The 57,671-nt window shown below is 38.7% G+C and carries 46 protein-coding genes (2 of these 46 cut by a window edge); 30 read left to right on the plus strand and 16 right to left on the minus strand.

What is annotated here, in order from left to right:
• Positions 1–126, plus strand: partial view of a TonB-dependent receptor plug domain-containing protein gene (locus VKY50_RS05325; protein ID WP_324299614.1) — the 3' portion only. It extends 1,746 nt beyond the left edge of the window; the window shows 126 of its 1,872 coding nt (coding positions 1,747–1,872); its start codon lies beyond the left edge, outside the window; it ends in the stop codon at positions 124–126.
• Between the two features lie 76 nt (positions 127–202).
• Here the strand turns inward: VKY50_RS05325 and VKY50_RS05330 are convergent, their stop codons facing one another.
• On the minus strand, positions 203–1,699 hold the full coding sequence (locus VKY50_RS05330; RefSeq protein WP_324299616.1) for a S41 family peptidase: 1,497 nt from the start codon (positions 1,697–1,699) through the stop codon (positions 203–205).
• Between the two features lie 185 nt (positions 1,700–1,884).
• On the opposite strand from VKY50_RS05330, the gene VKY50_RS05335 reads away from it, so the two are divergent.
• The 4 genes from VKY50_RS05335 to VKY50_RS05350 all read left to right on the plus strand — a co-directional run bounded on the left by VKY50_RS05335 (position 1,885) and on the right by VKY50_RS05350 (position 4,037).
• Positions 1,885–2,397 (plus strand): RNA polymerase sigma factor, encoded by a 513-nt coding sequence (locus VKY50_RS05335; RefSeq protein ID WP_324299618.1) that lies wholly within the window; start codon positions 1,885–1,887, stop codon positions 2,395–2,397.
• Positions 2,381–2,833, plus strand: coding sequence for a hypothetical protein (locus VKY50_RS05340; RefSeq protein ID WP_324299620.1), 453 nt, complete (start codon positions 2,381–2,383; stop codon positions 2,831–2,833). Before VKY50_RS05335 ends, VKY50_RS05340 begins: the two co-directional genes overlap by 17 nt.
• 26 nt (positions 2,834–2,859) lie before the next feature.
• Entirely contained in the window at positions 2,860–3,414 is a 555-nt protein-coding gene (locus VKY50_RS05345; protein WP_324299622.1) for a DUF4252 domain-containing protein, read from the plus strand.
• Between the two features lie 71 nt (positions 3,415–3,485).
• Positions 3,486–4,037 carry a DUF4252 domain-containing protein gene (locus tag VKY50_RS05350; protein ID WP_324299624.1) on the plus strand — a complete coding sequence of 184 codons (552 nt, stop codon included), beginning with the start codon at positions 3,486–3,488 and terminating at the stop codon, positions 4,035–4,037.
• Positions 4,038–4,132: 95 nt separating this feature from the next.
• Here the strand turns inward: VKY50_RS05350 and purB are convergent, their stop codons facing one another.
• Together purB and VKY50_RS05360 are read right to left on the minus strand one after the other, a co-directional pair.
• The gene (gene purB, locus VKY50_RS05355) at positions 4,133–5,476 is read right to left on the minus strand and encodes an adenylosuccinate lyase (RefSeq protein ID WP_324299626.1); all 1,344 of its coding nucleotides are present in this window, start codon (positions 5,474–5,476) and stop codon (positions 4,133–4,135) included.
• A gap of 138 nt (positions 5,477–5,614) precedes the next feature.
• Positions 5,615–6,163: an adenylosuccinate lyase gene (locus VKY50_RS05360; RefSeq protein ID WP_324299628.1), complete on the minus strand. Its 549-nt coding sequence runs from the start codon at positions 6,161–6,163 to the stop codon at positions 5,615–5,617.
• Between the two features lie 108 nt (positions 6,164–6,271).
• Between VKY50_RS05360 and VKY50_RS05365 the strand changes: the two genes are divergently transcribed.
• On the plus strand, positions 6,272–6,745 hold the full coding sequence (locus tag VKY50_RS05365) for a heme-binding domain-containing protein (RefSeq protein WP_324299630.1): 474 nt from the start codon (positions 6,272–6,274) through the stop codon (positions 6,743–6,745).
• Here the strand turns inward: VKY50_RS05365 and VKY50_RS05370 are convergent.
• Both VKY50_RS05370 and VKY50_RS05375 read right to left on the minus strand, forming a co-directional pair.
• Positions 6,714–7,400 carry an SIR2 family NAD-dependent protein deacylase gene (locus VKY50_RS05370; protein WP_324299632.1) on the minus strand — a complete coding sequence of 229 codons (687 nt, stop codon included), beginning with the start codon at positions 7,398–7,400 and terminating at the stop codon, positions 6,714–6,716. The two genes, VKY50_RS05365 and VKY50_RS05370, sit on opposite strands and share 32 nt — an antisense overlap.
• A 22-nt stretch (positions 7,401–7,422) precedes the next feature.
• Positions 7,423–7,962, minus strand: coding sequence for a mechanosensitive ion channel family protein (locus VKY50_RS05375; RefSeq protein WP_324299634.1), 540 nt, complete (start codon positions 7,960–7,962; stop codon positions 7,423–7,425).
• A gap of 346 nt (positions 7,963–8,308) precedes the next feature.
• Here VKY50_RS05375 and VKY50_RS05380 point away from each other — a divergent pair, with 346 nt between their 5' ends.
• Positions 8,309–8,719 (plus strand): DoxX family protein, encoded by a 411-nt coding sequence (locus VKY50_RS05380; protein WP_324299637.1) that lies wholly within the window; start codon positions 8,309–8,311, stop codon positions 8,717–8,719.
• 171 nt (positions 8,720–8,890) lie between these two features.
• Positions 8,891–10,414: an AsmA family protein gene (locus tag VKY50_RS05385; protein ID WP_324299639.1), complete on the plus strand. Its 1,524-nt coding sequence runs from the start codon at positions 8,891–8,893 to the stop codon at positions 10,412–10,414.
• Between the two features lie 14 nt (positions 10,415–10,428).
• Here the strand turns inward: VKY50_RS05385 and VKY50_RS05390 are convergent, their stop codons facing one another.
• From VKY50_RS05390 to VKY50_RS05405, 4 genes are read right to left on the minus strand one after another with little or no spacing between them, the layout of a single operon-like run.
• Positions 10,429–11,031: a Maf-like protein gene (locus VKY50_RS05390; protein WP_324299641.1), complete on the minus strand. Its 603-nt coding sequence runs from the start codon at positions 11,029–11,031 to the stop codon at positions 10,429–10,431.
• Positions 11,032–11,048: 17 nt separating this feature from the next.
• The gene (locus tag VKY50_RS05395; RefSeq protein ID WP_324299643.1) at positions 11,049–11,579 is read right to left on the minus strand and encodes a KdsC family phosphatase; all 531 of its coding nucleotides are present in this window, start codon (positions 11,577–11,579) and stop codon (positions 11,049–11,051) included.
• Positions 11,560–12,327, minus strand: a complete 768-nt coding sequence (locus VKY50_RS05400; RefSeq protein ID WP_324299645.1) for a Rossmann-like and DUF2520 domain-containing protein — start codon at positions 12,325–12,327, stop codon at positions 11,560–11,562. The genes VKY50_RS05395 and VKY50_RS05400 overlap by 20 nt, the downstream gene beginning before the upstream one ends.
• 59 nt (positions 12,328–12,386) lie before the next feature.
• Positions 12,387–13,106 (minus strand): NUDIX hydrolase, encoded by a 720-nt coding sequence (locus tag VKY50_RS05405; protein ID WP_324299646.1) that lies wholly within the window; start codon positions 13,104–13,106, stop codon positions 12,387–12,389.
• Between the two features lie 176 nt (positions 13,107–13,282).
• Here VKY50_RS05405 and xylE point away from each other — a divergent pair, with 176 nt between their 5' ends.
• The 9 genes from xylE (at position 13,283) to VKY50_RS05450 (ending at position 31,015) form a co-directional block, all read left to right on the plus strand.
• Positions 13,283–14,914, plus strand: coding sequence for a D-xylose transporter XylE (xylE, locus tag VKY50_RS05410; protein ID WP_324299648.1), 1,632 nt, complete (start codon positions 13,283–13,285; stop codon positions 14,912–14,914).
• 24 nt (positions 14,915–14,938) lie between these two features.
• Positions 14,939–16,420: a xylulokinase gene (locus tag VKY50_RS05415; protein WP_324299650.1), complete on the plus strand. Its 1,482-nt coding sequence runs from the start codon at positions 14,939–14,941 to the stop codon at positions 16,418–16,420.
• A 42-nt stretch (positions 16,421–16,462) separates the two neighbouring features.
• Positions 16,463–17,776 (plus strand): xylose isomerase, encoded by a 1,314-nt coding sequence (gene xylA / locus VKY50_RS05420; RefSeq protein ID WP_324299652.1) that lies wholly within the window; start codon positions 16,463–16,465, stop codon positions 17,774–17,776.
• A 39-nt stretch (positions 17,777–17,815) separates the two neighbouring features.
• The gene (locus VKY50_RS05425; protein ID WP_324299654.1) at positions 17,816–20,947 is read left to right on the plus strand and encodes a SusC/RagA family TonB-linked outer membrane protein; all 3,132 of its coding nucleotides are present in this window, start codon (positions 17,816–17,818) and stop codon (positions 20,945–20,947) included.
• A 4-nt stretch (positions 20,948–20,951) separates the two neighbouring features.
• Positions 20,952–22,547, plus strand: coding sequence for a RagB/SusD family nutrient uptake outer membrane protein (locus VKY50_RS05430; protein WP_324299656.1), 1,596 nt, complete (start codon positions 20,952–20,954; stop codon positions 22,545–22,547).
• Positions 22,548–22,571: 24 nt separating this feature from the next.
• Positions 22,572–23,987 carry a hypothetical protein gene (locus VKY50_RS05435; RefSeq protein ID WP_324299657.1) on the plus strand — a complete coding sequence of 472 codons (1,416 nt, stop codon included), beginning with the start codon at positions 22,572–22,574 and terminating at the stop codon, positions 23,985–23,987.
• A gap of 63 nt (positions 23,988–24,050) precedes the next feature.
• Positions 24,051–26,546 carry a beta-galactosidase GalB gene (gene galB, locus VKY50_RS05440; protein ID WP_324299660.1) on the plus strand — a complete coding sequence of 832 codons (2,496 nt, stop codon included), beginning with the start codon at positions 24,051–24,053 and terminating at the stop codon, positions 26,544–26,546.
• 14 nt (positions 26,547–26,560) lie between these two features.
• On the plus strand, positions 26,561–28,978 hold the full coding sequence (locus VKY50_RS05445) for a glycoside hydrolase family 31 protein (protein WP_324299662.1): 2,418 nt from the start codon (positions 26,561–26,563) through the stop codon (positions 28,976–28,978).
• Between the two features lie 27 nt (positions 28,979–29,005).
• Entirely contained in the window at positions 29,006–31,015 is a 2,010-nt protein-coding gene (locus VKY50_RS05450; protein ID WP_324299664.1) for a glycoside hydrolase family 97 protein, read from the plus strand.
• Between the two features lie 145 nt (positions 31,016–31,160).
• Here VKY50_RS05450 and pgl read toward each other — a convergent pair whose 3' ends face one another.
• The 5 genes from pgl to VKY50_RS05475 form a co-directional block, all read right to left on the minus strand.
• On the minus strand, positions 31,161–31,886 hold the full coding sequence (gene pgl, locus VKY50_RS05455) for a 6-phosphogluconolactonase (protein ID WP_324299666.1): 726 nt from the start codon (positions 31,884–31,886) through the stop codon (positions 31,161–31,163).
• Positions 31,883–33,403 (minus strand): glucose-6-phosphate dehydrogenase, encoded by a 1,521-nt coding sequence (gene zwf / locus VKY50_RS05460; RefSeq protein ID WP_324299668.1) that lies wholly within the window; start codon positions 33,401–33,403, stop codon positions 31,883–31,885. Before zwf ends, pgl begins: the two co-directional genes overlap by 4 nt.
• Before the next feature lie 17 nt (positions 33,404–33,420).
• Positions 33,421–34,830: an NADP-dependent phosphogluconate dehydrogenase gene (gndA, locus tag VKY50_RS05465; RefSeq protein WP_324299670.1), complete on the minus strand. Its 1,410-nt coding sequence runs from the start codon at positions 34,828–34,830 to the stop codon at positions 33,421–33,423.
• A gap of 26 nt (positions 34,831–34,856) precedes the next feature.
• On the minus strand, positions 34,857–35,318 hold the full coding sequence (locus tag VKY50_RS05470; protein WP_324299672.1) for an RpiB/LacA/LacB family sugar-phosphate isomerase: 462 nt from the start codon (positions 35,316–35,318) through the stop codon (positions 34,857–34,859).
• Positions 35,319–35,769: 451 nt separating this feature from the next.
• Positions 35,770–36,885: a formylglycine-generating enzyme family protein gene (locus tag VKY50_RS05475; protein ID WP_324299674.1), complete on the minus strand. Its 1,116-nt coding sequence runs from the start codon at positions 36,883–36,885 to the stop codon at positions 35,770–35,772.
• Between the two features lie 157 nt (positions 36,886–37,042).
• On the opposite strand from VKY50_RS05475, the gene VKY50_RS05480 reads away from it, so the two are divergent.
• From VKY50_RS05480 to VKY50_RS05515, 8 genes are all read left to right on the plus strand, one after another.
• A complete protein-coding gene (locus VKY50_RS05480; protein WP_324299676.1) occupies positions 37,043–38,077 on the plus strand; it encodes an FAD:protein FMN transferase in 1,035 nt (344 codons plus the stop codon).
• A 66-nt stretch (positions 38,078–38,143) separates the two neighbouring features.
• Entirely contained in the window at positions 38,144–38,710 is a 567-nt protein-coding gene (locus VKY50_RS05485; RefSeq protein WP_324299678.1) for a DUF4251 domain-containing protein, read from the plus strand.
• Positions 38,711–38,758: 48 nt separating this feature from the next.
• On the plus strand, positions 38,759–39,844 hold the full coding sequence (locus VKY50_RS05490) for a sensor histidine kinase (RefSeq protein ID WP_324299680.1): 1,086 nt from the start codon (positions 38,759–38,761) through the stop codon (positions 39,842–39,844).
• Positions 39,845–39,852: 8 nt separating this feature from the next.
• Positions 39,853–41,169: a sigma-54-dependent transcriptional regulator gene (locus tag VKY50_RS05495; protein WP_324299682.1), complete on the plus strand. Its 1,317-nt coding sequence runs from the start codon at positions 39,853–39,855 to the stop codon at positions 41,167–41,169.
• 280 nt (positions 41,170–41,449) lie between these two features.
• Positions 41,450–42,739 carry a Glu/Leu/Phe/Val family dehydrogenase gene (locus VKY50_RS05500; RefSeq protein WP_324299686.1) on the plus strand — a complete coding sequence of 430 codons (1,290 nt, stop codon included), beginning with the start codon at positions 41,450–41,452 and terminating at the stop codon, positions 42,737–42,739.
• A gap of 42 nt (positions 42,740–42,781) precedes the next feature.
• Positions 42,782–43,180, plus strand: a complete 399-nt coding sequence (locus VKY50_RS05505) for a GreA/GreB family elongation factor (RefSeq protein ID WP_324299688.1) — start codon at positions 42,782–42,784, stop codon at positions 43,178–43,180.
• 322 nt (positions 43,181–43,502) lie between these two features.
• Positions 43,503–43,832 (plus strand): hypothetical protein, encoded by a 330-nt coding sequence (locus tag VKY50_RS05510; protein ID WP_324299689.1) that lies wholly within the window; start codon positions 43,503–43,505, stop codon positions 43,830–43,832.
• Positions 43,801–44,253: a hypothetical protein gene (locus VKY50_RS05515; protein ID WP_324299691.1), complete on the plus strand. Its 453-nt coding sequence runs from the start codon at positions 43,801–43,803 to the stop codon at positions 44,251–44,253. Before VKY50_RS05510 ends, VKY50_RS05515 begins: the two co-directional genes overlap by 32 nt.
• A gap of 97 nt (positions 44,254–44,350) precedes the next feature.
• Here VKY50_RS05515 and VKY50_RS05520 read toward each other — a convergent pair whose 3' ends face one another.
• Positions 44,351–45,625 carry an O-acetylhomoserine aminocarboxypropyltransferase/cysteine synthase family protein gene (locus tag VKY50_RS05520; RefSeq protein WP_324299693.1) on the minus strand — a complete coding sequence of 425 codons (1,275 nt, stop codon included), beginning with the start codon at positions 45,623–45,625 and terminating at the stop codon, positions 44,351–44,353.
• Between the two features lie 623 nt (positions 45,626–46,248).
• On the opposite strand from VKY50_RS05520, the gene VKY50_RS05525 reads away from it, so the two are divergent.
• Entirely contained in the window at positions 46,249–49,245 is a 2,997-nt protein-coding gene (locus VKY50_RS05525) for a SusC/RagA family TonB-linked outer membrane protein (protein ID WP_324299695.1), read from the plus strand.
• An 11-nt stretch (positions 49,246–49,256) separates the two neighbouring features.
• Positions 49,257–50,861 (plus strand): RagB/SusD family nutrient uptake outer membrane protein, encoded by a 1,605-nt coding sequence (locus VKY50_RS05530; RefSeq protein ID WP_324299697.1) that lies wholly within the window; start codon positions 49,257–49,259, stop codon positions 50,859–50,861.
• A gap of 94 nt (positions 50,862–50,955) precedes the next feature.
• Here the strand turns inward: VKY50_RS05530 and VKY50_RS05535 are convergent, their stop codons facing one another.
• Complete coding sequence (locus VKY50_RS05535) at positions 50,956–51,798, minus strand: AraC family transcriptional regulator (RefSeq protein ID WP_324299699.1); 843 nt, start codon at positions 51,796–51,798, stop codon at positions 50,956–50,958.
• Between the two features lie 253 nt (positions 51,799–52,051).
• Between VKY50_RS05535 and VKY50_RS05540 the strand changes: the two genes are divergently transcribed.
• The 3 genes from VKY50_RS05540 to VKY50_RS05550 form a co-directional block, all read left to right on the plus strand.
• Positions 52,052–54,325: a S9 family peptidase gene (locus VKY50_RS05540; protein WP_324299701.1), complete on the plus strand. Its 2,274-nt coding sequence runs from the start codon at positions 52,052–52,054 to the stop codon at positions 54,323–54,325.
• Between the two features lie 15 nt (positions 54,326–54,340).
• A complete protein-coding gene (locus VKY50_RS05545; protein ID WP_324299703.1) occupies positions 54,341–57,376 on the plus strand; it encodes a beta-L-arabinofuranosidase domain-containing protein in 3,036 nt (1,011 codons plus the stop codon).
• Between the two features lie 71 nt (positions 57,377–57,447).
• Positions 57,448–57,671: the 5' portion of a DUF5695 domain-containing protein gene (locus VKY50_RS05550; RefSeq protein WP_324299705.1), read on the plus strand. Its footprint extends 2,482 nt past the window's final position; the window shows 224 of its 2,706 coding nt (coding positions 1–224); the start codon lies at positions 57,448–57,450; its stop codon lies off the right edge, out of view.

Below are 57,671 nucleotides of genomic sequence, written 5' to 3' on the forward strand. Positions count from 1 at the left end.
CAGGTGTCAGATCAATTTACCGTGTTTTTAAACTTGGATAATATAACAAATCAAGACTATCAGGAACTTGTGGGGTATACCACAAGAGGAAGAAACCTGCGATTAGGATTTCGCCTGACCTTATAATAAAAAAGCCGAGTAGTTCTTTGTTTTAAAGCAACTACTCGGCTTTTTTATGATCTTCAAAAGGGATGGTTTCCTATTATTTTAAGAGTTCTAATTCAGAAGGAAGCATAAACATTTCAGTACTAAACTTCGGTCCTTGGATTTTACCAGCTTTGTCAAGGGTCATAGTGGATAAGGTTTGTCTGGCACTAATTCCTGTAATATCATCAATGGCCGTTTTAAGGAGTGCTTCACCTGGGTCTCCAAAGGGCTTTATCGATGCAGCAAAAGATGCTTCGTCTACCGCTAGATCAGGAGTAAAACCATTGTCATAGTCACTTTGCCCTTGGCTATTGGTTATTTGAAATACGATCGGCTGCATTCCGATATTGTGATTTGGATTTCTGTTTTCAGCATCTGTAAAATCACCTTCAGAATCATATACGGTGATGGAACCTTCATTTTTTCCAACAGTTGTACCTCCAACGACTATGACATCCATATAGGGACGCAAACCATTTATAATCATTTCACTTGCCGAAGCGGTATAACCAGTTGTAATTACGTATACACGACTAAGGCCATCTAATCGATTTATATCAATATCTGCGCCTTCTTTATAAGCTCCAGTTGTTTTATCATAGAGCCAAGCCTGGTTAAAAAATGGATACGTAGCTCCTTGTCCTCTATCTCTTTTCTGGTTGTAGACCAAGTTTGCAAACACATCATTTTCAGATGTGCCCCCTTGGATCATACTCGCTAAAAACGCGGAGGTTATCACTGATCCACCACCATTATAACGCAAATCTAATACGAGCTCATTGATGTTCTCATTTTTAAACTGCCCAAAGACATCATTAAGTTCCTCGTGATAGGTATGTACAAAGCTGTTATAGACTAAATATCCTATCTTGGTACCTGCAGTTTCAATAATGTCATGGTAATACACTGGATTTTCATTTAAGATCACTGGGGAAAGGGTAATTTCATCTTCGTATACGAAGGTACCTTCTACCACCTCAGCAAAACCTATAGAGATAGAACTCTCGGTATATAATTTATTGATTAGATTAACATTGTTTCCATTAAGTCTTGTTCCATCCACACTGTAAATGAGATCTCCACGCTCAATACCAGCATCACTGGCAGGGGAATTTTCTGTTACATAGCCAACATATACCACTACATCTGTTTTGGTGTTGTCTGTATAAACTGCAAATCCTAGGTTGATTCCGTAGGATTCCGAAATACCTCTAAAGGCATTAGCCTGTGCTTCTACATCTTCAATATACCATGAAAAATCATCTTCTTGGGTATAAACCAAATCGCTGAACAGATCTTCAGGATCTGAATACTGATTTAAATAAGTGTAATAATTGTCTTGATTGTCATCCTTGGTATCGGCTAGATCCTCAACTTGGCTTTGGTAGTAGTACCAGTAATTCATCCCTTTCCAAATAAAGTCATTGACTTCATTGTTGAGTTCTACTGCTGTTGGGTCTGGATTGTCGACATCGTCATCATCTTTACTACAACCAAAGCTTACAGCTAGTAGTAGAAGAATGATCCAAGCGTTTTTTAATTTGTTATTCATACTTTTGGTTATTTGAGGTAAAGTGTTGAAAATCAACTTTTTTGAGTTTTAGTAAAAGTAAGTTCATAGTTAGAGGTGTAAGATTACTTACATTTGGCGAATTAAAAAAATAAATTGTAACAAAATTTAATTGTGATCGTCTTGATTTTAGAACGCTATTAAATAAGCATTAAGCAACCAATAAAATGCAACAAAGGGAGTTTTTAAATACAGTAATGCCTTTTAAAGATAAGTTATTCCGACTTGCTAAACGGTTGTTAGTTTCCACAGAAGAGGCGGAGGATGCCACCCAAGAAGTGCTGATGAAGTTGTGGAACAATAAAGACAAGATAGGGCAGTACAACAATGTGGAAGCTTTTGCTGTTACAATGACTAAAAATTACTGTTTGGATCGTTTAAAGTCTAAACAAGCTGGAAATTTAAAACTCGTTCATTCGAATTATACCGATGAAAGTGTATCGTTACAAGGTAGTATAGAGGTACGCGATAGTTTGGGGTGGATCAGTAAGATCATAAGTAAGCTCCCTGAGCAGCAACGGATGGTGTTGCAGTTAAGAGATATAGAGCAATATGAATTTAATGAAATAGAAGAAATGTTATCGATGAAAGCTACTGCAGTGCGTGTAACCTTATCCAGGGCACGAAAGGCAGTACGGGAAGAATTAACAAAGACGCACAGTTATGGAATCAGTAGATAGAATAGAAAAATTATTGGAAAAATATTTGGAGGCCACAACCACTGTAGCTGAAGAAAACGAATTAAGGGAATATTTCACCAAGAGTGATGTAGCCCCACATTTGCAACACTACAGTGTGATGTTTAATTATTTCTCCATAGCCAAAGAAGAACGAAGTACACGCGAGATCCCAGTAAAACCTGGAAGAAAACCTTATTATTTAGCCTGGGCTAGCATCGCAGCTGTAGCCGTACTTGCTTTTGGTATTTATTTTGGCAGTGAAGAACCTTCTTCTCCTTATGATAAACTTTTTGCGCAGGGTTACACAGAGGAAGAAATTGAATCTGCACAGATGGCCATCATGCTATTCACAAATAATTTTAAAAAAGGAGTAGAAGGGGCAAGCTATCTGGAGGAATTTGAAAAAAACACTAACCGTTTCATTTTAAACAATTAAAATTAAAAAGATTTAACTTCAATAGTATGAAAAAGTATTTAGTAATAATTATGGTTGCATTGTCTCCGTTAATGACACAAGCACAAAGTATTTTTGATAAGTATGCTGAAAATTCAGAGGTGACCTATGTTGCGTTACAGCCGAAAATGTTTCAAATGCTTAGTAAAATAAGTGTAAGTTCGGATGATCCAGATGCACAAGCGGTTTATGATTTGGTCAACAACATCACTAGTTTTAAGGTGATTACCACTGAAAAAGTGGAGATTACTAGAGATTTGGATAATTGGGTTACCAAGCATTTGAGTAAGTCAAATTTTGAAGAATTGATGCGAGTGCGCGATGGGGATGCAAATGTGAAATTTTATGTAAAGGAAGGGAGCGATGAGTTTCATGTCGAAGAATTGATCATGCTGGTTACTGATTTAAATTACGAAGATTTAGAAATCGCTGGCCAGAAGCCAGAGACCGTATTGTTATCTTTAACAGGTAATATCGATCTACGTCAGCTCTCAAAACTTACCTCAAAAATGGATTTGCCAGGAGGTGATCAACTCGGTAAAGCAGGACAAAAACACAAGTAAATCTAAGAACAATATAGGAACCTCCTTAAATCGGGAGGTTCCTTTAATTAGTCAACAATAATTCAATCCATATGAAATACATTGGTAATTACATAGCCGTGCTGCTTCTTAGTGTAGCATTTTTTTCTTGTTCAAATGGTTCTCCTAGTTTACAGGAGTATTTTGTAAACCAAAACGAGAATTCAAATTTCATTTCTTTAGACATCCCATCTAGTATTTTAAGTGTCGATAATAGCATGCTTTCAGCTCAGCAGAAACAAGCATTTGAATCTGTCAAAAAGCTCAACATACTGGCCTTTAGGTTGAATCAAGAAAACGCTTTAGAATACGAGAAAGAAAAACAAACCATCAGTGAGATTTTAAAAGATGACAAGTATCAAGATCTAATGGTTATAAACAGTGGGTCACACCGTGGTACGATAAAGTATTTAGGTAGCGATGATGCTATTGATGAGGTAATTATATTTGGTAGTAGTGATGATGAAGGTCTTGCATTAATCAGGGTCCTTGGAAAAGATATGAAGCCTGAGAATATGATTACATTAGCGAAAGCCCTTGAGAATGGAAGTGTAGATGTTTCTGGTCTGGAAGGTCAATTAAAAGGGATTTTTGAGAAAAAGTAATTTGTAATCTTAGGCAAGGACATAGTTGCTAATAGTCATTAAAAAAGCCCGAAGGATTTACCTTTGGGCTTTTTAGGAGATAGTAACTGACCCTGCTAAATTCCTGTGTAATTAGCAGGGGTAATTTGTTTTAATTCTTCTTTTATGGCATCTGAAACCTCAAGAGTGTCAATGAAATTAGCGATGGATTCTTGGTTAATTACATGATTGGTTCGCGTAAGGTTTTTTAGCGCCTCATATGGATTCGGATAGGACTCTCTTCTGAGGATGGTCTGAATAGCTTCAGCTACCACAGCCCAATTTTTCTCTAAATCTTCTTCGAATTTCGCTTTATTGAGCAGTAATTTATTCATGCCTTTTAAGGTAGATTCAAAAGCGATCAACGTATGAGCAAATGGTACGCCAACATTTCTTAGCACAGTACTATCGGTTAGATCTCTCTGCAATCTTGAAATCGGTAGTTTAGCTGATAGGTGTTCGAAAATTGCATTGGCGATTCCTAGATTTCCCTCTGAATTTTCAAAGTCAATAGGATTTACTTTATGAGGCATCGCTGATGATCCAACTTCGCCTTTTTTAATGCGTTGTTTAAAGTAATCCATGGAAATATAAGTCCATATATCCCTATTGAAATCTATAATTATGGTATTGATACGTTTTAAGGCATCAAACAAGGCTGCGATATGATCATAGTGCTCGATTTGCGTGGTTGGGAAGGAGTGGCGTAATTGGAGGGTTTCCTCGACAAACTTTGCTCCAAAAGCTTTCCAATCGATCGCTGGGTATGCTACCAAATGTGCGTTGTAATTTCCTGTAGCCCCGCCAAATTTAGCTGCAATTGGGATTGTTTTTAGGCTGTTGAATTGCTCGGCAAGCCTAACGATAAATACCTGGATCTCCTTGCCTAACCTAGTAGGGGAAGCTGGCTGGCCATGCGTTCTAGCAAGCATTGGTACGTTTTCCCATTCCGAGGCTAAAGATTCTAGCTTGTCGATCAAACGCTCGTAACTTGGAAGGTAGCTGTGTTCTAGTGCCTCCTTTACAGAGAGCGGTATGGCCGTGTTATTGATATCTTGCGATGTAAGACCGAAATGGATAAATTCCTTAAAGGCATGTAATCCAAGGTTGTCAAACTTTTCTTTGATAAAATATTCAACTGCTTTTACATCGTGGTTTGTGGTCTTTTCAATTTCCTTAATGGCTAAGGCGTCCTCACTATTAAAGTCCTTGTAAATGTCTCTGAGCTTTGAAAATTGAGCGTTGTCAAACCCTTTTAACTGTGGAAGAGGAATTTCACAAAGCGCAATGAAATATTCAATTTCAACACGAACACGGTATTTAATAAGCGCTTCTTCTGAAAAATAATCAGCTAATTTGTCGGTTTTGCTACGATACCTCCCATCGATAGGAGAAATAGCCGTTAAGGAAGTTAATTGCATGTTTTCAAATAATTAAAAATCACTGAAACGCTAAAGTTCTACAGTGATTCTAGTTAAGATCCCACTGGGATTTAAATTAAAAGCACAAATTTAATCTTATAAGAGTAAAGGGTCAACTTATTTGTGAAAAACTTAAACTCAAATTTTGTTAAGAATATGCATAGCACGTGCTTTATAGGCCATGGTATGGTTGGGAATTCCCTTTTGAAGGATAGCTTTGAGTTCAGGGTGCACCCAAATGAACACTATACCCAGTAAATGTAATGTCTCCATAGCATAGGCTTTGGTGGCAACTTTTTCATCATTCATCAGCCAGTCAAAATTTATCTCCACCAGTGATGCTAGATCGGTCTTATCAAGGGCTTCTATGGTGCTTTTATCAGAATCAAGGAAATAACGCTGGCAAAGGAGCATGCAGATTTTTGCACAGCAACGTTTGGATGATTTATTTTCAATAAAAGGAAGCTGATCTATAAAATGCTTTAAATATGGATGTATCCATGAAAGCTTTGCGATGCATACATACTCTAATACCCAACAGGCTGGCTTGCCAAGTCGTGCATCATTACTAAGGCTATAGTCCATTAAAATTGGAAATATCGCTTGATTGTTAAGAACTTGATCTGCTAATTGTTGTCGGTGCGCTTTGTAGGCCTTTAAAGATTGAATTTGCGATTTAAATTCCATAATTATTGCCATAGGGAGTATAGAGGATCGCTGTGATTTATAAAAATATACGGTGTTCACTTATGTGGTGTCCTTGAAGTTTTTTACATTTATTAAAAATAGAAAAATATGAGGGCATTTAAAAATATTCTCTTTGTGATATTCACTGCACTTGTTGTCATGCAATTTTTTCCGCCAGAACTTAATAAGGCCGATACAACACCGCCCACAGATATCATTTTAGCCACTAGTCCTCCAAAGATTATAGAGGCTACCTTGACAAATGCCTGTTATGACTGTCATTCTAATTCGACTCGCTACCCTTGGTATACTGGAATAGAACCAGTGTCCTATTGGTTTGATTCCCATATAAAGGAAGGTAAACGGCATTTGGATTTTTCCAAATGGGAACATTATTCCGCAAAGGAAAAAATACATAAGTTAGAGGAGATTACAGAAGCTGTAAACCAAGGGTGGATGCCGCTAAAATCATATCGATGGCTACATAAAGATGCTAATTTAACCCAGGAAGAAATTAAAGCGATTACGGATTGGGCTGCATTGCTACAGCTTAATTATCAGACAGTAGATCTACCGCAATAGGCACCCCCACAGTAGCCTTCTCTGCTATAATTTTTAAATCGGTAATGGCGTGTTCGGTGATACTAGGGTTAGGGTCAATGAAGTATAGTGGTACACCTGGCTTTTTGTAGTCTACCAACCCTGCGGCTGGATATACTTGCATCGAAGTTCCAATGACCATAACAATGTCAGCTCTGCCCACAATAGCCGCTGCTTCTTCGAGTAAAGGGACCGCTTCACCAAACCATACAATATGAGGGCGTATTTGCTGATGGTGTTTGCATAAATCCCCTAGTTTGATGTCCTGCGTCCAAGGAAAAATAAGCTGAGGGTCTACAGTGCTTCTTGCCTTTAATAATTCTCCATGAAGGTGAATTACACTGCTACTTCCAGCTCGTTCATGTAAATCGTCTACATTTTGGGTTATAATGTCTACACAAAATTGTTCCTCTAATTTTGCTAGGGCTAGATGTGCAGCGTTAGGCTTAACCTCTAGTAATTGCCTGCGTCTTTGATTGTAAAATTCAAGTACTAATTCGGTATTGTTTTTCCAGCCTTGTGGAGTAGCTACTGTCATCACATCATGTCCTTCCCATAAACCATCGGCATCTCGAAAGGTTTTAAGACCACTTTCTGCACTGACCCCTGCTCCAGTTAGCACGGCAATTTTTTTCATTGTTTTTTATTTAGTATTAGTGTTAAATACTATCCTTTCCGTCGTCGTCTTTTTTTGCTTTACTTATCTGAGCTACGCCCTTTTGAAGTAGAAGATTGTTGGGATAGGTAAGGAGCTCACCTTCATCGCTACGGATATGAATATGAAATGCTCTAATATCCTCAATAAGGCCTTCTGTTGGAAAATCCTTGTCTTGGATACGGATACGGTCTCCAATTTTAAAAGGGAATGAAAAGAAAAGTATAATTCCAGCGGTGACATTGCTTAAAATAGACCAAACAGCAAAGAAAGCCACCCCTATAACGGCAAAGGCAGAAGATATAAACCACCCGAGATCATCGATGTTTACGCCCCAAAACATACTGATGATAAAAATGCCAATAGCGCTGATAAAAAGGTTAAAATACTTAAAGATGAGCCGTGTTCTATTTGGGTCTAATTCACCCATTTTCCCCACCCTTTTAATTGCTTTGTATATAAGAAAACGAATTAAAAGAAAAACGACAACAACGATGAGCGTTTGTAATAATTGTTTTTGATATTCTTGGAATAGTTCTAGCATAAATTAAAGTCCTATAAGTGTCTGACAAAGATACATTAGCTTTTACATTTTTTAACCCAATGAACCTTTAAATTACTGCAACATACAGAGTTTTAATTTATATTTACATTAGTTCTTCAAGGGGTTTGTGTCACTGGAGACTACGATCAAAGATAATAAGGAATTTTTTCTTGGATTAATTGTTTGTGTTGAAACTTTTAAATGGGTATTGCTATGGATAAGGCTTTACATCATGGATGATGCCGAAATTTTTACTCATTTCAAAAGAGTGGAATTCGTATATTTGTGTAAGGCAACTTGATTGTTGTTGAATTTTCGGAGTTTAAAGGTGATTAAAAAAAAAGACATGAATAACATTTTTAGTGTAAGTCGAAGTGCTGCTAGTGTTGATTTAGCATTATTAATTGCACGAGTAGGTATTGGAGTCTTAATGCTAGTACATGGTATATCTAAGATTCCAATGCTAAGTCAGTCTCCAATTCAGTTTTATGATTTTATGGGGTTAGGTGATCAGGTGTCCCTTTGGCTAGCCTTATTTGCTGAGATTGGTTGTTCTATTTTAATTATTTTTGGATTTGCAACTAGACTTGCAGTGATACCACTTATCATAACAATGTTTGTAGCGGTATTTATTATTCATGCTGAGGATCCATTTGTAAAGCAAGAGATGGGACTGCATTATATACTCATTTATGTGATGCTGTTGTTAACTGGAGCAGGTAAGTATTCCATTGATTATCTTATTTCGAAACGTTAATTTCCTAAGAGCCCATTGATGTAGGTAGAAGGGGGTGAAGGGAAAGTTTGTTGAAAAGAGTTATCGACTGTTTACCAGCTGCATATGATATGTTAATTAAATTATATTATTGACATGGTGTTGTAGGTGAACTGGTGATTAGAAATTATACTCCTTAACATAAATAACTATATGGCACAAAGTAGAAGACTTCAAAAAGTACTGTTTTTGGGCTTATGTTTATTAGTTGTGGTTGGGGTTATCGCGCAACTGTTTTTCACCTCTAAGGTAAAAGATTTCCTTGAAAAGCAAACTCCGAAAGACATCACTTTAAATTATCGGAACTTAGGGACAAATGTTTTTTTAGGGAGTATTTCTCTAGAGGATCTTAAACTTTCCTCGGAAGGATTCGAACTCGAATCAAAGGGTATTAAGATTTCTGGATTGCATTTTATACCCCTTTTAAAAAACGGTGATATTGTCATCTCGGAGGTATCTCTTGAGAAACCTTTTATTGCTTTAGAGGAAAAGAAAAATAGTTCATCCGAGGGTTCGAATAACCAGTCCCTAAAGCGTATTTTTTTTGAAAAATGCCACATTGAAAATGGTCAACTTCAGATCTTGTCACAGGGAAACGGTAGCGGTGGTCTTAGGATTGAAAACATAGATCTTCTACTTAGAGAGGTGACCTACAATGAACAAACACGAGCGCATGTGATCCCTTTTAGCCTGAAGGATTATAGTTTGAGCACCAAAAAAGGATATTACGATCTCAGCGCACTTGAATACATTAAATGGGAGGATCTTCATATCGATACCAGTATAGGGCACATTAATAAACTGGCAATTCAATCAAAATATACCAAAGAGGAGCTTTCCAAAAAACTTACCGTGGAACACGATCATTACGATATAGTCTTTGATTCGATTGGATTTGCGGAACCAGATTTTGGACTTGATTCACAAAGTCCGAAGTTGCATTTTTCAAAAATGCACATTGAGGGACCAGATATAGGTGTGTATCGAGATAAACTACTTCCTGATGATACCACTCATAAAAAACTTTATAATCAAACCCTCCGAGATTTGGATTTTGATCTTAAGATAGATTCAATAGCTGTTTTTAACGGAAAGGTTAGTTACCAAGAGCGCGTTGCTGCCGATGTAAAACCAGAGCGATTAATTTTTACAGAGGTCCACTCGCAGATACTTAATACCCATAGTAGGGGTAGCGGATTAGTAGAAGTAGCTATTGATGCAAAGTTGATGGGGGACGGCCCACTAACGCTAAATTGGTCATTTGATCCGATGAAGCCTAATAACGAATTTATGGTCAAAGGAAGCTTGGCTCAGTTTGATTCCTCTAAAATTAATCCATTTTTAAGAACCAATATGAAGGCTGAAGTAATAGGGAGTATTCACCAGATGTACTTTACATTTAGCGGGCATGAATTCGGGTCTAAAGGGGATATGAAAATGAAATACGATGACTTTGAGTTTTTGGTACTTAAAAATAATCGTCTTGGGGTAAATAAGCTACTCACAGCGGTGGTAGGTATTTTTACAAATGATGGAAATCAAACTGAAGAGGATGGCTTTCGTTATGGTTCCTATGAAGTTGAGCGAGATCGAGAAAAATCCTTTTTCAACTTACTCTGGCTAAATGTCAAGGAGGGACTAATAAAGACCGTATCAGGTAATGGTAAAAAGGAATAAAGGCGTGGAGCCTTTTACGGATTACTGAGATTTACGAGTTCTTCAAGAGTGCGATACACCTCATATACTGGTAGTCCGACCACATTAAAAAAAGAACCTTCGATTTTTTCAATTCCAATTTGACCAATCCATTCTTGAATACCATAAGCACCTGCTTTATCATAAGGTTTAAAAGTATCTACGTAATAGTTGATTTCTTCATCGCTCAGTATTTTAAAATACACCTTGGTGGTGTGATTCAAGGTTTTCTCCACTTTTGTAGTGCTAAAGCAAACGGAGGTGATTACCTCATGCGTTAGCCCTGATAGGGATTTTAGCATGGCAACAGCCTCTGCGCGATCATTGGGTTTTCCTAAGGCTTTATTTTGGTGCCATACAATGGTGTCAGAAGTAATTAGGATGTCATGATCTTTGAGCTCATCTTTGTGAGGTAGCGCTTTTAATTGCGCTAGATAATCAGAGATTTCAAATTTGTACAGTCTTGGTGGATATTCTTCCACCACTTTTTTTAATCGAATCTCTACCGCTAGCCCCAGGTCTTTAAAAAACTGTTGTCTTCGAGGAGAGCCCGAGGCAAGAATGATGTTGTAATTCTTAATACGTTGATGTAATAACATGGATGGCTTATTCGCTTTTAATCATATTGTGCATTGTAGTTGTCCTTCCATTTCCCTTGAACCTTAAGGACTTGTTCAATCACATCTCGAACACATCCTTTTCCACCTTGTTTGTGGGAGATGTATTTTGAGATTTCTTTGATCTCAGCAACAGCGTCATTTGGGCAACATGGCATACCAACCATTTTCATCACGTGATAATCTGGAATGTCATCGCCCATATAAAGCGACTGTTCTGGTTTAATATTGTAAATGTCCAGGTACTCATCCAGAGTCGCTACCTTGTCACCCACTCCTAAGTGGATATCAGTCACCCCTAATCCTTTTAAGCGTGTTCGCACCCCAGGGTTACTTCCACCAGAAATGATACAGATATTATAGCCCTTATCCAGTGCTGTTTTAATGGCATAACCATCTTTCACATTCATGGTTCGAAGCATTTCCCCTTCCGTTGTGATGACTAGGCTTCCATCGGTTAATACTCCATCCACATCAAAGATAAATGTGGTGATATTTTCTAAGTATTCTTTATAACTTTTCTCCTCCATGGGTTTTTATTATAGATCTAGTTATTGATTTATAAATGTCTTTATATAAGGGATCTTTCAATTGATCCAAATGAGATTCGATAGTGCTGTTGTCGCCACGCACTGCTGGACCTGTTTGGGTTGTTTTAGCCGGTGAATTCTCTAAAGATCTAGTGGTTTGTTTTATTAATGGAATAAAGATTTCAAATGGGATTTGCGCTTGCTCACTTAGCTCTGCGCCAATGCTGTATAAGTGGTTGACAAAATTATTGACAAATACGGCTGTTAAATGGATCCTACTACGCTGTTTAGAGTTTATTCGATAAACCTTGTCAGTCATGCTTTTTGCCAATCGCTGTATTAGTTGTAGGTCTTTTTCATTTTCAGCTTCCAAAAGCAATGGTACATCGTTCCAATGAATTTTTTTCTCTTTACGAAAGCTCTGTAATGGATACAAGACCCCTGCTCGGTTTTTTGAATCGATCACCTGGATATCCGAGTTTCCGGAGGTGTGTACTACCAATCGATCCTTAAAAGGTAAGGAAGAAGAAACCTCACGAATTACCGAATCACTCACGGCTATAATATAAATATCCGCTGGTTTTAGGTCTGCAAGTTGGTTTGTGAGAAGGGTAGTAGATTCAAATTTTTGGATAGCGGATATACTGCGGTTATACCACTGTACAAGTTCGATCTCCGAATTTTTAGAAAACTGGGCAAAGAGGTGATGTGCAACATTTCCACCGCCTAAGAGAACAATCTTTAACATAGCGCTAAAATAACTAAAGTTGCTTAGAATTCTGTAGAAGTAGATGCCAAATTTTTAAATCAAATCTCAAAGTTAAACCCTTTGTCGGTGAGTTGTTTGTAGATTTCTGGGTCAAATTTATAGAGTTTCGCCGCCCTATGTGATACATTTTTTTCTTTTTCTTTTAGATCTACAAGCAGTTTCATTTTAAGGATTTTCCTTCGAAAGTTGGGTTTGTCAAGTTCAATATTAAGCACCTCTTGGTAGAGTTGCATAAGTTGCAAAAGCGTGAATTTCTCTGGAAGAAGGTTAAACCCAATAGGTGCTTGGCGCACGCGGTTTCTAAGGTGTTTAAGACTATAGGAAAGGATTTCGTTATGATCATAAATCAGATCATTTACCTGATCCATCCTATACCACTTGGCATCGGATGCGGTGAAGCCAGCCTTAACATCGTAGTCGGCTTTTTTAATTAAAGCATAGTAGCCGATAGTGATTACGCGCCCCAATGGGAAACGATTAGGGTCGCCAAATGCTTTGAGCTGTTCGAGATACAAGTCCTCAATACCTGTCAACTCACGAAGAACTCTATTTGCTGCCCTGTCAATACTCTCATCCTCTTTGATCCATCCTCCTGGAAGTCCCCATTTCCCCTTGCTTATCCCCGTTCCATGTTCTACGAGTAACACTTCCAATTTTCCCTGATCAAAACCAAAAATTACACAGTCAATTGTAATGGCATTCATCACTTTTTTTTCTACAATTTTTCCGGATTCCTCGTCTATAAATTTTTTAACCATTTTGTTATCGACTGAATAAATTAGAGTGCATATATACAAAAAATCTTTATATGTGGTGGTATTTGTGTTAAATATTAGTGTTTCGGTAGTTTTATTTAATATTTTTTGAATAAAAGAAAATTAATGATTAGTATTGTAGTCAAATATACTATAAGTTATAGTTTAATTGACTATTAATGGATAATCTAACCAACACGAAATCTAGTAATGTTTATCTCATTACTGCCGTAGCCAGCCTAGGAGGCTTATTATTCGGTTACGACACTGCCGTTATTTCTGGAGCAGTGGGCGCACTAAGAAGTTTTTTTATAGATGAATTAAGCACGGATCCTGCATTAGCACAATCCACAATCGTTCAATACAAAGTAATCGTAGTACTCTCGTGCATGATTGTCTTTGGATTGTTTGGCGCATTCTTCTTTAGGTTCTTTAAACGTTCAACTTCCTTCGCATTATTAATTTTCACCTTTGTAATAGGGGGCGGGCTCTTATACACCAATTTCATTGCGCAACAAACGGTCCTTTCTGAGACATTAACCAATTCTATTCTTGGCTTTATGGTCAGTAGCGCCTTGGTAGGATGTATCATTGGTGCTTCGCTAGGAGACCGAGTGGCCAACTCTGTGGGTAGGAGAAATGGATTAGTAATTGCGGCCGTCTTATTTTTGATTTCAGCCGTGGGATCTGGATACCCAGAGCTTTTAAATCCTTTTTCAAGTGGCGATCTATCCTCCTTTATTGTTTATAGAATTGTAGGAGGAATAGGAGTGGGGCTAGCAAGTATGCTGGCGCCGCTATATATCGCTGAGATGGCTCCTGCTAATATTCGAGGAAAATTAGTCTCCTGTAACCAACTTGCCATAGTGGGTGGGATGCTGATTGTTTACTTTGTGAATTACTTTATTGTAAAGGGACAATCTGATCAATGGATTAATTCTATGGGGTGGCGCTATATGTTTCTATCGGAAAGTATACCCGCAACGCTGTTTTTAATTTCGTTATTTTTTGTGCCCAAAACACCTCGTTTTCAAGTCCTTAAAGGTCATGACGAAGCAGCAATTCAAACCCTTACCAAATATAATGGCCCTTCGAAAGCCGCGTTAATTTTAACGGAGATTAAAAGATCTTTTAATATTAAAAAAGCACCATGGCTAAGTTATGGATGGGGAATCATTGTTATAGGGCTACTATTATCTGTTTTTCAGCAATTTGTGGGTATTAATGTCGTGCTGTACTACGCTCCAGAAATTTTCAAAGGGATGGGTATGAAAACAGATGCCTCTATGCTTCAGACAATTATTGTTGGAGCCATTAATTTGCTCTTTACCATTGTCGCGATATTTACTGTGGATAGGTTCGGTCGTAAAGTCTTAATGTTAATTGGAAGTGCGATCATGGCTGTGAGTATGATAGGTTTAGGTACGGTATTATACTGGCAAGATACGGGTATGGCGGCATTACTTTTTATGTTACTCTATATCGCTGCTTTTGCAGTGTCATGGGGTCCTGTCACCTGGGTGCTTCTTTCTGAAATTTTTCCGAACAAAATCAAAGGCGCCATGGCTATTGCAGTGGCTGTTCAATGGTTGGCGAATTTATTAGTATCCTGGACTTTCCCAATGATGAATAACAACACCTATTTAACTGAAACTTTCCATAATGGATTTGCCTATTGGGTATACGGGATAATGGCTGTATTGTCTGGAATATTCATATTAAAATTCGTTCCAGAAACCAAAGGAAAAACACTGGAGGAAATCGAGCAGATTTGGGATCCAAAACAGGATGTCGCAACAGTCAAAAATTAAAAATTTAAACGAAATAAATAAAGTATGTATTTCTTAGGAATTGATTTGGGAAGTTCATCTATCAAACTATCCCTCTTGGATGGTGAATCAAATAAAACGTTACAAGATGTAACTGTTCCAAAGCACGAAATGAAAATTCATGCTCCAAAGCACGGCTGGGCTGAACAGGATCCTAAGCAGTGGTGGGACTATGTAAAGCAAGGTATTGCTGAATTAAAGGCAAGCGCTGATGTGGACTTTCTATCGGTGAAAGGTATTGGGATCGCATATCAGATGCATGGCCTGGTTGTAGTTGACAAGGACCTAGAGCCGCTTTGTCCATCGATTATTTGGTGTGATAGCCGAGCGGCAGAAATTGGTCAACAATATTATGAGGCTATAGGAGCCGAGCAATGCCAAGAACAGATTTTGGGCTCGCCAGGTAATTTTACTGCCTCGAAATTAAAGTGGGTTCAGGAGAACCGACCGGAGATCTACGCTAAGATTAAATATTTTATGTTACCTGGTGATTTTATCGCCACAAAGTTTACGGGAGTAGCACAAACGTCCTCTTCTGGATTATCAGAGGCGGCTCTTTGGAATTTTAAGGAAAATCGACTGGCAACGGAAATATTGGATGCCATGGGGATTTCATCGGAGTTGGTGCCCGAGGTTGTTCCAAACTTCGCAGAACAAGCTAAAATTGATCCTAGTGTCGCAGCTGAGTTAGGGATCTCTGATGAGGCGATGGTGAGTTATCGAGCTGGAGACCAGCCCAATAATGCGTGGTCACTTAATGTTTCCAACCCTGGAGAAATTGCTACAACAGCTGGGACTTCGGCCGTGATATATGGGTTAAGTAATCTTGATGATTACGATAAAGATAACCGTATTAACACCTTTTTGCATGTCAATAATCAAGAGAACCACAAGCGAAATGGCGTAATGGTGTGCATTAATGGTTCTGGGATTTTATACCAATGGATTCGGCAGCTCTTGTCTGTGGACCGCGATCAGCCTCTGAATTATGAGGCTTTGAATCAACTTGCCAAACAAAGTGTTCCAGGTAGTAAGGGGCTACGTTTTTATCCTTTTGGTAATGGTGTAGAACGTATTTTTAATAATAAACCTGCCTTTTCAGGGGTGCAGAATCTGAATTTTAATATTCACCAAACTCCTGATTTCGTCAGAGCCGCTTGTGAGGGTATTGTGTTTGCTATGCATTACGGCTTTGAAATTATGCGACAAGTTGGTGTGGAAGGTAAAGTGGTTCGCGCTGGAAATTCAAATCTTTTTTTAAATCCTGTCTTTAGAGAGATATTCATTCATACTACCAACACGAGTTTAGAACTTTATGATACTTCTGGATCTGAAGGAGCAGCTAGAGGAGCTGCCTATGGATTAGGATATTATAGGAGCGTTGAGGAGACTTTTCAAGGATTGGTTTGTTTGGAGCGATTTGATCCTGACCCAGAATTAGTTCAGACCTATAAAGAGATTTACCAAAATTGGAAAAATAATATATAACATACGATAAAACTTTTTAAACAGCATATAAAACCATTAACTATGAGTGCAACATATTTTAAAAATGTAGAGAAAATAAAATTTGAAGGAAAGGAAAGCAAAAATCCGCTCGCTTTTAAATGGTATGATGAGAACCGTGTTGTGGGTGGAAAAACCTTAAAGGAGCATTTAAGGTTTGCTACAGCCTACTGGCATACCTTTAATAATAAAGGCGGAGATCCTTTTGGCGCACCTACTGAGGTGTTTGCTTGGGATCAATACCAGGATCCAATCGACCGAGCGAAAGCTAAAATGGACGCGGCTTTTGAATTTATGACCAAACTAGGGACACCATATTACTGTTTCCATGATGTGGATGTGGTAGATGAGGCGCCTACACTGGCCGAATTTGAAAAGCGTATTGAGGCTTTAGTGGAGTATGCGAAAGAAAAACAACAGGATTCAGGGATTAAATTGCTATGGGGAACTTCCAATTTATTTAGTAATCCAAGATACATGAATGGTGCTGCTACCAACCCTAATTTCGACGTAGTTGCATATGCCGGTGCTCAGGTAAAAATTGCCATGGATGCTACTATTGCTCTTGGTGGAGAGAATTACGTATTCTGGGGTGGAAGAGAAGGGTATATGAGTCTGTTAAACACCAATATGAAACGTGAATTGGATCACATGGCCATGTTTTTAAGTACCGCTAGAGATTATGGGAGAAAACAAGGATTTAATGGAACATTTCTTATTGAACCTAAACCAATGGAACCAACTAAACATCAGTATGATTACGATGCGGCTACTTGTTTAGGTTTTATTAATAAATACGGCCTTGAAAACGACTTTAAACTTAATTTGGAGGTGAACCACGCCACTTTAGCTGGTCATACCTTTGAACATGAGTTACAAGTTGCAGTTGACAACGGAATGCTCGGAAGTATAGATGCGAACCGTGGAGATTATCAAAACGGATGGGATACTGATCAATTCCCATTGAATTTATATGAAATCACCGAAGCTATGTTGGTCATCTTACAAGGCGGTGGATTAGGAAGCGGTGGTGTTAATTTTGATGCAAAAGTCAGAAGAAACTCCACAGACCTGGAAGATAAATTTATAGCACATATTTCAGGAATGGACGCCTTTGCACGGGGGCTTATCTGTGCCGATAACATTTTAAGACAAACCAATTTTACAGATTTAAGAAAGCAGCGTTACGGTAGTTTTGATCAAGGTAACGGTGCTCGTTTTGAGAAAGGAGAATTGAGCTTAGAAGATTTAAGTGCTATAGCCAAGAGTAATGGCGAGCCAGCTCAAATTAGTGGGAAGCAAGAGTTGTATGAACAACTGATTGCCAACGCTATCTAGATCAACTAATTTATTATTATTCAAACTAACAAATTTTTTATGAAAAAGCATGCAAAAAAGCTTTTGGAAAGCAATTTCCTTAAGCTAACGTTTTTGTTTGTCTTGCTTTTACAAGCTAATTTTTTACAAGCACAAGACAAAACTGTAACTGGAACAGTCACCGCTGAGGAAGATGGCATGCCCATACCTGGGGTAAATGTTGTTGTTGTAGGTACCACAAATGGTACCTCTACAGACTTTGACGGTAACTATAGTATTGAAGTTCCTGAAGGAGGTACACTCCAATTTAGTTATATTGGGTTTATTAACCAGAGCCTACCGGTAGCTGGTTTATCAACACTCAATGTAGCATTACAAACTGACACTCAACAACTCGAAGAAGTTGTTGTTGTTGGTTATGGAACGCAGAAGAAGGAACTTGTCACTGGAGCTAACCTGCAGGTAAGTGGTGAGGATCTTCAAAGACAGAGCACAACTAGTGCTTTACAGGCATTACAGGGACAAACTCCCGGGGTACAAATCACATCAACCTCTGGGCAGCCAGGGGAGGGATTAAATGTTGTCATACGTGGACTGGGATCAACAGGAAATAATTCTCCATTATATGTAGTTGACGGCGTCTTGACAACTGATATTTCGTATCTTAACAATGCTGATATTGAAAATATATCTATTTTAAAAGATGCAGCATCTGCTGCAATTTATGGGTCGCAAGCTGCTAACGGGGTAGTTCTTGTAACGACTAAAAAAGGTCGTAAGGGACACGCACAAATCACTTTCGATCATTATTATGGTATTCAAGAGGTTGCAAGGACAATGGACATGACCAATGCAAAGGAATACGCAACGCTAATTAATGAAAGTGTTATGAATTCTGGAGCTTCCCCTGTATTTAGTAATGCAGATATTGCTAAAATGGGTGAAGGTGTTAATTGGATGGACGAAATGTTCGCTACCGCTAAGACCGAAAATTATACCCTAGGGCTTACTGGAGGAAGCGAAACCTCTACCTATTCATCCTCTTTGTCCTATACCAATCAAGAAGGTATTGTTGGGGGAGCAGACTTATCGAATTACGAACGGTATAATTTTAGATTTAATTCAGAACATAAGTTTTATAATGATAGAATTACCTTTGGTGAAAACTTGAGTTTTGCTATTATTAAAAACAATGGTATTGGTGTTGGGAATCAGTATAACAACGCTTTAAGAGGTGCATTCCAAGCGAATCCCCTTCTTCCAATGTATGACCAAAACGGAAATTATTACAATAGTTCGGGTGATTCTGAGCCTTGGTTATCCGGGATGTCTAATCCATATGCCTCTATGGTTTATGGGAATCAGAACGCCAATGAGACTAAAAAATTATTAGGGAATGTTTATATGGAATTTGAATTTTTAAAAAATTTAAAATTCCGTACAAGTTTAGGCTTAGACTATTTCTCTGCACAAGGTCATTCATTTAGTCCTATTTATGAGTTGTCTTCCTATGACTTCAATCAGTTTACTACCGCTACTCAAAATATGAGCGAGGGAAAAACTTTAATATGGGACAATTTACTATCCTATACTTTTGATGTTAGTGATAACCATCACTTTGAGGCTATGTTGGGATCTTCTTCCTACAACTACGAAGGGGTTTCTATGTATGGTAGCAATGTGAATTTAGTATTTGATGATTTAGCACATGCATGGTTGAGTAACGCCACTAATACGGAAGGTGCTCAGATTACACTCACAGGTGGGCCAGATGCACGTATTAAGCGCATGTCATATTTTGGACGTTTGAACTATAACTTCAAGGAAACCTATTTATTGAATGTAACCTTTAGAGCGGATGGTTCGTCTAATTTTGCTAGTGGAAATCGATGGGGTTATTTCCCCTCCGTATCAGCTGGTTGGGTGCTTAGCAATGAGAATTTTATGGATTCCAGTAGTACTTGGTTAAATCATCTCAAACTTCGTGCGAGTTGGGGACAAGTAGGAAATCAAAATGTTGGTAATTTTCAATATTTAGCACCGATTACTTACCAGAATACCAACTACATATTTGGAAATCAAGAAGCGGTACTTACTCCAGGAGCTTATCCCAATCGTTTAGCAAACCCTGCATTGACCTGGGAAACATCTGAACAATTGGATATAGGGTTTGATGCTCGCTTTTTCCAAAATAGACTTACGGTTAATTTTGACTGGTATGAAAAAACAACTAAAGATTGGTTAATTAATGTTCCTGTGGTACCAACCGCTGGAGTGGAGAATAAATGGATTAACGGTGGTGATGTTACTAACAAGGGTGTAGAATTGGCGCTTAATTTTAGAGATCAAATTAACGATGATTTTAGTTATTTTATCGGTGTCAATGGAGCCTATAATCAAAATGAAGTTGGCGAAATTCCAACAGAAGATGGTGTGATTCATGGCGAGACAGCACAACTTTGGGATAATTCGCCCGAATTCTATCGTGCAGCCAACGGACACGCTTTAGGATTTTTCTGGGGCTATGAAACCGCTGGTGTATTTCAGGACCAGCAAGAGATTCAAAACTATAGAGGAGAAAATGGAGCTCTTATTCAACCAGATGCCTTACCTGGTGATCTGAAATATGTCGACAGCAATCGCGATGGTGTTATTGACGCTGCTGATAAGGTTGAAATTGGGGATCCAAATCCGGATTTAACCTATGGTTTTTCAATTGGAGCAAATTATAAAGCTTTAGATTTTTCTATTCAAGCTAACGGGGTTGCAGGAAATCAGTTGGTACAATCCTACAGAAATATTGCCGGTGCTTATGGCAATTTTCCTGCCGAATATATAGGTCGCTGGCATGGTCCAGGGAGCTCCAATACAATTCCTAGGCTAACTGTAGATAATAAAAACTTTTCCAAATTTTCAGATATCTACGTCAAAGATGGTGATTTCTTAAGAATAAGCAATCTTACCTTGGGGTATGATATCGCTAAGGCCGTAAATAAGGATAATTTCTTTGCGAGTCAATTAAGAGTGTATTTCTCTGTACTTAATCTATACACATTTACAGAATATAATGGAATGGATCCAGAGGTAGGTTATGGTATTTCTTCGGATACGTATAATTTCTCTTCTGGAGTGGATGTGGGCTACTATCCTCGCCCTAGAACATATATGATGGGATTAAACATTAAATTCTAAGACAATGAAAAAATTAAATATATATATCGTATCAATAGCTATGTTGGCCCTGGGATCCTGTACTAAGGATTTTTTGGATACCGAGCCAATGACCGAGCTTACAAGTGATAATTTTTACAAAACACCACAAGATGCTTTCGATGCGCTTGTGGGTTGTTATGATGGTTTGCAAATTGCAATCGGGGCATCAGCATTAAGCTTTCCAGTAGCATCCGAGGTGTTATCAGATGATTGTTTCGGTGGCACGGGGAACTCCGATGATTTCAAGTATCAGATGCTCGATGAATTTGATGTGAGTCGTTCACCTTCCAATATTGATGTGTTCAATGATGCTTGGGTGAAATATTATCAGGCTATCTTTAGATGTAATGCGCTGTTAGAGAAATTGGATCAAACCGATTGGGGTAATAATGAAGATTTAAGGATTACCTATGAATCTGAAGCGAGGTTCATACGTGCTTATCTATATTTTGACTTGGTTCGTTTATTTGGGCCAGTACCATTACTAACGGTACCATCTGAGGAAATCATCCCTCGATTTGAAGTAGAGGAGGTGTATAAAGTCATTGCAGAGGATCTTACCTTTGCTGCCAATCAAATGGACGATGTTGCCTATACACAGCTTCCATCTGGTCGAGTAACCAAATGGGCGGCTAAATCTTTATTAGCTCGGGTATATTTGTATTACACTGGTTATTATGGTGCAGCTGACCTAGTTGGGGTAGTTGATAAGGCAACAGCACTTGCTCATCTAGAAGATGTCATTGCAAAAAGCGGCCATGGACTTGTAGATGATTTTAAAACTCTCTGGCCTGCAGCTTCAGTAGATGATTTTGCTGGTGAGGACAATAAAGAAATTGTTTTTTCAGTGAAATTCACCTACACTAGTGACTACAATGGTAATACTGATGGAAACCACTGGATGGTCATGTTTGGTATGCGCGAATTTGATTACCTGCCTTATGGAAGAGGTTGGGGAGTTACTGTAAATCCAGAGCTTTATAACTTATACACCGAAGGAGATAGTAGAAGGGAAGCAACATTGATTGCAATTGATGAAGAGGGAATACCGTTTGATAAGCAAGAGGGACAGCGCGAATATACAGGGTATTATAATAAGAAATATGCTCCTATGACTGCCGTTGATGAGGATGGTAAGTTAGGTAGTATAGCAGAGCAATTAGGTGGTGTTAATTTCCAAATTGGCCAGTTCCAAGATTATTATGCTATTCGTTATTCTGATGTGTTGCTTATGGCTGCAGAACTCGGTAGTGCCAATGGGCAGCAATATTTTGACCAAGTTCGTCAAAGAGCCTTGGGAACTGATTTTGTAGCTTTGACTGCAAACAGTACAAATATTCTTAAAGAAAGGCATTTGGAATTTGCCATGGAAGGAATCCGTTATTGGGATTTATTGCGCCAAGGGGTGGATGTAGCTTCAGAAGCAATAGCGACCAGTACTACTTTACCTAATGGAGGTGTTCCAACTAGTAAGGTGATTTCTGCCAGTAATATAATGGAAACAAAAGGATTACAGCAAATTCCAAATACGCAAATCACTTTGACTAACAATGTGATCACTCAAAATAGCGGTTGGTAATTGTGAAACCTAAAAGATAATAATATGAAAACGATATATAAATATGCTTTTATGATTATGTGTCTTTGTGGTTTATTAACCTCTTGTGACGATCATGAAACAAGTATGGGTGCAAAACTGGATCCATCAGAGCTGAATTTTAAAATAGAACAAGATCTTACGATAGATCAAGGTGGGAATACCGTCATATTGACCAATAATACTCCAGGTACTATTCCTATATGGAATTATGGAACGGGACGCTCAAATAAAGCCATTGACACTATTCGATTCGCATTTGCAGGGGAATATACTATTCAATATTCCGCCATGACAGAAGGTGGATTGGTAGAGGCAGAACCAGTGACCATAACGGTAACCGATAATAATTTTGATTATGTTGAAAATGAGTTATGGCTGAAATTATCTGGGGGTGTTGGAAATAGCAAAACGTGGATGTTGGATTTAAATGCCGAAGGGGTTTCCAAGTATTTTGTCGGTCCAAAATACTTTTACGGAACCAACAACGGATGGCTTGAAGGTGGTAATGAATGGTCCGGTGGAGCAACTGGATGTTATGGTGATGATTGTTGGAACTGGAATCCTGATTGGGCTGGTAATCAATGGATTATGTCTGCAGGAGATTATGGCACTATGACTTTTAGTTTGGATGGAGGTCCCTTTGTAGAGGTAAATAACTTAATGTTTGCCCAGCAAGGTACACAAAGTGGTACCTATTATTTAGATGCAAACAATCATAATTTGACCTTAACCGATGCACAAATGCTTCATGATTCAGAAACAGATGCATGTGTATCCAACTGGAGTTCCATTAAAATATTTTCACTCACCGAGGACACTATGCAATTAGGAGTTCTCAGAAAGAGTTCTTGTGACGGAGCAGCTTATTTAGTTTATAATTTTATCAGTAAAGAGTATAGTGATAACTGGGTGCCAGAGGAGACAGAACCTACTATTGATGAAGGTTTTGACCCAAGCTTCGAACCTGGAGAATTACTTGATATGTTGACTGGAGGAGCTGGATCTGGAAGAGTTTGGGCATTGGATGCCAATGGCAACCCTGTGGATTGGATAACAGCAGGAAAGGGTTGGACCGTCGATGCTACTAGCTCAGCCGACTGGGGATGGAATGATAGTTGGTCGAGTGTTGCATCTGAGTCGTGGATACGATTTGATCAATGGAATGGTTCCCAGACTTATACTAGGAATCAATCTGGTGTAGAAACCTCTGGAACATTTACAATTAATGAGGCGACTAATGAAATCACCCTCAGTGGGGAAACCTTAATTCAGAATCCGGGCAATTGGATGAGTCCAACAACTGGTACCATCACAGTTATAAAAGCTTTTGATGATTTTCAGTCCAAAGGTATTTGGTTCGGAACTAGTTATGATACTGCTAAGGATGAATGGTTGGCATTTCATTATATCATCCCATAATTAATTTAAAGGATACGGAGATTCTAAAGGGGTCTCCGTACTGTTTTTAATCTTCTAGAAATAATGATCAATTTATTTTTAATCAGAACTATTAAGATCTTTATAACGATCAGTTTGATGGTTTTTTTTGCTGCTTGTGATTCTTCTAATACGCCGCAAAAAGAAGCTAACTCACGAAAATTCTCTTTTAATGAACAGTGGGATTTTTACCTTTCAGATAGTACCGCAGTAGGTGATTCTATTTCTGATCAGACCCAGTGGAGAACCTTGGAATTACCACATGACTGGAGTATCGAAGGATCTTTTAACCCACAGAGTCCTGTTGGACATGGTGGAGGTTATCTCTCCGGAGGACTTGGATGGTATAAAAAGGATTTTATCATCGATCAGGGTGATCAATCCAAGCGAATCAGCATTTTATTTGATGGAGTTTATTCTAATAGTGAGGTTTGGATAAACGGTCACTACCTTGGTAAACGACCAAATGGATACATTGGTTTTGAGTATGATTTAACGCCTTATTTAAATTTTGGTGATACCAATCAGATTTTGGTTAAAGTCGATAACAGTCAACAACCGAACTCACGTTGGTATGCTGGTTCTGGTATCTATCGTAACGTTTGGCTAAAAAAGACAGCGAAATTATATGTGGCTAACTGGGGAACATTTATCACCACCCCTAAAGTGACTAAGGACTTAGCCATGGTCAACGTGGTTACCAACATTAATAATGATAATGCAGAAGAAAAAACAGCTTTCCTTCGTACGCGCGTTTTAAAAGATAATCAAGAAATCACACAAACCGAAAAGGAATTTTCCATTCCCTCAGAAGGAACAAAAGAGTTAGAACAGCAGTTGGAAATTACATCACCGCATCTATGGTCTGACCTGAATCCTGAGTTATATACTGTTGTTTCAGAAATAATAGTTGACGGGAACCTTATTGATCAAAAGAAAACTGATTTTGGAATCCGAAGTTTTAGGTTTGATCTTGATAAAGGGTTTATTCTCAACGGAGTGCAAACTAAGATTAAAGGTGTTTGTTTACACCATGATTTAGGACCCTTAGGTGCAGCTGTAAACAAAAGAGCGATCGAACGAAAATTGGAAATCATGAAGGAGATGGGGGTCAATGGTATTCGTACAGCCCATAATCCTCCTTCCCCTGAGCTTTTAGCACTTTGTGATCAAATGGGATTCATTGTTATGGATGAAGCCTTTGATATGTGGGCACATGGAAAGAATCCTTATGATTATTCACAGGCTTGGGAGCAATGGCATGAAAGAGACTTAAGAGATCAGATCCTACGCGATAGAAATCACCCGAGTGTTTTTATGTGGAGTATCGGAAACGAGATTCCTGAGCAGTGGAGTCCAAAAGGTGCAGAAATAGGCAGAGAGCTTTCGGCTATTGTAAAAAGTCTGGATACCACAAGAGTGATTACAGCTGGAATGAATCCACCGATTCATATTAATAAAGATGAGGTAACCATACAATTTGAAGGTACTGCTGCTGAACCTAATGCATTGGCGGGTTCTGGTGCTTTGGACCTAATAGGGTATAATTATGCACATCAAACCTATACGGATCACCAGAAAAATTTTCCTAATACTCCTTTTATTGCCGCGGAAACAACCTCTGGGTTACAAACCCGAGGCTATTATGAATTCCCTTCCGATACGACAAAGATATGGCCTGTACGGTGGGATTTGGTCTTTACTCAAGGCAATAAAGATAACACCGTATCGGCCTTTGATCAGGTAAGAACACCCTGGGGATCATTACATGAGGAGGCCTGGAAAATTATTAAAAAGCACGATTTCTTATCGGGAATGTTTGTTTGGACCGGCTTTGATTATATAGGAGAACCAACTCCATATCAGTGGCCTTCGAGAAGTTCCTATTTTGGTATCGTAGATCTTGCTGGCTTTGCCAAGGATGTGTATTATATGTACCAGAGTGAATGGACTCAAAAAGATGTCCTACATGTATTTCCACACTGGAATTGGGATGAAGGAACATTGGTGGATGTATGGGTATATTACAACAATGCAGATCAGGTGGAACTGTTTTTAAATGGCGAATCTCTGGGGGTAAAATCCAAAGAGGGGGATGACTTACATCTTATGTGGAGGGTTCCATATAAAGAAGGGATACTCAAGGCTGTTTCTCGAAAAGAAGGTAAAGTGGTATTAGAGCGGGAGGTGAAAACTGCAGGAGCTGCATCTAAGCTTTCCTTAATCGCTGATAGGTCGACCATACAGGCCGATGGTAAGGACTTATCTTTTATAACCGTAGATGTTTTGGACGCCAATGGTGTGATGGTCCCAAGGGCCGGGAATCAACTTACCTTTACCTTGGAAGGTCCTGGTAAAATAGTAGGTATGGCTAATGGTGATCCTACCAATCATGAAAGCTTTCAAGGCAATACCCACAAGGCTTTTAATGGGAAATGTCTAGTGATCGTTCAAGCTGACAGAAAAGAAGGAGATCTCGTACTTACCGCTACCGCGGATGGATTACAACAAGCCTCCATCAATATCAAAACAATTAACTAGCTAACAATTCAAATATGACACTAAAAATCAAACTAAACCAGAAAATACCAAGTAAATGGAGGGTGCTCTTAGCCGCCAGTCTATTTACACTAGGTAGTAGTTCTGCCCAAATTCAACATGCAGAGGTACTGAATTCACCAGTAGATATCAGCAAGGACTTTACAAATTACTTAAATACTTTTTATTTCGCAGATGAATTGGTCGAATTTGATCCCCAAACAGGTAAAGGAGCCATCCGATACCAGCGGAATCAATTTCATGCCAAGCAGGCCTTTAACAATATGCTTATTAAAGCAGATACCATAGGGCCAAATGAGTTTCCAGCCACGGAATATGAAGCGTCTCCAGTTCACGAATTTGAAATCCAATTTGTTTCTGATCGAACCATTCGTATTAAGATGAATTCTGGGCCAGTTTATCACAAGGAAAAGGAATCGTTAATGCTGGTAGGTGGAAAAGCACCAAATAACCCAGCGACATGGGAGTATAAGCCGATAGCCGGTGGGCATCAATATCGCAGTGTGCATGGAAGGGTAGAGATCTACAAAAAACCATGGCATGTAAAGGTCTATGATGCCAAGGGCAAGTTGTTGACCTCGACGCTGCATAAAACGGATTTTTCCAATACCTACACTCCCGTACTGCCATTTTCTTATCTTAGGCGCAATAGTGATTACTCCAGAAGTATGGCAGCGGTCTTTAGTCTTCAACCTGGGGAGAAAATCTTTGGATGTGGAGAATCGTTCACTCAGTTCAATAAACGGGGAGAAAAAGTGGTTTTATATACAGATGATGCCAATGGGGTACAAAATCAGACGATGTATAAACCAATACCTTTTTACTTAAGTAGTAGAGGGTATGGGGTGTTTATGCACCATTCTTCCCCAATTACAGTTGACTTTGGACAGTACTTCAACGGAGCTAATTCTATGATGATTGGAGATGATCAAGCAGACCTATTTATCTTTTTAGGAACGCCTAAAGAGGTTCTTGATGCCTATACAGATCTCACTGGAAAAGCTGCTATGCCTCCTCTTTGGTCCTTTGGGCTTTGGATGAGTAGAATTACGTATTTTAGTGAAAATGAAGGACGCGAAGTCGCTAAGAACCTCAGAAAACATAAAATACCTAGTGATGTTATCCATTTTGATACTGGGTGGTTTGATGTTGATTGGAGGAATAATTATGAATTTGCAGAGGATCGATTTGAAGATCCTAAAAAAATGTTAGCCGATTTTAAAGAACAGGGATTTCATGTGAGTCTATGGCAATTACCTTATTTTACGCCACGAAATACCTTATTCAATGAAATTGTCAGTAGTGGATATGCAGTCAAAGATGCCAAGGGCAATATACCCTATGAAGATGCTGTATTGGACTTTTCCAATCCCGAGGCGGTGGTTTGGTATCAGAACAAGCTTAAACAACTTTTTGATTTAGGAGTAAGTGTTTTTAAGGTTGATTTTGGTGAGGCCGCTCCAGGAAATGGAATTTACCACTCTGGACGTACTGGATTTTATGAACACAATTTATATCCTCTTCGTTATAACAAGGCCGTAGCTGAGGTTACTAAAAAAGAAAAAGGCTATACGCTACTTTGGGCACGAAGTGCTTGGGCTGGAAGTCAGCGCTATTCTTTACACTGGGGTGGAGATGCCGCCACCACCAATACTGCTATGGCCGCAACACTTAGAGGAGGACTATCCTTAGGCCTAAGTGGGTTTACATTTTGGAGTCATGACTTAGGAGGATTTACTACAAAAACTCCAGAGAATCTTTACGCGCGATGGGCGCCATTTGGTATGCTATCTTCTCATGTTAGAAGTCATGGAGAACCACCGACAGAACCATGGTTGTATAGCAAAGAGTTCTTAAAGGCCTTTAGAGCGGCCGATAATATGCGCTATGAATTAATGCCCTATATTTATGCCCAGGCCAAAGAAAGTTCACTCAACGGATGGCCTATGCTAAGAGCTCTTTTTGTAGAATTTCCAGAGGATCCAGGAAGCTGGTTAATCGACAATCAATATTTGTTTGGATCTGATATGCTTGTTGCACCATTATTTGAGGAAACGACCAAAAGAGATGTTTACCTACCAGAGGGAAGTTGGATTGATTATCAGACCAAAAAAGTGTACCAAAAGGGATGGCATACCATCGAGGCAGGTGAGGTGCCAATAGTGGTATTAGTTAAAGATGGAAGTATCATTCCACACATTGACCTGGCACAGTCCACAAAAGATATGGATTGGTCAAAATTAACCCTTGAAGTGTTTGCTACTAAAGACGCATCACAGGCCAAAGGCCAGGTTTATTTGCCAGAAGGTGATAAACCACATTTACTGGAAGTTGAGAAAGTAGGCTCGGAATTTAAACTCAAATCCAATCCTTTGGATGGAAAAACTAGTTTCAAGGTACATTGGGCTCAGTAAGAATTTTTTAAGATAATTTAATTAGATATGATTTTGAATATTAAGAACTTTATAGTGGCTATTGCGTTGATTGGATTGACCTCCTGCCAGCAAAAGCAAGAACCTTTAGTGCTCTCCTCGCCAGGTGCGATAAATGAAATACAATTTTCGCTCTCCGCACAAGGTGTTCCAACTTATCAGGTTTCTCATGGAGCCATCCAGGTATTAAATCCTTCGGAGCTTGGATTTGTTTTTAAAGACAACGATTCATTATATCGCAATTTTGAGATCGTAGCAGTAGAACGACGTAGTTTTGACAAAGAGTGGGATCAAGTGTGGGGAGAAAAGAAAACTATCCGCAATAACTACAATGAACTAGCGGTTCAATTACAAGAGAAAGGCGCAAAGAAAAGAAAACTAAATCTGGAGTTTAGGGCCTATGATGACGGGGTTGCATTTCGCTATATATTTCCTGAGCAGGGTGTGAAAGACAGCATATTCATTATGGATGAGCTTACAGAATTTGAGTTAGCTGAAGATGGAAAAGCATGGTGGATCCCAGCCTACGATGAGCAGCGCTATGAGTATCTCTTTAACGCCTCACCAGTAAGTACTTTAGACACTGTTCATACCCCACTAACAATAGAGAGTAAAAGTGGTTTGAGTTTAAGTTTTCACGAAGCTAATTTGATCAATTTTGCTTCAACGACCTTGGCCCATACCCAGGGAACAACCTTGAAGACCGATTTAGTTCCTTGGTCTGACGGAGTAAAGGTGAGAATTACGGATTCTTTCACTACACCATGGCGTACGCTTCAGATTGCTAAAGAGCCTACAGAGCTCATTACATCATATCTGATTCTCAATCTTAATGAGCCGAATAAGTTCGAAGATACAAGCTGGATAAAACCGTTTAAATACATTGGTATTTGGTGGGGGATGCATATTGGAAAATACACCTTCTGGGAAGGAGAGAATCAAGGCGCTACCACCAAAAACGCTAAGAAATATATCGATTTTGCAGCAAAAGAAGGCATTGACCATTTATTAATCGAGGGATGGAATAAAGGCTGGACCCCCGATTGGTATAAAAATGCTATGCACCAATTCAATTTTACTCAACAGGCGGATGATTTTGATTTAGAAGCGGTCACAGATTATGCCGCAAAGAACAACGTTCGTATTATTGGTTATCATGAGACTGGATCTAATATTGATAATTATCTAAAGCAAATTGATAGCGCCTTTGCACTTTATAATAAGGTAGGTATTCACGATGTGAAAATTGGACATGTTGGTTCACTTTTGAAAATGAAAGAGTGGCATCATGGGCAATTCGGAGTTGAGTATTTTAGATATGTTCTTGAAAAAGCAGCGGAGTACAAACTCACCGTGCTGTATCACGAACCTATAAAGGATACTGGAGAGCGTAGAACGTATCCTAATATGATGGCCAGAGAAGGTGCCAGAGGGCAAGAGTACAATGCGTGGAGCGATGGTAATCCACCCAGTTATACCACCATTTTGCCTTTCACTAGACTCTTGTCAGGACCAATGGATTTTACAGCAGGAATCCTAGATGTTGAAATATCCCAAGGATATCCTGGTCGTAGGGTTCACAGTACTGCAGCCAAGCAGTTGGCCTTATTGGTAACAGTGTACTCTCCCATTCAGATGTATGCAGATCTCCCAGAGAATTACCAGGGACAACCAGCTTTTCAATTCTTAAAAGATGTTCCCACTGACTGGGAAGACACCAAGGTGCTCAATGGCGCTATTGGAGAGTATATTACTACCGTTCGAAAGGATATTAACAGTGAAGATTGGTATTTGGGAAGTATCACAAATGAGCAGTCACGAGAATTTGATATTTCTCTTTCATTTTTAGATCCACAGGCAAGGTATGAAGCTCAAATTTATGCCGATGCACCAGAGACTGACTTAAACAATAATCCGGAAGCCATTAGCATCACTACCAAGGAGGTTACTGCAAAGGATAATCTTCGTCTTCATTTAGGTGCAGGAGGTGGTGCAGCGGTACGATTTAAACAACTATAATGGACTCGATAGGCTAACTTTGATGGTGCACCTTAAAGTGTTTGATTTAGAAAAGCCAGAAATGTCGAAAGCATTAAATACAAAAGCGGAAAAAGAACCTATATTTTTTTTCCGCTTTTGAATTAAAAGTACTATTTAATTTGGGCTACTGTTTTAATTTCTTAGCCGCTTGTTGGTCAACCATCCAAGTCACTCTTTGTGCATCTTTAGTAATTAATTGTGATGGATATAAATCAGCGTTTGGCGCTCCTTGAAGTACTTGGTAAAGCGCTTCTGATTTTTTATCACCAAAGACTAAGAAAACGATGTTTTTAGCTTTATTGATCAGCGGTGCAGTTAATGTAATTCTATACATATCCTGGGGTGCTAAGAAATAGGCGGCTACTTTCTTATCCTTTTCCTTTAGAATGATATCTTGATTTGGAAATAATGATGCTGTATGGCCATCATCACCCATTCCAAGGATGATTAGGTCAAATTCTTCACCATTGGTCAAATGCTGCTCTAAAAGGCCCTCATATTCCTTGGCATATTCTTGGGCAGAAACACCATCCTTCCACATTGGGAAAATTTGGTCTTTTGGTACTGGAATATGATTAAGCAAATCTTTAAAGGCAGCACCAGCATTACTTTTTTCATCATCTAGTGGTACCCATCGTTCGTCGCCCCAAAAGACATATACTTTTGACCAGTCAATCTTTTCTTGGTACTCTGGGGTAGCAAGTAATTGATACAGGCCAGCAGGGGAGGAGCCTCCTGTTAGGGCAACAGTAAATTTTCCTTTCTCCATAATGGCTTGTTGTGCTTTACTCACAAAATAATCAGCCAATTCATTATCTAAGGTTACTTTATTTTCAAATATTCGAATCATTTTTTGTCTTTTACAGATGAATGTTTATTTACCGCCCAGACGTGACCTTCACGAGCGATAAGGGCTTCAGCGTTTTCTGGTCCCCAACTTCCAGCTTGGTAATTTGGAAAATCAATGGATTCTCTTTTCTCCCAAGCCTCTAAGATGGTAGATATAACATCCCATGCTTCTTCAATTTGGTCGGAACGCATAAATAGGGTGGTATCTCCAACCATCGCATCTAATAACAAGGTCTCATATGCCTCTGGAGTTTGCGTTGAGCAGCTGTCATAATTGAAAATCATCTCTGATGGATTCAGGTTCATTTCAAGCCCGGGACGTTTGGTCATAAAACGCAATAAAATATCCATTTGAGGTTGGATATTGATAGTCAATCGATTAGGCATGATGCTGTCAATCTGATTGGTAGGGAAAGAGGCATGAGGAACAGGTTTGAACTGTATAGTAATGGAAGAGGTCTTCTCTTGCATACGTTTTCCTGTTCTTAGATAAAATGGGACATTTTGCCATCGCCAGTTATCCAAGTAGAATTTAATGGCGGCATAGGTCTCTGTGTTTGATTTTTTATCAACACCATTTTCTTCACGGTATCCAAGTACTTTTTCTCCTTTAATCCAACCCGATGCGTATTGTCCTCGCACAGCATAATGATGCACTTCTTCTGGCTTAATTCTACGAATCGATCGAAGGACATCATATTTACGGCTACGAATCTCCTCTGCATCGAATGATGCAGGTGGTTCCATGGCAACCATACAAAGGATTTGTAAAAGGTGATTTTGAATCATATCTCTTAAGGCACCTGATTCCTCGTAATATCCACCTCGGTCTTCAACACCCACTTGCTCTGCAACGGTAATTTGAACGGAATCGATATAATTTCTATTCCACAAAGGTTCAAATAAAGCATTGGCAAATCGGAATGCTAAAATGTTTTGAACGGTCTCTTTCCCTAAGTAGTGGTCAATCCGGAAGATTTGCTCCTCGTCAAAGGTAGCTGTAAGTTTTTTGTTTAATTCTACCGCTGATTTTTTATCGTAACCAAAAGGTTTCTCAATAATGATGCGATCTTTTTCTTTAAGGGCAGCAAGACCTGAGCTACGAAGGTTAAGACTTAAGGTCTCGATGAATCTCGGAGAAACGGATAAATAGAACAATCTATTGGCGCGTTCTCCCCACTGTTCTTCGTAGGGCTCTATGATTTTTAATAATTCATCATAAGAGGTCTTATCATTGATGTTAGAGGTGAGATAATGTAAGGAACCCTTGAACTTATCCCAATCTGCTTTCTTGGGTGTTCCTTTCCTTGAAAATTCTTTTAAGCCCTGGTAAAGGTGTTCTTGGTAATCTTTATCACTGAGTTCTGTTCTTCCAAGTCCGTAAATGACAAAATTCTCTGGCATCCACCCATCGATGAACAAATTGTAAAAAGCGGGTATTAATTTTCGTTTTGCTAAATCGCCAGTTCCACCAAATATAACGATCGCAGTTGCAGTTGCATTTTTTCCTGTTTTCATATTTTTTTCATAGTTGTTTAATCCTCCCATTCGGTGTGAAAAATTCCTTCACGATCAATTCTCTCATAACGATGTGAGCCGAAGTAATCACGTTGTGCCTGGATAAGATTTGTAGGTAGGACTTCACTTCTATAGGCATCAAAATACGATACAGTAGTTCCATAAACTGAAAGAGGAATTCCTAAAGAAATACCTGTTGTGAGGACCTCACGTATTGCAGACTGCCTTGTATTTAAGTCTGCTGCCAAATTTTTATCTAACAACAGATTCGGTAGCTGAGGATTGTTTTTATAGGCTTTTCTGAAGTCTTCTAAAACCGAAGCGCGGATAATACATCCACCTCTCCATATTTTGGAAACTTCTTCTAAATCTAAACCATAGTTATATTCCTTAGAGGCTATGTGTAGCTGTGCCATTCCTTGTGCATAGGTTGTAATCATAGCAAAATAGAAGGCATCCTTTAATTTTTCTAGGAATGTTTCTAAATCCAAATCGATTTTAGCTTTCCATTGGTAGGTTTGTGAGGCAATTGTACGCTCATCTTTATATTTTGAAATATCTCTCATGTTCACAGCAAGGTCAATTGAGGGGACTGGTGCTTGAATATCCATCGCATTTTGAGATGTCCATTTACCAGTACCTTTAGACTTGGCGGTGTCTGAGATGAGGTGAATTAATTTTTTACCCGTTAAAGAATCGTCTTGTTTTAAAATATCAGCAGTGATCTCTACTAAATACGATTCAAGTTCTTTACTGTTATTCCATTGTTCAAATACTTTTTGGATTTGTTTGTCTGGAAGTTCAAGTCCGCGATTTAATAAATCATAGGTTTCAGCAAGTAGTTGCATGATTGCATATTCGATTCCATTGTGGACCATTTTCACATAGTTTCCAGCAGATCCACTCCCTAAGTAGCTTACACATGGTTCGCCATCAACCTTGGCAGCTACTGCTTCAAAGATTGGACGAAGACGCTCATAGGATCCTTTATCCCCACCAGGCATCATACTAGGGCCGAAACGAGCTCCTTTTTCACCTCCAGAGATCCCCATTCCAAAGAAATGGATGTTTTTCTCGGCAAGTTCTTTCACTCTTCTGTCCGTGTCTGGGAAGTAAGAATTACCTCCATCCACAACAATATCACCTTCCTCTAGATGCTCTAATAAAGAACCAATTACAGTATCTACAGGTTTCCCTGCTGGTACCAACAACATAATAGCTCTTGGTTTTTCTATAAGGCTTACAAACTCTTTTACGTCCGTGGTACCTTTTATCTGATGTTTTGTCTCGGCTTCTTGCTCTAAAGAAGCAGCTTTTTCAGCATCTAAATCCAAACCAACAACAGAGAAGTCATGATCGGCCATATTAAGTAATAGGTTTCTACCCATTACGCCTAGTCCAACCATTCCAAAGTCAAATTTTTTCATAGTGTTTTTATCCGTATTTTTTGATATTATAATTTTTTGAAATTCATTTCTTCTATGGCTTTTACCTTATCTAGCCGTCTTTGAAATCGACCATGACTGATAAATTTTGCTTTAAGAAAAGCTACGGTGATTTCTTCAATAAGCGCCGCTCCAAGAACTCTTCCTCCCATACATAGGAGATTGAGATCGTCATGCTCTACGCCTTGATGCGCAGAATAATGTTCTGAAATTAGCGCCGCACGAACACCTTCGAATTTATTGGCTGCAATGGATACTCCTACACCGCTTCCGCAAATGGCAATTCCTTTGTCTATTTTTTGATTTGAAATAGCCAGAGCTAAAGGCATAACTACATCCGAGTAATCATCTTCTGGATCCATGGTATGAGCTCCAAAATCTTCATATTGATACCCTTGTTTGTCTAGGAAAAGCTTTAATTCCTCCTTATTTTTATATCCTGCATGATCTGCGGCTATACCAATTTTCACAAGTATTGAGCTTTTAGAAATGTTTCAAAGTATAAAATTACGTATTTCTAGGGGATTGCGGCAATATAATTTGTTTATATAACGATAGTTTATTTTTAAGTTACAATGTGAAACACATGATCGTGTACTCTTATCGTGGCATTGATTAGCTCCTTTTAATTATAAGTTTCGCTAAAGTAAAGTGTATTTATTTAAGCGACCTTTTCATCTATACGTTGGGTAAAATCTACTTATTTTTAGTAAGTGGACCGAAAGTAGTGATCGTCTTTGTTCATCTTTTTTTTAAGGCATACAAGCTGATGGTAATTTTATGAACTTTGGATAAAAACGCTAAGACACCCCTTTAAAACACCGGTTGCACTGCCTTACATCGCTTCAGGTTTAAAATCCAATGCATCACAAGGGCAGGTTGGGTGTCTAATTGAAAGCTCTAATGCCTCCTTAAAACGATCTATTCTAAGCCGCTTTGAAGCATTTCAGGTGTAACAATGGTTCTAAAACCTAAGTGTTCCTGACCAGAATCAATGGAAGTGGCCATTCTGGCAGAAATACGATAGCTTGCACAATACGAGTCAGAGCAAAGAAATGATCCCCCTTTGATGATCTTCTCTTGTGCATATGGATTGTTTGGATTGAATGCTTTCTTTGCGCCTTCAGGATTGTGGATTACCCCTTTATTTAATAGCTGTTTGTAATAATCCACATGGTACCAATCTTGGGTCCATTCCCACACATTTCCAGCCATGTCATAAAGACCGTAGGAATTGGGAGGGAAGGATTTTACTGGAGCTTTATTCTCGAACCCATCTTTTTGATCGTTTTGTGTAGGGAACTCCCCAGTCCATGTGTTAGCTTTGGCGTCCAATTCCGCTACATTATCACCCCAGGTGAAAGGTTTATTGTTCATTCCTGCGCTGGCTGCTAATTCCCATTGGGCCTCCGTGGGAAGTTTTCGCCCAGCCCATTTACAATAAGCAACGGCATCAGGGTATGCAATGTGTACAACAGGATAATTCCCTTTGCCTTCTATGGAACTGCCTGGACCCTTAGGATGTTTCCAATTGGCTCCAATTCTCCATTCCCACCATTGTGAAAAATCGTATAGATTTGGTACGGAAGTCTTGGTTTTTTTAAAGACCAATGATCCAGGTTGTAAAATGGAATCATGAGGTTTTGGGGTTCCATCAGGAAGCTGTTTTTTAAGTTCGTTCCATTGGATTTCACGTTCTGCGATTGTGATATAGCCAGTTTGTTTTACGAATTCTGAGAACTGATCATTGGTCACCTCAGTGATGTCCATAAAAAATCCGTCTACTGCAACAGGATGTGCTGGTTTTTCATGATCTAGAGCGAAGGAGTCTCCTTCACGCGCACCCTGAGTGAAATGACCTCCAGGGACCCATACCATGCCTTTTGGTGTCTCAATCTCCTGAGGTTTTTCCTTTAGGACTTTTACCGTGGTGGTTAAAAGACCAACGTTGTTATCACTAGTTGCAGGGGCTTCTTTTGTGTTTTTACAGCACACAAACAAAGTTATTAATAAGGGGATTGCCAGGATACTTCTCATATGGAATAATTACGTCTGTCAAACTTACAAAAGTTTTTGGGTACATGGTTTACTCGATGAAAAATGATGCACTTTAACAAGATTGAAATCTAAAAACATAGAAGCCCTCAGCTCTTTATTGCTATTTTTGTCATTACTTTTGAGAAAAATAATTGAGATGAATAGGAGATCAATACCTTTTAGTGGTTTTATTTTAGTTTTAACAGCAGTCTTGATGACCTTTGGTTGTAAAAACGATCAAGAAAAAAAGAATCGTACATATACCTTGCTTGAAGGGCCAGTGTTCGGAACTTATTACCGCATTAAAATTGATTCAGAAATTGATTTTACCCCTAAAATAGATTCTATTTTTCAAGCGATTAATACGGCAGCTAACAGTTATGTTGAGAAATCTGAAATCACCACCCTTAATCAAACAGGGGAGCTAAAAAAACCGAGTCTTACTTTTTTAAAAATGATCAAAGAGGCGCAGTACTTTCAGCAGATTACCAATGGGTATTTCGAGCCTGCTATTTATCCTATAATAAAAGTTTGGAGCTTTGAAAACGACGGTGCAACCATGCAGGTAGATTCCTTAGAATTAGAAAGGCTGTTAAACTTACTTCCAATGGAATCGAGTGTGTCGATTTCAGACACCCTGGTAAGGGTTACAAAACAAGGTGCTAAAATCGATTTGAGCGCTATGGGCGAAGGATATGCTATTGAAGGAATTCATCAGGTACTAAGCAAAGCAAGGGTTGAAAATTATATGATAGAAATCGGAGGTGAAATATTTGCCCATGGGAAGAACGAACAAGGAAACACTTGGACAATTGGTATAGAAGATCCCTCGAAAGCCCTATCAAACTCATATGAGAATATCATTACTAAGATCCAGTTAAATGATCAAGGGATTAGTACCTCGGGTAGTTATAGAAAATTCTATACCGACCAGCAAGGGCATAAGTATCCACACATTATAAACCCTAAAACCGGTTATCCAGTAAAGCATCATATGGTGAGCGTGAGTGTTAAAGGTCCCTCACCGTTGATTGCAGACATTTATGCTACTGCCTGTATGGCAATGGGAACTGAGAAAGCTAAAGCATTCATCACTGCAGATTCTGACGTTCAGGCATTTATAGCGTATTACGAAAAAGACTCTCTTAGAACATGGAGTTCTCCAAATTTTTACCAAACCCAAACTCATTAACAGTATTTATTGAATTTTTGTGATGAAATGCTTAAATTGTATATTGACTAATTTAATTCAGGGATTATGAGAGGTGTAGGTTTTTTAATTGGCTTTATTGCAGTATTAATAATAGGCAGTTGTCGCAGTACTCAAAGCATACTTGGAACCCCGCAAGAGAAAGCTATGGTAGACTCTCTTATAGCCAATCGTGCGTTTAGAATTGTCAATCAGTGGGCCCTTCCGACAATGAGTACCAGTATGATGAAGTTGTCCTCAAGCGGTATCCTTGGCCCTGGGAATAGTGGCCAAAGGATCGATTTATCTGGAAACGGTAACTATTTAGAAATCCAGGGAGATTCCGTGCGAGCCTTTTTGCCCTTTTTTGGAGAACGTCAAATGGGCGGAGGCTATAACTCTGATGGAGGTGGAATTCGATTCGATCAAGTTACCAATGATATAAGTTTTCATTACGACGAAAGTAAAAACATCCATATTGTTAGGTTTTCTGCTAAAGATGGGTCAGAATCCTTTGAAGTGACCTTGAATGTATTTTCAAACAAAAAGAGTTCACTACTAGTAAGTAGTTCTCAACGCGATATGATTCGTTATCAAGGCACTATAGAACAGTTGCCTAAAAAAGACCTTCCTTAATTATTGAATGTATAAAAAGCCTTAGCGGGGTAAGAAATTTTTATTGCGATGAGTTCCATTGAGTATACCCTTAGAGAGCGATTAAAGGAGTTAACCTGTATGTATGAGGTCACTTCCATCATTGTTAACAGTGACTTTGAAAAATTGGAACTGACCCTAAAATCAATTGCTTTTTGCTTAAAAAAGGCACTGCAACATGAGCATGAAGCTGAAGTCTTCATTAGCTGCTCTGAAATTACCATAGTTATCGGCCAACCACTTAGGGATTATGTGCATTTGAAAGCACCAATTAAAGTATTTAATGAATCCAATGGTTATATTGAGGTACGTTACCCATCAAGTAGTTATACCGAGAATGATTTTCTTGAGGAGGAGATCAAATTACTCTCCAATGTATGTTTGGAAATTGGCAATTTGATTGAAAGAAAACAAATCAAGGAAAAGGAAGAGCAGATCCGAAAGAAAATGGAGTGGAATGACCGATTAAATATTCTTGGAGAGATAACCGCTGGAATTGCCCATGAACTAAATACTCCTCTCACTAGTATTATTGGTTTTACCGAATTATTAGATGAGCAAATCAAGGATGAGATCATCCAAAGTGACCTGAGTAAAATAAAAGAAAATGCACTTTTTTGTAGGGAAATTGTAAAAAAATTAATGTTCTTTGCATGTGAAGTTCCACAACAAATTAAAGAGATTTTGTTAAATCCTGTATTAGAGAATGTATTGAACTTACTCAGCCCAGCCTTTAAGAAGAAGGATGTAAGAGCGAGTTTAATTATACAGGATGCTAATATTGGTATTAAGGCAGATGAGATTCAATTAACTCAGGTATTGTTTAATATAATTATGAATGCATTGTATTATTCGCCTGCAAAGGCAACAATAGAGGTCCGAGCTAGTAAAGGTGAAAAAGGTATTGTAATTTTGATCGCAGATCAAGGCCCGGGCATTGACCAAACAATAAGTGATAAGATATATGAGCCATTTTACACTACCAAACCTGTAGGTGACGGTTCTGGCCTTGGACTAAGCGTTGTTCATGGAATAATGAGTAGCCATAAGGGGAGTATATCCTTTTATCCAAACTCACCACATGGAACGGTATTTGAATTGTGTTTTCCAAATTGACTATGAAGATGAATTTTAAGAAAGAAAATATACTGATTGTTGATGATGATATTCATGTTCTTGAACTGCTAAAGCGCCATTTGCAATCCATGCAGTATTATACCTTTAAGGCGGTATCTGTCAAGGAAGCTTTGAGTATTTTAAAAAGTAATCGAATAGATCTTTTGATTACCGATATTAAGATGCCTGATGTGGATGGTTTTGAACTAATGAAATATGTTTCGGAACATTACCCTTCGATGCCAATTTTAGTTATAAGCGGTTATGTCTCGGCTAAAGAGGCCCTTGAGATGGGGAAATCTGGTGTGATAGATTATCTAGTAAAACCCTTTACCAAGGATGAATTACAAGCCTCCGTTTCAAAATCCCTCAGTGGGCCTCGCCAACAACATCCAAGAGAACTAGCTACTACTGCCTATAATTTTAGGGAACTGGTGGGGAATTCACCAGCACTGAATCAAATCAAAGAAATTATACATCGAGTAAAAGATATTAAAGCGACCGTATTGATTCAAGGCGAAAGTGGTACGGGTAAAGAACTCATTGCTCGAGCTATTCATTACAATGGCAAGTTCTCCCGAAAACCCTTTATCGCTGTTAACTGTGGAGCTATTCCAGAAGATTTACTGGAGGCTGAACTCTTTGGTTATGAAAAAGGAGCCTTCACGGGTGCAAATGATACTAGGGAAGGGTTTTTTCAAGCCGCAGAGGGAGGAACTATTTTTTTAGACGAAATAGGGAATGCCTCACCTAAGGTTCAGAATAGCTTATTGAGGGTTCTACAGGAAAAGGAGGTGCAAAAAGTTGGATCACAAAAGTCAACAAAAATAGATATTCGTGTCATTGCAGCTACCAATAGTAATTTAGCCAATGCCATTAAACAAGGGAAATTTAGGCAAGATCTCTATTACCGATTATCAGTAGTTGAAATCTTGGCTCCACCACTTAGAGAGCGCGTTGAGGATATTGCTCCTCTTGCCAAATTATTTTTGCAGAAATATGCCATGGAATACAAAGATCGATCCATGACTATTGGTCTGGATACTCTTGAGATCTTAGAGCGCTATAATTGGCCAGGCAACATTCGTGAGTTGGAAAACTGTATTCAACGAGCGGTGATCATGAGTGACGGTGAGATTGGCCCCAATCAGCTCCCCGATATGTTTAAATTTCAAATTAACTTCCCTAAAGACGGCCTTAAATCTTTAGCTGAAAAAGAAAAAGAATACATTCAACAAGTTTTAGAACTCGTAAAAAACAATAAAACCAGGGCAGCAGAAATTTTAGGAATTGATCGAAAAACACTTAGGGCAAAAGTAGGTTAAGGCGCATTTCACCCATTGATATGGGGAGAATATCCCCGAACGGGTAATTTTTCCCGCATCAAGAAGTAAATTACATGGAATAAAAACTTAACAATAATCTGATATACAGTATGTTGTTGTTTTTTAAAAATATCGGTACAATAATTGGCACAACTGTTGAAATCAACGACAGTGGTTAATTATGTTGTGTCACCATTACAGGCTATAGCATTAGTCTAGCATAACATTGACCACCGATAAACACTAAAAACCACATAACAAATTAACTAATAGTATATTGATGATTTCAGAAACGATAAAACAAGACGGTCCTGTAAAGCAAGGGATGCTGGCTAATGTGATGCGCCAGTTTGAACACGCTGCGGACAGCATAGAACTGAATCCTAATATTAGAAAAATCCTTTCCATTACAAACAATGAACTCGTAGTGCACTTTCCAGTTAAAATGGACAGCGGAGAGATTGAAGTGTTTACTGGGTATCGTGTGCAACACAACAATGCATTGGGGCCATATAAGGGAGGGCTTCGTTACCATCCAACAGTAGATTTAGATGCTGCCAGAGCCTTGGCAATGTGGATGACTTGGAAAACCGCTTTGGCGGGACTACCATATGGTGGTGCCAAAGGAGGAATCCAGATTGATCCAAAAAAATACTCTAGTGCTGAACTAGAACGTATCACCCGAAGGTTCACTTATGCCCTTGGTGATAATATTGGTCCAGAGTTGGATATTCCAGCGCCAGATGTCAATACCAATTCACAAACGATGGCGTGGATATTGGATACATACATGAGTACCAGAACACCCAATGAACGATCCAAGAACTTACACGTTGTAACTGGTAAACCTATCGGAGCGGGGGGGTCGGAAGGAAGAGATCGTGCGACTGGATTTGGAGTTTTCTTAACAGTAAAATTTTGGGCGGAACAAGAAAAACTAGATTTAAAAGGCAAAACTTTTATTGTTCAAGGTTTCGGTAATGTAGGTTATTGGGCTTCTTGGTTCTTGGAAAGAGAAGGAGCGAAACTAATCGCTGTTCAAGACGTCACAGGAACCTATTACAATAAGGAAGGGATCTCCGTAGATGCGCTCAATGATTACCAAAAATCTGCTGGTAGCTTGGAGGGGTATAGCAATGCCACCTTAATGGCCAATGATAAATTTTTTGGAACTGATTGCGATATTTGTATTCCTGCAGCCCTAGGAAATCAAATCACAGCCAGTAATGCACATGTTATCAAAGCAAAGGTTATTGCAGAGGGCGCCAACGGCCCAACGGATATTGATGCAGAGGAAGTGCTTTTACAAAAAGACATTACTATTATCCCAGATATTTTATGTAACTCAGGAGGGGTTATAGGTAGTTATTTTGAGTGGTTACAGAACAGAAATGGGGAAATTTGGACCATGGAAGAGGTCATGGAAAAATTAGAAAAAAAATTAAAAACCTCTTTTGATCGGGTTATGAGCGTTTCACAAGAGCGAGGTGTCGATACAAGAACAGCCGCTTTTATGATTGCTATTGAAAGGCTAGAGCAGGCCTATCTTCAAAGAGGTATTTTTCCATAAATAAAACTTAAGCTCAGGAAAGGATACGATTTCAAAATGAAGATGACAACAACATACCAAGAACCAATTGTTGAGAAAAGAGAATATGTGCTTTTAAAACGATTGATAAGTTTGTCAAATTTTCATTTCGATGGCAGCCCACCCGAGGAGGTGAATAAACTTAGTGAGTTGTTAAAAAACGCAAAGGTTCTTGACGAAGAGGACATGCCTAAAGATATTATACGACTTCAAACCACAGTAACGGTGTCACAATTTGAATCCCAAGAAATACGTTTTCAAATTGTGCTGCCGGATGCTGTCACATTAAAAGAAAAACATAAATCTGTGTTATCTGCCCTAGGGGTAGCGTGTTTCGGTCATAGTCCTGGCCAGCAAATCCATGTCCCCTGTGATGGCTTTCTAGAACAATATAGTATTGTTAAAGTGCATCAACCAAATTAGACGAAAAATTCTATTTCGGTCAATAGTGATGTCGCCTAAGCGACTATTTCCCTTTGCTTATACAGCTAAAATTGGTTTTCTATTTTCTTTTAAATCCTTTACCCTTGTTGTGGTTATTGTAAAAAGCCTATACTAGATATAGATTTTCTCTATTATGATAATTATTTGTTTGATAAATCAATATAATGTGCTAAATTGTGAAAAATTAAAATTATCTTATAAAAGTGACTTATTGAGATTTATTTCGTGATAAATGAGGTTATATTAACTAAAGATGCTATTTTTAAGCATCTTTTAATTAATTAATTTAAACTTTATTATCATGAAAAAACTAGTATTTACCTTAGCAAGTGTTATTGTATTATCAACCTTAAACTCATGTTCTCTCGATGAGAGTGCATCCCAAATTGATAGCCTATATGCAGTGGACCGAAGAAAAGTGGAACGACCAGGAAACCAAGGACAGAAGGATGAGCCAAAGTCAGTGGATAAAAGAAAAGTGGAACGACCAGGACGACAAGGACAAAGCGGTGAACCAAAATCTGTTGACAAGAGAAAAGTGGAACGACCAGGTCGACAAGGACAAAGTGGTGAACCACAGTCCGTGGATAAAAGAAAAGTTGAACGACCTGGTAACCAAGGCGGGAATTAGAATAGCCGCAAGCCTGTTAGTTGCCTTGTCTGGTTTGGTTCTATTTACCGATAAGGTAACTACCTTTGGTATAACAAGTAGCTTTGGATTCCAGGATACCCAAACTTTTATTTGGGCATTATCGCAATCCTTTTCACCGTTAATACTAATTCTGGGAAGTTGCTTGAGACCATATAGAATTGCCTATACTATTCCAGGATATATTTATTTTATCCAAATTTATTGGGTTTTTCATCCAGACATAAGATTTGACGATGTATTTCTTCAAGTTTATGCTATTGGATTCGTCTCTGCATTTACAACCCTTGTCATTGTGATTAATTATTTATTTCAAGGTGAAAGAGATCAAGAGGTAGAATATCAATCTAATTTGGAACACTACTTAGATCTCCAAAGTCCAGTGGTGAAATCTGCCAAGTAATCAGACAAAAGAAAGGCCTTTAATAGTAAAATATAAAAAAGGGAAATGCAAACTGAGTTGATGCACTTCCCTTTTTTTAATACATTATCTATAGACCCTATAGCGAGTTGAATGCGGCTGTTAAGTCCTGTTTTAAATCCTCCAAATCCTCTAATCCTAAGGATAGACGGATAAGGTCTTGAGAAACTCCAGCTGCCTGTTGATCTTGATCGCTTAATTGCTGGTGCGTGGTACTGGCTGGGTGAATAACCAATGATTTGGTGTCACCAATATTGGCAAGTAAAGAGAACAATTTCGTATTATTTGCAATCTTTTTAGCGGCCTCAAAACCACCTTTTACCCCAAAGGTAAGGATACCACTTTGTCCTTCAGGCAGGTACTTCTTGGCTAAATTATAATAAGGGCTACTTTGCAGTCCAGGATAGTTTACCCATGATACTACCTCTTGTTCTTCTAGCCATTTAGCCAGCTCAAGCGTATTCTTGCTGATTTTATCCATTCTTACTCCCAAGGTTTCTAACCCTTGAATAATCTGAAATGCGTTATAAGGGCTGATAGAGGCACCTAAATCTCTTAAGCCTTCCACACGGGCTTTAGCAATAAAAGCTGCATTACCAAGAGCCTCATGATACACCAGGCCGTGATATCCTGGAGAAGGTTCCGTGAATTCTGGAAATTTTCCACTGCTCCAATCAAAGGTACCAGCATCGATTACAGCTCCACCAATAGAGGTACCATTTCCACTAATATATTTAGTTAAAGAATGGATAACAATGTTAGCTCCGTATTCAATAGGTTTTAACAAATAGGAAGTTGCGACTGTATTATCGACAATAAGGGGAATTTTATTTTCTTTTGCGATCGCAGCAATAGCCTTAATATCAAGAACATCAAGTTTAGGATTTCCAAGAGACTCAATAAAGATAGCCTTGGTGTTCTCCTGTATGGCTTCTTTGAAATTATTGGTATCTACCGGGTCTATAAAACTTGTGGTAATTCCAAATCTAGGTAATGTTACCCCAAACAAATTATAAGTACCTCCATAAAGGCTGCTTGAAGAAACGATATGATCTCCAGACTTTAAAAGGGTTAAGATAGTGGTAGAAATAGCGGCCATTCCAGAGGCAGTGGTGATGGCACCGATTCCACCTTCTAGAGCCGCTAATCGTTGCTCTAAGATATCATTGGTGGGGTTGTTTAATCGGGTGTAGATGTAACCTGATTCAGAAAGGTTGAAAAGGTTCGCTGCATGGTCTGCATCGTTAAATACAAACGAGGTAGACTGGTAAATCGGTACCGCTCTAGTACCTCCGTGTGCAGTAACATCATGGCCTGCATGTACTGCTGTTGTAGAAAATTTTGATTCGTTCATAATGTATTCAATTCGTTTAAAAGTTATATAAATAAAAAAGTCCCCAAAAAATGAGGACTCTATATGTGTTCTATCTTAAGCACATCGTTATATAGTCCCTAAAAGGAAGGACATGCCCATACAATGGTTATGTGTTGAAATAGTAGTGATCATCTTCTAATAGAATGAATGCAAATGTATTTAATTTTTTTATACGCTACAAGTCTATCAATTTAATAGATTAATAAAAGTGCGTTTTTTTTAACCTATTTTGTTATATTACTATATCAAGGATCAAAAAAATTACCGTATTACTATTTCTTATTGGTTTTTGGATAATTTCAAAAGAGTAGGAGGAGTGTTTAAATGTACCAGTTTTAATCTGAATTACTACCTGGTATCTAAAGTATTATATTCCATTTTTTTATACATTTTTGCTGTATTTTCTTCATTTTCTATGTATTATCATAAGTACTTGGGTAATATAGTATTAGTATGTGCTAATATTTAAATATTTTTTCGCCCACTTAATTATAATTTTACAAGTGTCAATATAACACATATTTAAAGTATCATTTTAAACCATGCTTTAAAATGTTGTATCTGTTTATAAACTAACTAAATAACATGTAAAATTATCAATTATGAAACAAACCTATGCATTTGAAGACATCTGGGGTGGGAAAAACTATACTGCCTACAAATGGCTTTTATTAGTTGTTCTCCTTTTGATGTCATTTAATTCAGTGGCCCAAACGGGGATACAGGGTACTGTAAGTGATTCTGATGGAATACCCATAGCTGGAGCATCCGTAATTGTGAAGAACACCTCTAATGGGGTTGTAACGGACTTTGATGGCAAATTTCAATTAAATGTGGCTTCAACCAGTGCCGTACTTACGGTATCCTATATTGGATTTGAAACCCAGGAAATTCCGGTGGGTACCCAAACCAATTTCAGTGTGGTACTGAAAGAGGACCTTCAAGAACTTGACGAAGTGGTTGTTATCGGGTATGGAACACAGAAAAGAGCGGATGTAACCTCGGCTGTTTCTACGGTAAAAGCAGAAGACTTCGTCAAAGGTAATGTTAAGGATGCTGCTCAATTGATCCAAGGTAAAGTTGCAGGATTAACTATTTCTGCACCTTCTGGGGATCCAACGGAGGGTACACAAATCAAACTACGAGGAGTTTCTTCGCTAACTGGAGGCACAGCACCACTAGTGTTGGTAGATGGTGTTCCAGCAAGTCTAAGTACGGTAGCACCTGAGGATATCCAAACCATCGATGTTTTAAAAGACGGATCTGCTACAGCAATTTATGGAACCCGTGGAACCAATGGGGTGATTATAATTTCTACCAAACAGGGAAATTATAATGAGCGTCCTACCATTGAATATAACGGATATTCCTCCCTCTCTACCATATCAGAGAAAATGGATTTCTTGGATGCCGATGAACTTCGTGAAAAATATGCGGAAGGATATGAATTTGTAGGCGCAAATCTTCAGGACTTCGGACATAGTACAGATTGGTTGGATGAGATTACTAGAGATGCTGTAAGCCAGGTTCATAACCTGATTTTTAGAGGTGGAAATGACGCCACTAACATAACAGCATCGATCAATTATCGTGATTTAGAGGGGATTTTTCTTAAATCCGAAACCGAAAAATACACGGGCCGTATAAGTGTAAATCACGCTATGTTTGACAACAAACTAAAAACGAACATAGCTGTTATCGCAAGTGAGCAAGTTTTCAACGCTCTTGGGGATGGGACTAGCTTTGACCCGTATATTTATAGGCAAGCTATTATAAGAAACCCAACAGAACCACTCTATGATAGTAATGGAAATTGGTTTGAGCGCGATGTATACTTCTATGATAATCCGGTAGGCTATATTGAAGAAACCATAGGGGAGAACCGCTACAGAAATTTACGGTTCGATTTCAGTATGAGTTATGATTTTAATGAAAATCTCACCCTTAAAGGATTGTATACTCGAAAAGGAAATTCAAATATTCGTGGATTCTATAGAACTAAAAAACACGTCTCAACCGTGAAATACGGACAGGATGGTTTTGCCTCCAGAGGAACGGACGACTATAGAGGAAACTATGGTCAAATCACCTTAGACTTTGATAAAAAGTTTGGCAAACATGGTATAAGTGCCATGGCAGGATATAATTATGAGGACAATGTTAACGAAGGATTCTGGGCCACTAACCGCAGATTTCCTACCGATGGTTTCTACTACAACAATATAGGTTCAGGACAAGGATTACAGCTCGGAGAAGCCGGAATGGGTAGTTATAAAAACTCGGATAAATTAATTGCTTTTTTCGGAAGGGTCACTTATAATTTCGATGACCGTTACTTGTTGCTAGCGAGTTTACGTCATGAAGGTTCTTCTCGTTTTGGAAAGGATAATAAGTGGGGTAGTTTCCCTGGGGTCTCTGCAGGATGGCGTATTGACCAAGAGGATTTTATGGAGAATGTTTCTTGGGTAGATAATCTAAAATTAAGAGCTGGATATGGTGTTACTGGTATTAATGCCGGATCCAATTATCAGTCTCTTAGCGGCCTTACCTATGGCGATTACTTCTTGAATAATGGAAACTGGATAAGAGAATTAGTTCCTTCTAGAAACGCCAATCCCAATCTGGCATGGGAAAAGAAGAAGGAGATAAACCTTGGTTTAGATTTTGGTTTATTAAACAATCGTATTAGTGGATCTGTTGATTACTATAACAGAACGACTGATGGTGCATTATTTAATTATAGCGTTCCTACACCACCATACTTTTATCCAACCATATCGGCTAATGTGGCAGAGCTTAAAAACGCTGGATTGGAATTGCTACTTACAGTGGTTCCATTTGAAGGAGAAAACTTTAATTGGACCTCTAATATGACCTATTCTACCAACTCCAATGAGGTAGTATCCCTATCGAATGATGAATTTCAGCTAACTAATGATTTCTTCTACCAAGGGTATACTGGGGAACCCATTCAAATTGAAACACATAGAGTAAAAGAGGGTGAGCCAATTGGAAATTTTTATGGACTTAAGAGTGTGGATATCACAGATGATGGTATCTTTTTAATTGAAACTCCAGATGGATCGATTATTCCAGCCACAGAGTCCTCTACCGATGATCGCCAAGTACTAGGCAACGGACTTCCAAAAGCTTATTTTAGTTGGAACAATTCGGTTTCCTATAAGAACTGGGATTTAAATGTGAATCTAAGAGGAGCCTTAGATTATCAAATTCTGAATTTCTCTCGTATGTTCTATGAGAACCCTACAGTGAGTTACAACGTACTTGATACCGCTTTTGACAAGGTGTATGGAAAAGCCGTTTTAAATGACGTACAACGTTATGTGAGTCATTATGTAGAAGATGGAGACTTTTTAAAAATAGACAACGTGACCTTAGGATATACCCTTCCAAAGGACGCCTTAAAGTTCACCAATAGTTTTAGAATTTATCTTTCAGGTCTGAATTTAGCGACCTTCACCAAGTACAAAGGTATCGATCCAGAGGTCAATAGAAATGGACTAGCACCAGGAAATGATGAGCGGGATAAATACCCATCTACCAGAACATTTACCTTAGGAATTAACTTCACCTTATAAACTATAGTCAGATGAAAAATATATCAATTAAATTAACTTCTGCTTTATGGAAAATGTTCAGCATTACATTGGTACTTTCTATTGTAATGGCAAGCTGTACAAACCTTGAAGAGGAGGTATATTCAGAAGTAACAGAAGACTCATTTGTGCCAGCGGAGTCTGATATTATAGCCGTTATGGCCTCGGCCTATACGCCTTTAAGATACATCATGGGATGGCAAGGTTGGTTTGATTTACAAGAAGAATCAGCAGACATTATTGTAACACCTACAAGACCAAATGGTTGGGATGATGGTGGAACCTATAAGCGAATGCACTTTCACAAATGGGATAACCTACAGTGGCAACCTACCAATACCTGGGTGACTTGCTTCAATGGTATTAACAGTGCCAATAGAGTAATTCTTCAAATTGAATCGGGAGCCTTACCAGTTTCAGATGAACAAGCTGTAATTATCACCGCAGAAATGAGAGCCTTACGCGCCTTGTATTATTCCATGCTACTGGACACCCACGGAAATGTACCAATTATTTCCAGTTATAGCGATGAATTACCTGTACAAAACACCCGCAAAGAAGTATATGACTTTGTAGTGTCCGAACTCACAACAGTGATACCTGCTCTTTCGGAAACGGTAAATATGTCAACCTATGGACGTATGACCAAGTGGGCTGCATACCATGTGCTAGCTAAAGTTTACCTGAATGCTGAGGTGTATGCAGGAGAAGCACAATGGGAAAAAGTAATTGCCGCTTGTGATGAAATTATTCAAAGTGGAGCCTTTTCGCTTGCTCCAACCTATAAAGAGATATTTGATGCTCAAAATGAGGACAATCCCGAAATGGTTTTTGCCGTACCATACGATCAAATTTATGCACCTGAATTTGGAGCGCATATGAAAATGCTGCTACCAGATCATCGCTCTGTTTTTAATATGGAAGCGCAACCTTGGGGCGGGTCAAGTTGTAATCCTCAATTTATCGATACCTATCAGCCTGGAGATAATCGTTTAGAGGATACCTGGTTAATGGGGGATCAAATTAATCCAATTGATGGAAGTGTGGTGATGACTTTAGTGAAAGAAATGCCAAGTATTTACAACTGTACCTTTACCCAAGGATTTCGTCTAGGAAAATATGAAATTGAGCCTGGTGCAACTGGTGCACTTAACAATGACTTTCCATTTTTAAGATACACCGAGGTTTTAATGATGAAAGCTGAATCCTTACTTAGAACAGGGAGAGCGGCTGAGGCAGCAGCGATAGTAACCGAGGTTCGAGGTAGATCATTTGATAATCCAGCAGATGCCGAGGTAACTGGTACAGAATTACAAGGTGATACTACCTGGCAGTATGGTACATTAAAGGAGGACGGAACCATTGATGAGGCTGGTGATCAGTCGGTTGTTCCTTACGGTCGCTTTCTAGATGAACTAGGGTGGGAGTTTGCTGGAGAAGCGCACCGAAGAACCGATTTGATTCGCTTTGGTGTATTTCAGACTAAAAACTGGTATAATCATACTCCCCAAGGCGACCATACGATCCTTTTTCCAATAGGACTTGAACAATTGAATACAAATTCCAATTTGGATCAGAATCCAGGATATATAAAATAATTGAATTAGTTGATGTTAGTTAGGTTTTTAAATCTAAAAAAAGGCGGATGTTTTAAACATTCGCCTTTAATGATTACACCGTTCATGTTTGGGTCTAAAATTGTGATCTGTATTGTGAAGGGGTGATTCCTTTGAGTTCTTTGAACTTTCTATTGAAGTTTGTGATGTTTTGAAAACCACAAAACTCTGAAACTGTCGCAATTGACATTTCACTATTTTTATATAGTAACTTGCAGGCATTCTCAATGCGCATTTCAATAAGGAATTGAAAAAAGGTTTTATTAGTTCTTTTTTTGAAGTATCGGCAGAAAGCATTTTTGGTCATATTTGCCTTTAAGGCTACCTCTTCTAGTGTGATCTGGTTATGGTAGTTCTCCATAGCGTGTTCAAAAACAGCGCGCATTCGTTTTCCCTCATCATCGGTGTATTTTTTTCCATAGACAAAAGAGGACAATGGACTGTATTCCAGATTAAGGCTTTGATCGATGATTTTTAGCAGCGATGCAATGCGTTCTATTTTACTTTGTTTGTGCAACTGGGTAAATAATTTTACGATCTTCTGGTGATTATTCGAAAGTTTCATGCCGTATTGTGCACGCTTGAAAAATTCCTTTGCGGCTTCCATATCGCTGATCTGAAAAAAACCATTGCCAAAGGCTTCCTGTGTGAAGAATAGGGTAAACATCACTGAATTCGAGGCAGCCTCTAGGTCACTTCTAAATACATGTGGAATATTCCCTCCTATGATCAGAACATCATTGGTGTTATAGGTATTTATCGAATCACCTACTACTAATGTGCCGCCACCTTTTTGAATATAACTTATTTGTAACTCTTCATGTTGGTGGAGTTGATCATAGAAGTATACTTGGCGATCCTCCTGGTACACCAAGGCCTCCTGTTTTGGCTTTGGGATCTTAAAGGGTAGTACCTTCATTGTTTTTTGAACTCTTAACATTATAGCTAGCTTTTAATATTAAAATGACTTTATCCCGGAGCATTCTACTATATTGTTATATGGCTTTTTGATCCGGTCTAAAGTTGCTTCTCTATTGACGACTTGAAATTACTCTTTTTTATATCAAAATACCTAATAAAATATACTATAACACGGTTATGGGTTAATATAGTATTTGTTTTAGCTAATATTCTTCAAGATCCTTTATGAGATTATCTCTAGTTTTAACCTTATGGATTCAAGGAAAAATACGATCATAAAAATATGTGTTGTTTTAACACTTTTGATTTCGATAACCACTTCAGCGCAAGGCACTTTAGAGGATTATAAGCGCTCTGTAGCGGTGGATAGTTTGTTTAAAAATAAGGTGTATAATACCCCTAAAGATTTTCATTGGCTGAGTGATCATGTGTTTTGGTATCAGAATAATTCAAAACAAGGTTTGCAGTATATAAGGGTTGATGCCAGGAACAATACACAAAGTTTGGTATTTGATCACCAGAAGATGGCGCAAAGCCTATCTGAATTTTCTGAAAATAAAGTTAGTTCAACCAAGATCGAAATTCGTGATTTAAGCGAAGATACTGTGAATAACACACTTGAATTTAAAACAGGTAAGTTAAAACTTTTATGTGATTTGACCACCTATAAAATTAAAGTATTGGATAGTCTTAAACCAACTACACCTCGAGGTTACTGGGGGATGAGAGCTCATGAAAATGGGGGCGATCCTGTCCCATCGCCAGATGGTAAGTTCTCAGGTTATATAAAAAATTACAACTTATATGTTAAGAACCTTGAAAGTGGACAAGAAACGCAATTGAGTTATGATGGCTCTGCCGCATTTTACTATTCTTCAAATATACTTTGGTCTCCTGATAGTGAGAAGGTTATGGCATATAAATTTAGGCCTTCTCAGGATCATAAGATTTATTTTGTTGAATCGAGTCCTAGCGATCAACTCCAACCCAAATTACATTCCAGGGATTATTTAAAGCCTGGGGATCAGGTGGCTTTTAGAAGTCCTCAATTATTTAATGTCAAATCTGAGCAACATTTTAAAATTCCGACCACTGAATTTGATCACCAATACCATCTTGGGAATTTTAAATGGAGAGATGATAGCAGCGGTTTTACCTTTGAGTACAATCAAAGAGGACATCAACGGTATCGCGTAATCCTAGTGGATGCGGCGCAGGGAAAAGTGAAAGTGCTAATTGATGAAGTGAGTCCCACCTTTATTGATTACAATATGAAAAAGTACAGAAAGGATCTCGATGGAGGAAATCAAATATTGTGGACATCAGAACGTGATGGGTGGAATCATTTATATCTTTACGATGGAAAAAATGGCAAATTGATCCGACAGATTACCAAGGGTAACTGGCCCGTGAGAGAGGTTGTAAAGGTGGATGAAGAAAATAATCACATATATTTTATAGCTAGTGGCCTGGATAAGGATCAAGATCCCTATTTTAAACATTACTGTCGGGTTGATTTTGATGGGAAGAACTTTAAACGCTTGACGGTAGAGAATGGAAATCACCAGGTGTATTTTTCTACTAACAATAGTTATTACGTGGATCAGTACTCCAGAGTGGATTCACCGCCAATCACCGTATTAAAAAATGCAGAAGGAAAGGTTATTCAACAATTGGAAAAGGCTGATATTTCAGCATTAGTGGCTACGGGTTGGAAAGCACCCGAGGTGTTTACGGCTAAGGGACGTGATGGTAAAACGGATATATGGGGGATTATTATTCGCCCTACAAATTTTGACCCTTCCAAGTCGTACCCTGTGATTGAATACATCTATGCTGGACCGCATGATTCATTTGTACCTAAGAGCTTCCAGAGTTACTATTGGTCTATGACCTCCTTGGCAGAACTTGGGTTTATCATGGTTCAAATAGATGGAATGGGAACTTCGAATCGCTCGAAGGCTTTTCACGATGTTTGTTGGCAAAATTTAAAAGATGCTGGGTTTCCGGATCGAAAATTATGGATCAAAGCAGCGGCTAAAAAATACCCTTCTATGAATATCGAAAAAGTAGGAATCCGAGGCACCTCGGCAGGTGGGCAAAATGCTGGGGCCGCATTGGTTTTTCATTCAGATTTTTATGATGTCGCGGTAGCCTCCTGTGGCTGTCACGATAATCGTATGGATAAAATCTGGTGGAATGAACAGTGGATGGGATATCCTATTGGACCTCAATATGCGGCAAGTTCAAATGTGGTACACGCCAAGGAATTAAAAGGAGATTTAATGTTAATGGTTGGTGAGTTGGATGACAATGTCGATCCTGCCTCTACGTTTCAATTCGCTGATGCGCTTATTAAGGCAGGTAAGGATTTTGAACTTGTAGTTATTCCGGGTATGGGGCATTCCTCAGGCGGTACTTTCGGAGAACGTAAGCGAAAAGATTTTTTTGTAAAGAAATTACTAGGGGTTGATCCTCCTTCCTGGCAGGAAGTGTACCCACTCAATACTGAGACAAAGCGTTAAACTAAAATTAAATAAATGAAACTAGCTAAATTATTTACAATAATGATTATGGGCCTTTGCGGTCTGTTTGCAACTGGATTACAGGCTCAGGAAGGTGATCAAATTTTAGATGGAATAGGAGAAACGGCCTTGACAGCCCGTTATGTATTGGATGGTGATTTAAGAGATTGGTCGCGTAACAACTTACATGCAGCCCAAAATGGTACTGAAGTGGATTTTGTTAAGGATGATGTATTTGGAAAAGTGGCAAGGCTTAGCCAGGGAGATGTAAATGGTATTGAACTACCTGGAAAGCTCGTCACCACTGCTGAGTCGTTGAGTATTTCAGGCTGGTTTTCTTTAGGGTCCGCTGAAGAGGCTTATTTAGTAGACTTTGGTACCAATGAGCAAAATCATTTTTCAATTGGTGTATTTGATGGGAATTTAATTGCTAAGGTAGCAACCACAAATAAAGTAATTCAGGCTAAAAAAGGCGATATAAAATCTAAACAGTGGTATCACTTTGCAGTGATCTATAATATCGTTAGTAGTAACTTTGAGTTATATGTGGATGGAAAATTAGAGGATACTTCTAAGATTTCAAATAAAGGCATATTGCAATTATTAGGAATTCAAAGCACTAACAATGCTGACTTTTACATTGGGCAACCCCTCTCTGGGGATGAAAGAAAGGATAATGTGAAACTTTATGATTTTAGAATCTATCATGTAGCTCTAAGTGGGCAACAGGTACAAAGGATCTATCGCGCGGCTATACAGGGTGAAGCGGTAGTGAATGAACGTCAGGGAGATGATGATAAGTTACCTGAATTTGATGCCAACACGCCACAGCTTTTTAACGCTTATTTACATAGTGTAGAGGACATAGAGGTGACTACCAGCATAGGAGAACTTCCAAGACTACCTTCTTATGTGAAGGCTCAGTACAATCAAGGTATTGATAAAAAGAAGGTGCGTGTAATTTGGCCAGCTCCAAAGGATAATCAAAAGGTTCAAAAGGTTGGTACTTATACGGTGGTCGGTAAAATTCCTGGAACATCATTTCAACCTAAGGCAGTGGTCACGGTAAAGGAGTTATCCAAAGAAGCTCCAAAGCGTGTACTAGCCTCATTTAAATTGAGCCAAGTGCAACTAAATAAGGATTCCCATGGGCAGCAGACTAAGTTTATTGAAAATAGAGATAAGTTTATAAATACCTTAGCTAAAACCGATCCAGATTCATTCTTATATATGTTCCGGAATGCTTTCGGGGTTGCGCAGCCACAAGGAGCTAAACCACTTGGGGTTTGGGATTCCCAAGAAACAAAGCTCAGAGGACATGCTACAGGACATTATCTCAGCGCCATTGCACAGGCGTATGCTAGTAGTACTTATAACGAACAACTTCAAGAGACCTTTGCTCAAAAGATGAACTATATGGTGGAGACCTTATATGAGCTATCAAAATTATCAGGACAGCCTGTTAATCCAGGTGGGACACATGTTTCAGATCCTACAAAGGTCCCCTTTGGGCCTGGAAAATCGGACTATGATTCTGACCTGAGTGAGCAGGGGATCCGAAATGATTATTGGAATTGGGGCACTGGTTATATCAGCGCGTATCCACCAGATCAGTTTATAATGCTAGAGCGAGGAGCTACTTATGGGGGGCAGAACGATCAAATTTGGGCTCCCTATTATACCCTTCACAAAATTCTTGCTGGATTAATGGATGTGTATGAGATTAGTGGAAATAAAAAGGCGCTCACTATAGCAAAAGGAATGGGGGATTGGGTTTCTGCTCGTATGATGGAACTTCCAACTTCAACCCTAATAAGTATGTGGAATCGTTATATCGCAGGAGAATACGGTGGAATGAACGAAGTAATGGCACGCCTCTATCGTCTCACAGGAACAACATCATACTTGGAGGTGGCCAAATTATTTGACAATATTAAAATGTTCTACGGTGATGCTCAACATTCGCATGGTTTGGCTAAAAATGTAGATACCTTTAGAGGGTTACACGCCAATCAACATATTCCACAGATTGTAGGTGCCTTGGAGATGTACCGCGATACAGATGCAATTGAATATTTTAAAATAGCGGATAATTTTTGGTCAAAGGTTACCCATAATTATATGTATAGTATTGGAGGTGTTGCAGGTGCGCGCAATCCTGCGAACGCAGAGTGCTTTCCAGTGCAACCAGCTACCCTTTATGAGAATGGATTTTCCTCTGGAGGTCAAAATGAGACCTGTGCTACTTATAACATGTTGAAACTAACTCGAGGCTTATTCTTCTTTGAACCAAAAGCACCATTGATGGATTACTATGAGCGTGGGTTGTACAATCATATCTTGGCTTCTGTAGCTCAGGATAGTCCAGCCAATACCTATCACGTTCCACTTTTACCTGGCTCGATAAAACACTTTGGCAATCCCGATATGACTGGATTTACCTGTTGTAACGGAACGGCCATTGAAAGCAGTACCAAACTGCAGAATTCTATTTATTTTAAAGCAAAGGATAATAGTAGTTTATATGTCAATCTTTTCATTCCTTCTACACTACACTGGACAGAGCGCAATATGGAGATTGAACAGGTAACTTCCTTTCCTAAAGAGGATCACACCACGTTGAAGATAAAAGGAAAGGGACGTTTTGAATTAAAACTTCGTGTACCCAGTTGGGCAACCAATGGATACTATGTCAAAGTAAATGGAAAAGAATTGGATCTGAAAGCAACTCCCGGAACTTACCTGAGTATTGATCGCAGATGGAAAAATGGGGATACTGTTGAACTCTCTATGCCTTTTGAATTTCGATTGGAACCAGTGATGGATCAACAAAATATTGCTAGTTTGTTTTATGGGCCTGTTTTATTGGCAGCACAAGAAGAAGCCCCATTAAACCATTGGCGTAAGGTTACTTTTGACGCTCAGCAAATTGGAAAAAACATTCAAGGTGATCCCGCTACTTTGGAGTTCCATTATAATGGTATTGAATTTAAACCATTTTACCAGAGTTATGGTCGTCATTCGGTCTATTTAGACGTACGTTTAGATTAGCTCTTGCAAGGCAGGCGGCTACGGATACATTACATCTAGGTGTTTAAATGCAATAAACTAACTTATTGAAAATGATTAAAATAAAAAAAGTACAAGTACATATTCAGCTGTTATTGATCACCACACTGATGTGTTCCATAAATTTAAATGGACAATCTTATTGGGATAAAGTAAACGATCGTGAATCGACCCTTGGATTGGATCAGGGGTATGAGGATTTTAAAACTTCAAATTTTACACTAAAATTAGTACGTGCTTCGCAAACAGTTGCAGGCCTTTCTCCTACTGGTGAGCA

It is taken from the genome of Galbibacter sp. (assembly GCF_035306585.1).
GTDB lineage: Bacteria > Bacteroidota > Bacteroidia > Flavobacteriales > Flavobacteriaceae > Galbibacter.

Excerpts from the sequence above, each read along its gene's own strand:
- VKY50_RS05330 (WP_324299616.1), bottom strand. The coding sequence starts at position 1,699 with ATGAATAACAAATTAAAAAACGCTTGGATCATTCTTCTACTACTAGCT.
- VKY50_RS05335 (WP_324299618.1), top strand. The coding sequence starts at position 1,885 with ATGCAACAAAGGGAGTTTTTAAATACAGTAATGCCTTTTAAAGATAAG.
- VKY50_RS05340 (WP_324299620.1), top strand. The coding sequence starts at position 2,381 with ATGGAATCAGTAGATAGAATAGAAAAATTATTGGAAAAATATTTGGAG.
- VKY50_RS05345 (WP_324299622.1), top strand. The coding sequence starts at position 2,860 with ATGAAAAAGTATTTAGTAATAATTATGGTTGCATTGTCTCCGTTAATG.
- VKY50_RS05350 (WP_324299624.1), top strand. The coding sequence starts at position 3,486 with ATGAAATACATTGGTAATTACATAGCCGTGCTGCTTCTTAGTGTAGCA.
- purB (WP_324299626.1), bottom strand. The coding sequence starts at position 5,476 with ATGCAATTAACTTCCTTAACGGCTATTTCTCCTATCGATGGGAGGTAT.
- VKY50_RS05360 (WP_324299628.1), bottom strand. The coding sequence starts at position 6,163 with ATGGAATTTAAATCGCAAATTCAATCTTTAAAGGCCTACAAAGCGCAC.
- VKY50_RS05365 (WP_324299630.1), top strand. The coding sequence starts at position 6,272 with ATGAGGGCATTTAAAAATATTCTCTTTGTGATATTCACTGCACTTGTT.
- VKY50_RS05370 (WP_324299632.1), bottom strand. The coding sequence starts at position 7,400 with ATGAAAAAAATTGCCGTGCTAACTGGAGCAGGGGTCAGTGCAGAAAGT.
- VKY50_RS05375 (WP_324299634.1), bottom strand. The coding sequence starts at position 7,962 with ATGCTAGAACTATTCCAAGAATATCAAAAACAATTATTACAAACGCTC.
- VKY50_RS05380 (WP_324299637.1), top strand. The coding sequence starts at position 8,309 with ATGAATAACATTTTTAGTGTAAGTCGAAGTGCTGCTAGTGTTGATTTA.
- VKY50_RS05385 (WP_324299639.1), top strand. The coding sequence starts at position 8,891 with ATGGCACAAAGTAGAAGACTTCAAAAAGTACTGTTTTTGGGCTTATGT.
- VKY50_RS05390 (WP_324299641.1), bottom strand. The coding sequence starts at position 11,031 with ATGTTATTACATCAACGTATTAAGAATTACAACATCATTCTTGCCTCG.
- VKY50_RS05395 (WP_324299643.1), bottom strand. The coding sequence starts at position 11,579 with ATGGAGGAGAAAAGTTATAAAGAATACTTAGAAAATATCACCACATTT.
- VKY50_RS05400 (WP_324299645.1), bottom strand. The coding sequence starts at position 12,327 with ATGTTAAAGATTGTTCTCTTAGGCGGTGGAAATGTTGCACATCACCTC.
- VKY50_RS05405 (WP_324299646.1), bottom strand. The coding sequence starts at position 13,106 with ATGGTTAAAAAATTTATAGACGAGGAATCCGGAAAAATTGTAGAAAAA.
- xylE (WP_324299648.1), top strand. The coding sequence starts at position 13,283 with ATGGATAATCTAACCAACACGAAATCTAGTAATGTTTATCTCATTACT.
- VKY50_RS05415 (WP_324299650.1), top strand. The coding sequence starts at position 14,939 with ATGTATTTCTTAGGAATTGATTTGGGAAGTTCATCTATCAAACTATCC.
- xylA (WP_324299652.1), top strand. The coding sequence starts at position 16,463 with ATGAGTGCAACATATTTTAAAAATGTAGAGAAAATAAAATTTGAAGGA.
- VKY50_RS05425 (WP_324299654.1), top strand. The coding sequence starts at position 17,816 with ATGAAAAAGCATGCAAAAAAGCTTTTGGAAAGCAATTTCCTTAAGCTA.
- VKY50_RS05430 (WP_324299656.1), top strand. The coding sequence starts at position 20,952 with ATGAAAAAATTAAATATATATATCGTATCAATAGCTATGTTGGCCCTG.
- VKY50_RS05435 (WP_324299657.1), top strand. The coding sequence starts at position 22,572 with ATGAAAACGATATATAAATATGCTTTTATGATTATGTGTCTTTGTGGT.
- galB (WP_324299660.1), top strand. The coding sequence starts at position 24,051 with ATGATCAATTTATTTTTAATCAGAACTATTAAGATCTTTATAACGATC.
- VKY50_RS05445 (WP_324299662.1), top strand. The coding sequence starts at position 26,561 with ATGACACTAAAAATCAAACTAAACCAGAAAATACCAAGTAAATGGAGG.
- VKY50_RS05450 (WP_324299664.1), top strand. The coding sequence starts at position 29,006 with ATGATTTTGAATATTAAGAACTTTATAGTGGCTATTGCGTTGATTGGA.
- pgl (WP_324299666.1), bottom strand. The coding sequence starts at position 31,886 with ATGATTCGAATATTTGAAAATAAAGTAACCTTAGATAATGAATTGGCT.
- zwf (WP_324299668.1), bottom strand. The coding sequence starts at position 33,403 with ATGAAAACAGGAAAAAATGCAACTGCAACTGCGATCGTTATATTTGGT.
- gndA (WP_324299670.1), bottom strand. The coding sequence starts at position 34,830 with ATGAAAAAATTTGACTTTGGAATGGTTGGACTAGGCGTAATGGGTAGA.
- VKY50_RS05475 (WP_324299674.1), bottom strand. The coding sequence starts at position 36,885 with ATGAGAAGTATCCTGGCAATCCCCTTATTAATAACTTTGTTTGTGTGC.
- VKY50_RS05480 (WP_324299676.1), top strand. The coding sequence starts at position 37,043 with ATGAATAGGAGATCAATACCTTTTAGTGGTTTTATTTTAGTTTTAACA.
- VKY50_RS05485 (WP_324299678.1), top strand. The coding sequence starts at position 38,144 with ATGAGAGGTGTAGGTTTTTTAATTGGCTTTATTGCAGTATTAATAATA.
- VKY50_RS05490 (WP_324299680.1), top strand. The coding sequence starts at position 38,759 with ATGAGTTCCATTGAGTATACCCTTAGAGAGCGATTAAAGGAGTTAACC.
- VKY50_RS05495 (WP_324299682.1), top strand. The coding sequence starts at position 39,853 with ATGAATTTTAAGAAAGAAAATATACTGATTGTTGATGATGATATTCAT.
- VKY50_RS05500 (WP_324299686.1), top strand. The coding sequence starts at position 41,450 with ATGATTTCAGAAACGATAAAACAAGACGGTCCTGTAAAGCAAGGGATG.
- VKY50_RS05505 (WP_324299688.1), top strand. The coding sequence starts at position 42,782 with ATGACAACAACATACCAAGAACCAATTGTTGAGAAAAGAGAATATGTG.
- VKY50_RS05510 (WP_324299689.1), top strand. The coding sequence starts at position 43,503 with ATGAAAAAACTAGTATTTACCTTAGCAAGTGTTATTGTATTATCAACC.
- VKY50_RS05520 (WP_324299693.1), bottom strand. The coding sequence starts at position 45,625 with ATGAACGAATCAAAATTTTCTACAACAGCAGTACATGCAGGCCATGAT.
- VKY50_RS05525 (WP_324299695.1), top strand. The coding sequence starts at position 46,249 with ATGAAACAAACCTATGCATTTGAAGACATCTGGGGTGGGAAAAACTAT.
- VKY50_RS05530 (WP_324299697.1), top strand. The coding sequence starts at position 49,257 with ATGAAAAATATATCAATTAAATTAACTTCTGCTTTATGGAAAATGTTC.
- VKY50_RS05535 (WP_324299699.1), bottom strand. The coding sequence starts at position 51,798 with ATGAAGGTACTACCCTTTAAGATCCCAAAGCCAAAACAGGAGGCCTTG.
- VKY50_RS05540 (WP_324299701.1), top strand. The coding sequence starts at position 52,052 with ATGGATTCAAGGAAAAATACGATCATAAAAATATGTGTTGTTTTAACA.
- VKY50_RS05545 (WP_324299703.1), top strand. The coding sequence starts at position 54,341 with ATGAAACTAGCTAAATTATTTACAATAATGATTATGGGCCTTTGCGGT.